The sequence below is a fragment of the Ramlibacter sp. genome (assembly GCF_050250995.1).
Classification (GTDB): Bacteria; Pseudomonadota; Gammaproteobacteria; order Burkholderiales; family Burkholderiaceae_C; genus Ramlibacter.
In genome coordinates, this window is the sequence record NZ_JBFWNP010000026.1 from 1 (window position 1) to 57,363 (window position 57,363).

General features: G+C 67.9%; 49 protein-coding genes (1 of these 49 only partly in view). 30 read left to right on the forward strand and 19 right to left on the reverse strand.

The annotated features are described in order from the left end of the window. On the reverse strand, positions 1-1,928 hold a 1,928-nt coding region (locus tag AB7E83_RS16675), incomplete at its 3' end, for an indolepyruvate ferredoxin oxidoreductase family protein (RefSeq protein ID WP_428571415.1). 142 nt (positions 1,929-2,070) lie between these two features. On the opposite strand from AB7E83_RS16675, the gene AB7E83_RS16680 reads away from it, so the two are divergent. The 4 genes from AB7E83_RS16680 to AB7E83_RS16695 all read left to right on the forward strand — a co-directional run bounded on the left by AB7E83_RS16680 (position 2,071) and on the right by AB7E83_RS16695 (position 5,480). Further along, positions 2,071-2,568: an Lrp/AsnC family transcriptional regulator gene (locus AB7E83_RS16680; RefSeq protein ID WP_428571417.1), complete on the forward strand. Its 498-nt coding sequence runs from the start codon at positions 2,071-2,073 to the stop codon at positions 2,566-2,568. A 133-nt stretch (positions 2,569-2,701) separates the two neighbouring features. Then, complete coding sequence (locus AB7E83_RS16685; protein ID WP_428571419.1) at positions 2,702-3,691, forward strand: TRAP transporter substrate-binding protein; 990 nt, start codon at positions 2,702-2,704, stop codon at positions 3,689-3,691. A gap of 11 nt (positions 3,692-3,702) precedes the next feature. After that, positions 3,703-4,200, forward strand: coding sequence for a TRAP transporter small permease (locus AB7E83_RS16690; RefSeq protein ID WP_428571420.1), 498 nt, complete (start codon positions 3,703-3,705; stop codon positions 4,198-4,200). Next, positions 4,200-5,480, forward strand: a complete 1,281-nt coding sequence (locus AB7E83_RS16695) for a TRAP transporter large permease (RefSeq protein WP_428571523.1) — start codon at positions 4,200-4,202, stop codon at positions 5,478-5,480. Before AB7E83_RS16690 ends, AB7E83_RS16695 begins: the two co-directional genes overlap by 1 nt. 11 nt (positions 5,481-5,491) lie before the next feature. Here the strand turns inward: AB7E83_RS16695 and AB7E83_RS16700 are convergent, their stop codons facing one another. From AB7E83_RS16700 to AB7E83_RS16745, 10 genes are all read right to left on the reverse strand, one after another. After that, positions 5,492-6,385, reverse strand: coding sequence for a LysR family transcriptional regulator (locus tag AB7E83_RS16700; protein WP_428571422.1), 894 nt, complete (start codon positions 6,383-6,385; stop codon positions 5,492-5,494). A gap of 54 nt (positions 6,386-6,439) precedes the next feature. Then, positions 6,440-7,477 (reverse strand): hydroxymethylglutaryl-CoA lyase, encoded by a 1,038-nt coding sequence (locus AB7E83_RS16705; protein ID WP_428571423.1) that lies wholly within the window; start codon positions 7,475-7,477, stop codon positions 6,440-6,442. Further along, positions 7,389-8,231: a Rossmann-like and DUF2520 domain-containing protein gene (locus AB7E83_RS16710; RefSeq protein WP_428571425.1), complete on the reverse strand. Its 843-nt coding sequence runs from the start codon at positions 8,229-8,231 to the stop codon at positions 7,389-7,391. Before AB7E83_RS16710 ends, AB7E83_RS16705 begins: the two co-directional genes overlap by 89 nt. Before the next feature lie 2 nt (positions 8,232-8,233). After that, on the reverse strand, positions 8,234-9,679 hold the full coding sequence (locus AB7E83_RS16715; RefSeq protein WP_428571427.1) for an aldehyde dehydrogenase family protein: 1,446 nt from the start codon (positions 9,677-9,679) through the stop codon (positions 8,234-8,236). A gap of 28 nt (positions 9,680-9,707) precedes the next feature. Further along, complete coding sequence (locus AB7E83_RS16720) at positions 9,708-10,727, reverse strand: tartrate dehydrogenase (RefSeq protein ID WP_428571525.1); 1,020 nt, start codon at positions 10,725-10,727, stop codon at positions 9,708-9,710. 67 nt (positions 10,728-10,794) lie between these two features. Further along, positions 10,795-11,694, reverse strand: coding sequence for an NAD(P)-dependent oxidoreductase (locus AB7E83_RS16725; RefSeq protein ID WP_428571429.1), 900 nt, complete (start codon positions 11,692-11,694; stop codon positions 10,795-10,797). Further along, positions 11,691-12,935 (reverse strand): CaiB/BaiF CoA transferase family protein, encoded by a 1,245-nt coding sequence (locus tag AB7E83_RS16730; RefSeq protein ID WP_428571431.1) that lies wholly within the window; start codon positions 12,933-12,935, stop codon positions 11,691-11,693. The genes AB7E83_RS16725 and AB7E83_RS16730 overlap by 4 nt, the downstream gene beginning before the upstream one ends. Before the next feature lie 6 nt (positions 12,936-12,941). After that, complete coding sequence (locus tag AB7E83_RS16735; protein WP_428571433.1) at positions 12,942-13,922, reverse strand: SMP-30/gluconolactonase/LRE family protein; 981 nt, start codon at positions 13,920-13,922, stop codon at positions 12,942-12,944. A gap of 4 nt (positions 13,923-13,926) precedes the next feature. After that, the gene (locus AB7E83_RS16740; RefSeq protein ID WP_428571435.1) at positions 13,927-14,913 is read right to left on the reverse strand and encodes a Bug family tripartite tricarboxylate transporter substrate binding protein; all 987 of its coding nucleotides are present in this window, start codon (positions 14,911-14,913) and stop codon (positions 13,927-13,929) included. Positions 14,914-15,053: 140 nt separating this feature from the next. Further along, positions 15,054-16,037, reverse strand: a complete 984-nt coding sequence (locus tag AB7E83_RS16745; RefSeq protein ID WP_428571437.1) for a Bug family tripartite tricarboxylate transporter substrate binding protein — start codon at positions 16,035-16,037, stop codon at positions 15,054-15,056. A gap of 332 nt (positions 16,038-16,369) precedes the next feature. Between AB7E83_RS16745 and AB7E83_RS16750 the strand changes: the two genes are divergently transcribed. The 5 genes from AB7E83_RS16750 (at position 16,370) to AB7E83_RS16770 (ending at position 21,347) form a co-directional block, all read left to right on the forward strand. Beyond that, positions 16,370-17,170, forward strand: coding sequence for a sulfite exporter TauE/SafE family protein (locus AB7E83_RS16750; protein ID WP_428571439.1), 801 nt, complete (start codon positions 16,370-16,372; stop codon positions 17,168-17,170). Between the two features lie 6 nt (positions 17,171-17,176). Next, the gene (locus tag AB7E83_RS16755; protein WP_428571440.1) at positions 17,177-18,091 is read left to right on the forward strand and encodes a methionyl-tRNA formyltransferase; all 915 of its coding nucleotides are present in this window, start codon (positions 17,177-17,179) and stop codon (positions 18,089-18,091) included. Between the two features lie 141 nt (positions 18,092-18,232). Beyond that, positions 18,233-19,249, forward strand: a complete 1,017-nt coding sequence (locus AB7E83_RS16760; RefSeq protein WP_428571441.1) for a Bug family tripartite tricarboxylate transporter substrate binding protein — start codon at positions 18,233-18,235, stop codon at positions 19,247-19,249. 31 nt (positions 19,250-19,280) lie between these two features. Next, positions 19,281-19,796 carry a tripartite tricarboxylate transporter TctB family protein gene (locus AB7E83_RS16765; protein WP_428571443.1) on the forward strand — a complete coding sequence of 172 codons (516 nt, stop codon included), beginning with the start codon at positions 19,281-19,283 and terminating at the stop codon, positions 19,794-19,796. Between the two features lie 21 nt (positions 19,797-19,817). Continuing rightward, positions 19,818-21,347 (forward strand): tripartite tricarboxylate transporter permease, encoded by a 1,530-nt coding sequence (locus tag AB7E83_RS16770; RefSeq protein WP_428571444.1) that lies wholly within the window; start codon positions 19,818-19,820, stop codon positions 21,345-21,347. A 9-nt stretch (positions 21,348-21,356) separates the two neighbouring features. Here the strand turns inward: AB7E83_RS16770 and AB7E83_RS16775 are convergent, their stop codons facing one another. Then, positions 21,357-21,692, reverse strand: coding sequence for a DNA-binding protein (locus tag AB7E83_RS16775; protein WP_428571446.1), 336 nt, complete (start codon positions 21,690-21,692; stop codon positions 21,357-21,359). A 199-nt stretch (positions 21,693-21,891) separates the two neighbouring features. Here AB7E83_RS16775 and AB7E83_RS16780 point away from each other — a divergent pair, with 199 nt between their 5' ends. Then, a complete protein-coding gene (locus tag AB7E83_RS16780) occupies positions 21,892-27,150 on the forward strand; it encodes a trifunctional serine/threonine-protein kinase/ATP-binding protein/sensor histidine kinase (protein ID WP_428571448.1) in 5,259 nt (1,752 codons plus the stop codon). Next, positions 27,147-27,644: a response regulator gene (locus AB7E83_RS16785; protein ID WP_428571449.1), complete on the forward strand. Its 498-nt coding sequence runs from the start codon at positions 27,147-27,149 to the stop codon at positions 27,642-27,644. Before AB7E83_RS16780 ends, AB7E83_RS16785 begins: the two co-directional genes overlap by 4 nt. On the opposite strand, the gene AB7E83_RS16790 is transcribed toward AB7E83_RS16785, so the two are convergent. After that, positions 27,641-28,249, reverse strand: coding sequence for a Crp/Fnr family transcriptional regulator (locus AB7E83_RS16790; protein WP_428571527.1), 609 nt, complete (start codon positions 28,247-28,249; stop codon positions 27,641-27,643). The two genes, AB7E83_RS16785 and AB7E83_RS16790, sit on opposite strands and share 4 nt — an antisense overlap. A 96-nt stretch (positions 28,250-28,345) precedes the next feature. On the opposite strand from AB7E83_RS16790, the gene oxc reads away from it, so the two are divergent. The 5 genes from oxc to fdhF all read left to right on the forward strand — a co-directional run bounded on the left by oxc (position 28,346) and on the right by fdhF (position 38,407). After that, positions 28,346-30,070, forward strand: a complete 1,725-nt coding sequence (gene oxc / locus AB7E83_RS16795; RefSeq protein WP_428571451.1) for an oxalyl-CoA decarboxylase — start codon at positions 28,346-28,348, stop codon at positions 30,068-30,070. A 33-nt stretch (positions 30,071-30,103) separates the two neighbouring features. After that, the gene (gene frc / locus AB7E83_RS16800) at positions 30,104-31,351 is read left to right on the forward strand and encodes a formyl-CoA transferase (protein ID WP_428571453.1); all 1,248 of its coding nucleotides are present in this window, start codon (positions 30,104-30,106) and stop codon (positions 31,349-31,351) included. A gap of 25 nt (positions 31,352-31,376) precedes the next feature. Further along, positions 31,377-33,509 (forward strand): acetate--CoA ligase family protein, encoded by a 2,133-nt coding sequence (locus tag AB7E83_RS16805; protein WP_428571455.1) that lies wholly within the window; start codon positions 31,377-31,379, stop codon positions 33,507-33,509. 71 nt (positions 33,510-33,580) lie between these two features. Beyond that, complete coding sequence (locus tag AB7E83_RS16810) at positions 33,581-35,290, forward strand: NADH-ubiquinone oxidoreductase-F iron-sulfur binding region domain-containing protein (RefSeq protein ID WP_428571457.1); 1,710 nt, start codon at positions 33,581-33,583, stop codon at positions 35,288-35,290. A 282-nt stretch (positions 35,291-35,572) separates the two neighbouring features. Further along, positions 35,573-38,407: a formate dehydrogenase subunit alpha gene (fdhF, locus tag AB7E83_RS16815; RefSeq protein WP_428571459.1), complete on the forward strand. Its 2,835-nt coding sequence runs from the start codon at positions 35,573-35,575 to the stop codon at positions 38,405-38,407. A gap of 36 nt (positions 38,408-38,443) precedes the next feature. Here the strand turns inward: fdhF and AB7E83_RS16820 are convergent, their stop codons facing one another. Continuing rightward, positions 38,444-38,941: a fasciclin domain-containing protein gene (locus AB7E83_RS16820; protein WP_428571528.1), complete on the reverse strand. Its 498-nt coding sequence runs from the start codon at positions 38,939-38,941 to the stop codon at positions 38,444-38,446. Between the two features lie 323 nt (positions 38,942-39,264). Here AB7E83_RS16820 and AB7E83_RS16825 point away from each other — a divergent pair, with 323 nt between their 5' ends. Both AB7E83_RS16825 and AB7E83_RS16830 read left to right on the forward strand, forming a co-directional pair. Then, positions 39,265-39,711: an SRPBCC family protein gene (locus AB7E83_RS16825; RefSeq protein ID WP_428571460.1), complete on the forward strand. Its 447-nt coding sequence runs from the start codon at positions 39,265-39,267 to the stop codon at positions 39,709-39,711. 230 nt (positions 39,712-39,941) lie between these two features. Continuing rightward, positions 39,942-40,919, forward strand: coding sequence for a lysozyme inhibitor LprI family protein (locus AB7E83_RS16830; protein ID WP_428571462.1), 978 nt, complete (start codon positions 39,942-39,944; stop codon positions 40,917-40,919). Positions 40,920-41,024: 105 nt separating this feature from the next. Here the strand turns inward: AB7E83_RS16830 and AB7E83_RS16835 are convergent, their stop codons facing one another. After that, entirely contained in the window at positions 41,025-41,531 is a 507-nt protein-coding gene (locus AB7E83_RS16835) for an Lrp/AsnC family transcriptional regulator (protein WP_428571464.1), read from the reverse strand. A 63-nt stretch (positions 41,532-41,594) separates the two neighbouring features. Here AB7E83_RS16835 and ilvB point away from each other — a divergent pair, with 63 nt between their 5' ends. Continuing rightward, a complete protein-coding gene (ilvB, locus tag AB7E83_RS16840; RefSeq protein WP_428571466.1) occupies positions 41,595-43,367 on the forward strand; it encodes a biosynthetic-type acetolactate synthase large subunit in 1,773 nt (590 codons plus the stop codon). 6 nt (positions 43,368-43,373) lie between these two features. On the opposite strand, the gene AB7E83_RS16845 is transcribed toward ilvB, so the two are convergent. The 4 genes from AB7E83_RS16845 to AB7E83_RS16860 are packed head-to-tail and all read right to left on the reverse strand — an operon-like array spanning position 43,374 to position 46,695. Continuing rightward, the gene (locus AB7E83_RS16845; RefSeq protein WP_428571468.1) at positions 43,374-44,072 is read right to left on the reverse strand and encodes an L-2-amino-thiazoline-4-carboxylic acid hydrolase; all 699 of its coding nucleotides are present in this window, start codon (positions 44,070-44,072) and stop codon (positions 43,374-43,376) included. Next, positions 44,069-45,142 carry a threonine aldolase family protein gene (locus AB7E83_RS16850; protein ID WP_428571470.1) on the reverse strand — a complete coding sequence of 358 codons (1,074 nt, stop codon included), beginning with the start codon at positions 45,140-45,142 and terminating at the stop codon, positions 44,069-44,071. Before AB7E83_RS16850 ends, AB7E83_RS16845 begins: the two co-directional genes overlap by 4 nt. A 5-nt stretch (positions 45,143-45,147) precedes the next feature. Next, positions 45,148-45,969 carry an amino acid ABC transporter ATP-binding protein gene (locus tag AB7E83_RS16855; protein ID WP_428571530.1) on the reverse strand — a complete coding sequence of 274 codons (822 nt, stop codon included), beginning with the start codon at positions 45,967-45,969 and terminating at the stop codon, positions 45,148-45,150. A 15-nt stretch (positions 45,970-45,984) separates the two neighbouring features. Then, a complete protein-coding gene (locus AB7E83_RS16860) occupies positions 45,985-46,695 on the reverse strand; it encodes a GntR family transcriptional regulator (RefSeq protein WP_428571471.1) in 711 nt (236 codons plus the stop codon). A 127-nt stretch (positions 46,696-46,822) separates the two neighbouring features. On the opposite strand from AB7E83_RS16860, the gene AB7E83_RS16865 reads away from it, so the two are divergent. The 11 genes from AB7E83_RS16865 to galE all read left to right on the forward strand — a co-directional run. Further along, positions 46,823-47,701 (forward strand): amino acid ABC transporter substrate-binding protein, encoded by an 879-nt coding sequence (locus AB7E83_RS16865; RefSeq protein WP_428571473.1) that lies wholly within the window; start codon positions 46,823-46,825, stop codon positions 47,699-47,701. A 21-nt stretch (positions 47,702-47,722) separates the two neighbouring features. Continuing rightward, positions 47,723-48,460: an amino acid ABC transporter permease gene (locus tag AB7E83_RS16870; protein ID WP_428571475.1), complete on the forward strand. Its 738-nt coding sequence runs from the start codon at positions 47,723-47,725 to the stop codon at positions 48,458-48,460. 1 nt (position 48,461) lies between these two features. Then, positions 48,462-49,154 (forward strand): amino acid ABC transporter permease, encoded by a 693-nt coding sequence (locus AB7E83_RS16875; protein WP_428571477.1) that lies wholly within the window; start codon positions 48,462-48,464, stop codon positions 49,152-49,154. Positions 49,155-49,192: 38 nt separating this feature from the next. Continuing rightward, positions 49,193-50,185: a TRAP transporter substrate-binding protein gene (locus AB7E83_RS16880; protein WP_428571479.1), complete on the forward strand. Its 993-nt coding sequence runs from the start codon at positions 49,193-49,195 to the stop codon at positions 50,183-50,185. Positions 50,186-50,191: 6 nt separating this feature from the next. Further along, positions 50,192-50,728, forward strand: a complete 537-nt coding sequence (locus AB7E83_RS16885; protein ID WP_428571481.1) for a TRAP transporter small permease — start codon at positions 50,192-50,194, stop codon at positions 50,726-50,728. Next, complete coding sequence (locus AB7E83_RS16890) at positions 50,725-51,999, forward strand: TRAP transporter large permease (RefSeq protein WP_428571483.1); 1,275 nt, start codon at positions 50,725-50,727, stop codon at positions 51,997-51,999. The genes AB7E83_RS16885 and AB7E83_RS16890 overlap by 4 nt, the downstream gene beginning before the upstream one ends. Before the next feature lie 5 nt (positions 52,000-52,004). Further along, entirely contained in the window at positions 52,005-53,153 is a 1,149-nt protein-coding gene (locus AB7E83_RS16895) for an NAD(P)/FAD-dependent oxidoreductase (RefSeq protein WP_428571485.1), read from the forward strand. A 17-nt stretch (positions 53,154-53,170) separates the two neighbouring features. Then, entirely contained in the window at positions 53,171-53,731 is a 561-nt protein-coding gene (locus tag AB7E83_RS16900; protein ID WP_428571487.1) for a cysteine dioxygenase, read from the forward strand. Between the two features lie 7 nt (positions 53,732-53,738). Further along, entirely contained in the window at positions 53,739-55,298 is a 1,560-nt protein-coding gene (locus AB7E83_RS16905; RefSeq protein ID WP_428571489.1) for a M81 family metallopeptidase, read from the forward strand. A gap of 14 nt (positions 55,299-55,312) precedes the next feature. After that, positions 55,313-56,791 (forward strand): hypothetical protein, encoded by a 1,479-nt coding sequence (locus AB7E83_RS16910; RefSeq protein ID WP_428571490.1) that lies wholly within the window; start codon positions 55,313-55,315, stop codon positions 56,789-56,791. A 73-nt stretch (positions 56,792-56,864) separates the two neighbouring features. Then, positions 56,865-57,363: the 5' portion of a UDP-glucose 4-epimerase GalE gene (gene galE / locus AB7E83_RS16915; protein ID WP_428571492.1), read on the forward strand. The gene runs 491 nt beyond the window's last position; 499 of the gene's 990 nt are visible here — the first part of the coding sequence; its start codon is at positions 56,865-56,867; the stop codon falls past the right edge of the window.

The following is a 57,363-nucleotide window of genomic DNA, read 5'->3' on the forward strand; positions in this document are numbered from 1 at the left end:
GACTGAATCGAGCAGTCGCCGCAGCCATCGCACACCTTCTCCTGAATGAAAACGCGCCGGTCGGGGTCCGCCAACTGGCCCCGCTTGCGCCGCCGCCGATTCTCGGCCGCGCAGGTTTGCTCATACACGATCGCCGACACGCCCGCGATGCCGCGGAACTCCGTCTGCACGGCTTCGAGCGCGTCGCGGTGATGCACCGTCACGCCATGGGCAAGCTCTCCGTCGCCCTTCCACCGGGAGGGCGCGTCCGAGACCAGCGCAATGCGGCCGACGCCCTCCGCGGCCAGCTGCCGCGTGATGCGCGCGGGGTCGATGAGGCCTTCCGCAGCTTGGCCGCCCGTCATGGCGACGGCATCGTTGTAAAGAATCTTGTAGGTGATGTTCGTGCCCGCAGCGACGGCCGCTCGCACTGCGAGCAGGCCCGAATGCTGGTAGGTGCCGTCGCCGAGGTTCTGGAACATGTGCGGCGTCTTCGAAAACGGCGCTGCACCGATCCACTGCGCGCCCTCCCCGCCCATCTGGCAGAAGGTGGAGGTCTTGAGTTCCGGCTGCGACAACGCCATCACGTGGCAGCCGATGCCGCCGCCGCTGCGCGAGCCTTCCGGCACTTTGGTGGACGTGTTGTGGGGGCAGCCCGAGCAGAAGTACGGCCTGCGTGCGGGCACGCCGGCATCTGAAGCGACGACCGCTGCGGCCTCGAGCCGGGCTACTCGGGCGGGGAGATCGGGCAGCAGTGCCGCCGCCCTGCGCGCGAAGGCGCGCGCCACCGTCAGCGGGTCGAACTCCGAAGTCTCCGGCAGCAGCTTCTCGCCGCGCTCATCCAGCTTGCCGACCACGAGCGGCCTTTGCGCTGCCGGAAGGTGGTACAGCGCGTCCTTCAGCTGAGTCTCGACGCTGCCGCGTTTTTCCTCCAGCACCAGGACCTGCTCGTGGCGACGCGAGAATTCCACGGCCCCCTCCGTTTCCAGTGGCCAGCTCATGCCGACCTTGTAGACGGACACGCCGAGCGCCTCGAGGTCACGCGGCGCGAGCTGCAGGTTGTCGATCGCCTGCATGAAGTCCTGGTGCGCCTTGCCCACGGTGATCACACCGACGCGACGCTCGCGCGCGCTGATCACCTCCCTGTCGATCCCGTTCGCCCGCGCCCAGGCGCGCACCGCCGGAATGCGCAGTTCGACGAGGCGCCTTTCGAGCTCGAGGCGCCGAGCCGGCCATGCAATCGTGGGGTCCCAGTTCAGCTGCGAATCGTCCACGCCCTGCGGCGCGACGAATCGCGGACTCGTCACGACATCGATCGATCCCGATGCCTCGATCACTTCCGCGATCGTCTTCAGGCACACCCAGACCCCGCAGAAGCGCGACATCGCGATTCCTGCCAGGCCGAACTGGATCACCTCGCCTACGCTGGCCGGCTGCAACACCGGGATCGAAGCCGACTGGAAGATTCCGTCCGTCTGGTGGGGATACATCGACGACTGGGCCGCATGGTCGTCGCCCGATACCGCCAGCACGCCGCCATGGCGCGACGTGCCGAGCACATTGGCAGAACGGAACACGTCTCCGGTGCGGTCGACGCCCGGTCCCTTGCCATACCAGATTCCGAACACGCCATCGACTTCCGAGTCGCCGAATGCTCGATGCATTTGCGAGCCCCACAGCGCAGTGGCGGCGAGGTCTTCGTTCAGCCCCGGCTGGAAGGTGACGTCGTGCGCGGCGAGCTCCTTCTTCGCCTTCCACAACTGCTGGTCGTAGCCGCCGAGCGGGGAGCCTCGATAGCCGGAGACCAGGCCGGCCGTCTTCAGGCCGAGCGCTCGATCGAGTTGGCGCTGCAGCATGGGCAGCCGAACCAGCGCCTGGATCCCGGAGACGTACATGCGCTCCGATTGCTGCGCCGCAGGAGTTGTTCCGAATTGGTCGATGGCACCCATGTTGCACTCGCTTTCTGTAGCAGAATTGTGCTCAGAAGCCGGGAGTCGTTGGTGCCAAACTGCGCGTCCTGTTCGCCTGTCGGTGATAGCTTTGAACCAATGAACCGGCGCTTTTTACTCGTTTGCGCCAGAAAGATCCGTTGTGGCAGTCAGCGACGAACTCGATCGAATCGACCTGAAGATCCTGTCCGAGTTGAGCAGGAACGGTCGCGTGTCGTGGCGCGACCTGGCGGAGATCATCGGGCTGTCACTGACCCCGACGCTCAGGCGTGTACGGCGACTGGAGGAGTCCGGCTACATCACGGGTTACTCCGCGCACCTCGATGAATCCCGCCTGGCCGGGGGCATGAGTGCCTTCGTATCGATCACGCTCGAGAAGCAATCGCAGGATGTGCTTGACCGCTTCGAACGCGAGATCGCCGCAATGCCTCAGGTCATGAGCTGCTTTCTCATGACGGGCGATGCGGACTACGTCCTGCGTGTGGTTGTCGACGACCTGGCCGGCTATCAGGCGCTTCTGACTTCCACGCTGACGAAGATTCCCGGAGTGGCCCATATCAAGTCGAGCTTTGCGCTGAAAGCAGTGCTGAATCGGCGAGCGCCATTGCTGCCAACGACGGCGCAGCGCAAGAAGAAATAAGCGCCATCGCGGCGCGCGAGGCTCCACCGAAAAAATGGAACGGCGGGGTCCCCGGCGTCCGTGATCCTTCGCTGCCGACCTCATCGGTCGCCGCCCGCTGGCACGCCCGCCAGACAAAACGGAGACAAAACTCATGAAGCCATTCTTCCGCCATCTGTTCGCCTGTGCAGCCCTGGCCGGCAGCGCCGCGGCTTTCGCCGCACCGATCGAACTGCGCCTCGCGACACAGTCGCCGGGCAACAGCCCCTTCCAGCGCACGATGCAGAAATTCGCGGACATCGTCGCGGCCGAAACCAAGGGCGAGGTCAAGGTGAAGATCTACACCGACGGGCAGTTGGGCGACATCCCGCAACTTCTCAGCGGCATGCAGCTCGGTACCCAGGACATGGCTTACTTCGGCCTCGGCTCGGCGCTGTTCCTGAAGGACGCCGCCCCGCTGCAGGTCATCTACGTCCCTTATCTGTTCGACAGCAAGCAGGGCGCCGCCCGCGCACTGAACAGCGCGCCGATGAAGGGCATCTACGAGGACATTGCGCGCAAAACGGGCGTCCGCATCTTCGCCGTGAGCGGCGCCCGGTCGCCGCGCGCACTGCAGACCACCAAGGGGCCCATCACGAAGCCCGAGCAGCTCAAGGGCCTGAAGATGCGGATCCCGGCGATTCCGATCTTCGACACGACGTTTCGCACGTTGGGCGTGCGCAACGTGCCGATGAACATGACCGAGATGTTCACCGCCTTTTCCGCCGGCACGATCGAAGGCCAGGACAACGGCGCCGACCTCTCGATCCCGTTCAAATTCCACGAGGCCGCGAAGCACTGGTCGGCGACCGACCACGTTTTCGAGCAGACGGGCTGGTTCGTGTCGGACAAGACCTGGGCCAGGCTTACGCCGGCGCAACAAGCCATCCTGCTGAAGGCGTCGATCGAGGCGGGCAAGGTCGCCGACACCGAGATCCAGCAGCTCGACGACCAGGTGCCCTCCATCATGAAGGCGGCAGGCGCCACCTACACGGAACCGGATCGTGACGCGTTCCGCAAGGCGCTCGCCGGCGTCGCGGGGCAGTTCGAAGGCAAGGTGTGGCCCGCCGGCCTCGTCGACCAGTTGCGCAAGGCGCAGCGGTAAGCGCACTCCGCATGAAACCCGCGGTTCGGGCCGTGGCCCTCGCGGCTTCGGCCCTCGAATGGGCACTGGCCACGTGGGCCGGCTTGATGATGTTCGCGCTCCTCGGCGCCAGTGCCATGGGCGTCTACGACCGATACGTACAGCAGCTGAGCTGGGGCGCTTTCGACCAGTGGGCGCGCATGGCGCTGCTCGGCCTGGTGTTCAGTGCCTTGCCGGTCGCGATCCGCCGGGGCGAAGCCATCCGGCTCCACTTGCTCGAATCACGCCTGGGTCCCGTGGGCCGACGACGCCTGCATGCCGTATTCGATGCCTGCGTGATCGGCGTCTGCCTCGTGTACCTCTCGACGGCACGCCCGATGATCCAGGTGGGCTCGGCGCAAGGCGTGATGGGCACGCCGCTGGACTACGGGGCGGTCTATGCCGCCGCGATGGTGTGCTTTGCCGCGATCGCCTTGTTTCGCGCGGAGGCATTGGTGCAGCGCTGGAACTCGCCGTTGGAGGAACAGTGATGCTTGCACTCGTCATTCTCCTGTTCCTCGGGGCGATGCTGGCCGGCCTCGATCTCGGTTTCGCCATGATCCTTGCGGCGGTCGTCGGCGTGTTCCTTCACGACGGGCAGGCAATCGGCACGACCATGCTCGCGACCACGACCGTGGCCGGCGTGGACAGTTTCGTGCTCGTGACCATTCCGCTGTTCGTCCTCGCCGGCGAGCTCATGAACCGGGGAGGCTTGTCGCAGCGCCTGGTGGACTGGTCCCTCGCGATGATCGGCTTCATGCGCGGAGCGCTTTCGCAGGCTTCGATGCTGGTGAACACCGTCATGGCCGGCATCTCTGGATCCGCCGCTGCCGACGCGTCCGCGGTGGGCGCCGTCATGATCCCGGCGATGCGTCGCAAGGGCTATGGCGACGGATACGCGGGTGCGGTGATCGCGGCCGGCGCCATGCTGGGGCCGATCATTCCACCGTCGATTCCCATGATCGTGTACGGCGCCATGGCAAACGTGTCCATCGTGCGCATGTTCCTGTCGGGCGTCGTTCCGGGCCTCCTTCTGGTGATCGGGTACATGGCGATCTGCGCCTGGATCGCGCGCCGACGCAACTACCCCGTCGAGAAGCGCACCACCGGGCGCGAGAAGCTCATTGCAACCCGGCACGCGGCCGGCGTGCTGCTGCTCCCGGTCATCATCATCGGCGGCATCCGCTTCGGGCTGGTCACCGAAACGGAAGCCGCGGCCGTGGCTGCGCTCTATGCCCTGGTGGTCAGCGTCGTGTTCTATCGCAGCATCGGCCTGCGCGATCTCGGGGACTGCGTTTCACGCGCAGCGGTGTCGTCGTCCGTGGTGCTGTTCCTCCTCGCGGCGGCAGGTCCCTTTGCCTGGCTTCTGGCCGAATCGCACTTCAACCAGGCCGTCGCTGCCACGATCGGCTCGGCCACCACCCATCCGTTGATGGCACTGCTGCTGATCAACATCGTGCTCCTGCTGGTGGGGTGCGTGCTGGAGCCGCTGCCCGCGATGATCATCTTCCTGCCGGCACTGATCCCGGTCGGTCACGGCCTGGGGCTGGACCCGATCCACTTCGGCGCGGTGATGGTCTTCAACCTGATGATCGGCATGATCCACCCCCCCATCGGACTGCTGATCTACATCGTCTCGGCAGTGGGAAAGCTGCCGGCCGGCAAGGTGGCGCGCGAGACGCTTCCCTTCCTGGGGTGGGCTTTGACGGTGCTCGTGCTGATCACCGTCTTCCCGCCGCTCACCACCTGGCTGCCGTCGATGGTGAGGTGACTCACGGGTGTTCAGCGAACCCGGCTCGACGACAGCAGGTGGTCCAGCAGCATCCTTCCCGCCGCCGACAGGGTCTCGGCGCGCCGCACACCGATCTTGATGCGTCGGCGCGCCCACGAATCGCTCAGGCGCACCGTGGCCAACTCGCTCTGCTCGTACAGAGGGACCGCGCCGAGAGGCAACAACCCTATGCCGAGCCGCTGGCGAACCATCGAAATCAGCGCGTCATACGAATGCACGAAGAAGCGCATGCGATGCTCGACCCCCGCGGCGATGGCGACGCGCTGCATGACGGTTGCCATGGCACTGTCCCGTTGCATTCCGATGTGCTCGTATTCGAGGGTATCGATGAAGCTCACCTGCCCACGGTGCGCCAGCGGATGACTTTTGTGCATGACCATGACCACCTCGTCTTCCCGGTAGGGATGGACGTCGAGCTGCGGTTCGTCCTCCGAGAAGGTGAACACACCGATATCGGCCACGTTGTCCAGGACCATGCGCGTCACGATCGAGCTGATGCGCTCTTCGAGGTCGATCTGGATGCGCGGATGGGCCTGCGTGAAGGCGCGCAGGTCGGTTGCCAGGAACTGGGTGATCGACGAGAGGTTGGCCGCAATTCGCACATGGCCGGATTCTCCGGTGGCGAAGTCGCGCACCTTCACTTCCAGATCGACGGCCTGGTGCAGCAGCGTCCTGGCGCCTTTGACCAATACGCGCCCGGCGGCCGACGGCTCGACGCCGCGCGCCTGCCGCAACAGCAAGGGAGTGCCGAGCACCCGTTCGAGTTCGGCGATGCGTTTGCTCAGGGCGGAGGCAGCGATGAACTCACGCTCGGCGGCGGCGGCGATGCTGCCGGCCTCCACCACGGCGACGAACAGCTGCAGCGAATAAAGGTTCAGGCGCACGAGGGGTCAGCGTTGGCCATGCTGACCGCATTGTGCAACGGCGATGCCTCGTCTTCAGCTGCCCGCTGCGCAGAGCGCTTCGTCGGCCGCGTAACGACGCAGCCGAGGGCCGGCGTGCATGACCTGGCCGGGCAAGGCGCGGCCAAGCAATTGCTCCAGGTCCCGCGCCACGTCACACAGGGCGGCAAGGTCGATGCCCGTTTCCACACCCGACTCCGCGAGCAGGTGCACCATGTCTTCCGTGCAGATGTTGCCGGTGGCGCCCGGTGCGAACGGGCAACCGCCGATTCCACCGAGCGACGATTCGAACGAAGTCACGCCGCATTCCAGCCCCGCCATTACATTCACGAGTCCAATGCCGCGCGTATTGTGGAAATGCAGCGTCACGGGCAACTGCGGCAGCTTGCGCTGGAGCATCTCGACCCTTTGCCGCACCAGGCGCGGCGTGGCCATGCCCGTGGTGTCGCCGAGCGTGATGCCGTCGAAGCCGAGTTCGGCGAACGCAGAGGCGAGCCGCTCGATCTCTTCCAGCGCAACCTCGCCTTCGAACGGACAGCCGTAGGCAACGGCAATGGCGGCATGAAGGTGGACACCCGTGCCGCGCACCATGTCTGCCGCCTCGCGCATGTCGTCGAGCGATCGCGCGCGGGAACGATTGAGGTTCTTCAGGTTGTGCGTCTCCGAGGCCGAGATGAACACGATCACTTCGTCCGCCCTGGCCTCGAGCGCCCTTGCGATTCCCTTGGCATTGGGCGCGAGCACCGCAAGCGTGACATCGCTGCTTCGCCCCACTTGCCGCATGAGATCCGCCGCATCCGCGAGCTGAGGGACCGCCCGCGGCGAAACGAACGATGTTGCTTCGAAACGCCGCACGCCCGCTTCGATCAGGGCGTGCAACAGCTTCAGCTTCTGCTCCGTGGGGACGAACTGCGACTCCATCTGGAGGCCGTCGCGCAGACCCACCTCGGTGATGGTCGCGCGGGAAGGATAGGCTTTGCTCATGTCAGTCACCGATGTCGGTTCGCAGGGTGGATTGGTGGAGCGAGAGGCGCCGAGCGAGCCGACTGAGCTCGTGGTACACCACGCCCGCATCGGGATTCCAGCGGAAGACGTCGGCGCCCTGCGAACGCACCACTTGCGCATCGCCGCGCGCCGCAGGTCCGGTAATCGCCCGAGGTCCAAGTTCGACGACGTTCTCCACGGTTGCCTTCAGCAGCGAAGCCTGGATCGTCGGCGCCAGGTCGTCGGGCACGCCCGCCGCGGCCCAGGCTTCGCGTGCGATCGTCTGCAGCACCACCGTGAAATTGTTCGAGAAGACGGCGGCAGCGTGATACAGGGGCTTGCGATCCGTCTGCACGGCGAAGCAGCGCGCACCGATCGCCGCGAACAACGGCCGCAGGACATGCAGTGCGGCCTCGTCTCCCTCGACGCCGCATGGCGTGCCGGGGAACTGTGTCACCGCGGCTGCGGGATCGGCGAACGTCAGTACCGGATGCACGCTGGCGAGGCTCCAACCGAGATCGCGCAGCGGTGCCAGCGTGGACGCGGGCAGGAAGCCGCTGCAGTGGAAAGCGACGGCCGGTGAAGATGCGCCGATCGCCGCCGCGATTTCCGCCGCGACCGACGCAATCTTCGTATCGGGTACCGTGACCAGCCACAGGTCCGCGGGCCGCATGTCTCGCAGCGACTCGGCGGGCCGACCCGCCTGGATGAATTCGGCAGCCCGATTCGCTTCCGACAGGTCGATGCCTTTCAAGTCCTGCACCACGCAGGCGTGACCGGCGTGCAGCACGCGAGCGAGCGTCTGCCCCACCTTGCCGCAGCCGACGACGTTCAGCGTCTTCATGATCAGCCGTGCTTGACCGCGATGGTCTTCAGGACGGTGAAGCCCAGCAGCGCTTCGAAGCCCTTCTCGCGCCCGTAGCCGCTCGCCTTGACGCCGCCGAAGGGCAACTCCACGCCACCCCCGGCGCCGTAGTTGTTGACGAACACCTGGCCGCAGCGCAGCTTGCGCGCCATGCGCAACTGCCGCGCACCGTCGCGAGTCCAGACGCCGGCCACCAGGCCGTAGTCGGTGCCGTTGGCCAGCCGGATGGCCTCCGCCTCGTCCTCGAAAGGCATCGCGGCGAGCACCGGGCCGAAGATTTCCTGCTGCGCGATGCTGTGCTCGTGCGGCACGTCGCGCAACAACACCGCCTCCTGGTAGAAGCCCGCAGACGCGGCTTCCGGATGCAGTTCACCTCGCGCCATCACCCGGATGCCGTCGGCCTCGGCCCGTGCCAGGATGCCTTTGACCAAGTCGAATTGCTTTCGATTCACGAGCGGCCCCATGTCCAGCTCCAGCGCGGGCGGACCGGAACGCAGGGCTCGGAAGCTCCGGGCGAGCGCTTCCATCAGCTTCTCGTAGACGCCGCGCTGCACCAGCAGGCGGCTGCCCGCGGAACAGGTCTGGCCCGCGTTCTGCACGATCGCGTTCACGATCACCGGCAGTGCTGCGTCGAGATCGGCGTCATCGAACACGATCTGCGGCGACTTGCCGCCGAGTTCCAGCGTGACGGGGCAATGCCGCTTGGCGGCAGCCTCGCCGACCAGTCTTCCGGTGACCGTGGAACCGGTGAAGGAAATGTGATCGACGCCGCGATGCGCGGTCAGCCATGCGCCGGCTTCGTGGCCGAAGCCCGTGACGACGTTGAGCGCGCCCGCGGGGAAGCCGACTTCGGCCGCCAGTTCCGCGAGGCGCAGCAGCGAGAGGCTCGCATCCTCTGCGGGCTTGACCACGCACGCATTGCCGGCCGCCAGCGACGCGCCGACAGTGCGCCCGAAGATCTGCATCGGGTAGTTCCACGGAATGATGTGCGCCGTGACCCCGTGCGGCTCCCGGACCGTCATCACCATGTACCCGGGTTCATACGGCAAGGTGTCGCCGTGCAGCTTGTCGCAGGCACCTGCGTAGTACTCGAAGTAGCGAGCGAGCGCGACCGCATCCGCACGCGCGGTTTTCATCGACTTGCCCGTGTCGACCGCTTCGAGCGCGGCGAGCTCCTCGAGGCGCTCCGTCACCGCGGCGGCAAAGCGGTACATCAACCGGCTGCGCTGATGGGCGCTCAGCCTTCCCCATGGACCATCGAACGTGTCGCCGATGGCTGCCCGTGCCGCGGCGACGGCCTCATCCACGTCGCGCTGGCTGCCCCGGGCAATCTCGCCCAGGCTGCTGCCGTTGCTCGGATCGATGACGGCGATGGACTCGCCGCCATGAGCGGCCCACGCGTTGGCAATGAAATGCTGCTTCTTCATTCTGGGTTCCTTGGCATGCTCGGAGCGGCTAGATGCATTCGGCAATGGCTCGGCCGACGTCGGCGGTGCTTGCCGTGCCGCCCATGTCCGGCGTGCGCGGCCCGTCGCGCAGCACGGCTTCGATGGCGTGGACGATCGCGTCCGCGGCGGCCTGGTGGGTCGCGTCCCCGCGTCCCAGGTGCTCCAGCATCAGCGCCGCCGACCAGATCTGGCCGATCGGGTTGGCGAGGCCCTTGCCGGCGATGTCCGGCGCCGAGCCGTGTACAGGCTCGAACAGCGAGGGGTACTTGCGCTCGGGGTTGAGATTGCCCGAGGGCGCGATGCCGATCGTCCCGGTACACGCCGGGCCGAGGTCCGAGAGAATGTCGCCGAAAAGGTTGGACGCCACGACGACGTCGAACCAGTCCGGGTGCTGCACGAAGTGCGCCGTCAGGATGTCGATGTGGTACTTGCGCACGCTGACGTCCGGATAGTGCTTGGCCATCTCCGCGAGCCGCTCGTCCCAGAACGGCATCGTGATGGAGATGCCGTTGCTCTTCGTCGCCGCGACCAGCGACTTGCGCGGACGGCGCCGGGCGGTCTCGAAGGCGTACTTCAGGATGCGATCGACGCCGTGGCGCGTGAAGACCGACTCCTGGATGGCGAACTCGCGCTCCGTTCCCTCGAACATGCGGCCGCCCACCGACGAATATTCGCCTTCGGTGTTTTCCCGCACGATGAGAAAATCGATGTCGCCGGGCCGGCGATTCGCCAGCGGCGAAGCCACCCCGGGCATCAGGCGGGCCGGCCGCAAGTTCACGTACTGGTCGAACTCGCGACGGATCTTGATGAGCGATTCCCACACCGCGGTGTGGTCGGCCACGATGTCCGGCGCGCCGACCGCGCCGAAGTAGATGGCGTCATGCCCGCCGATCTGCTCGCTCCAGTCAAGCGGCATCATGGTGCCGTGGCGCACGTAGTGGCGGCTGCACCAGTCGAAGTGGTCGAAGGCGAAGCCGATACCGAACTTGCGGCCGACGGCGTCCAGGACACGCAGACCCTCGGGCATGATCTCGGGTCCGATTCCGTCGCCGGCGATGACGGCGATGCGATGGCTGCTCACGGGGTGTCTCCTCTCAGATCCTGGGGCTTACATTCGCGCCGGCCTCGGCCAGCAACGAGACGAGTTCCGGCACCATGGCCCGCGGGCCGCCCTGCTGCACGGCCGCATCGAGCGTCGCCGAGACCGCGTCGCCGATGCGATGCACCGCACTGCTGTCGGCCGCCATCTGGACGTAGTAGCGCAAGTCCTTCAGCGCATTGGCCATGAAGAATTGCAGCGTCGAGCTGTCGCGGGAAAGGATGTACGGCGTCAGGCGATCCAGGGCAATGCCCGCGCCGCCTCCCGAGGCGAGCACTTCGACGAACAGCTCCGGGCGGATTCCACCTTGCGCCGCGCATGCGGCGGCCTCCGCGAGCAGCGACACACTGCCCAGCGACACGAAGTTGTGCAGCAGTTTCAGCCGATGGCCCGCACCGATGGCGCCCGCGTGGGACACGTTCTCGGCGAAGCAGCGCAGCACCGGCATCACCTTCTCCAGCACGGCGGCGTCACCGCCGACCAGCAGATTGAGGCGCCCTTCGCGCGCATGCTGCACGGTGCGCGTCATGGGCGCGTCGATGAACAGTCCGCCGGCCGCTTGTACGATCGCAGCCATGCGCTCGGTAGAAGACGGAATCGCTGTGGAGCAATCCACCACGACCGCGCCGGGGCGCAGCCCTTCGAGCACGCCGTCGGCGCCCGAGAGCACGGCTTCCACCTCGGGGCTGCCGGTGACGCAGAGGATGACCACGTCGCAGCGCGCCGCGAGTGCGCGCGCCGTCTTTTCCGTCTGGAGGCCGGCGGCCAGCAGGTCGTCGACGGGCTGGTTGCCCGGGTGTTCCAGCGCCACCAGCGGGTGGCCGTGCTTGAGGATGTTCGTTGCGATGCCGTGGCCCATGAGGCCCACGCCGACGATGCCAACGCGCCGGCTCATACGGACTCCCCGCCGGGGGCGCCTTGGGCCGCGTGCTCGGCGTCCGCAGCGAGCGCGGCGATCTGCGCCTGCGCGTAGCCGAGTTCGCACAGGACCGACGTGTTGTCTGCCCCGAGGTCTGGCGCAGGCAGACGCACCTGGCACGGCGCCTCGGTGAACTTCAGCGGGAACCCGGTCATCTTCACCTTGCCATGGCCGGGATGTTCGACCTCGAGCAGCATGTCTTGCGACAGCACCTGCGGATCGGCATACGCGCCGGCGAGGTCCTGCACGATTCCCGTCGGAACGCCCGCCGCGTTGAGCACTTCCAACCAGTGGCTGACGGGCCGCGTGCGCAGTACCTCGTCGAGCACGGCATTGACGTGCGCCCGGTTCTTCACGCGCGCCGCATTCGTCGCGAAGTGCGGATCGCCCTTGAGGTGCTGCAGGTCCAGCACCTTCATCAGCTTGTTGTAGACGCCCTCGTTCGACGGTGCGATCGCGATTTCGCCGTCGGCGGCCGTGAACAGGCCATACGGCGCCACCAGCGCGTGGTCGTTGCCCACCGGCTCCGGCACGGCGCCCGTGGCGAAGTAGTGTGCCGAGGAGAACGCGCCGTAGCTCAGGAGGCCATCGACCAGCGCCGCGCTCACGCGCTCGCCACGGCCGGTGCGCTGGCGGCGCATCAGCGCCGCGACCGTGCCGAGCGCCGCATACGTTCCGGCGACCAGGTCGCTGATCGGGATGCCGGTGCGCATCGGGCCGGATTCATGTGTGCCATTCAATGCCATGAACCCGCTCATGCCCTGCGCGATGAAGTCGAAGGCGGGCCGGTGGACGTAGGGGCCGCTCTGGCCGAAACCGGAAATGCTCGTGTGGATGATTCCCGGCCTGAGCGCTTGCAGCGCGTCCCAGCCGAGCCCCATCTTGTCCATCACGCCCGGGCGAAAGTTGTCGACAACCACGTCCGCGGTGGCGATGAGGGCGCGCAATGCTTCCATGCCTTCGAGGGAGCGCAGGTTCAGGCGTACCGAGCGCTTGTTGCGGTTGAAAGCGGCGAAGTACCAGCTGAGGCCGTCGACGACGTTGCCCTGTTGCCGGATCGGATCGCCTTCGGGCGGCTCCACCTTGATCACCTCGGCGCCGAGGTCGGCCAGGTGCATGGTGCAGAACGGGCCCGAGAGGATGCGGCTGAGATCGACGACGCGCACGTCCTCGAGCTGGGCCGGCGGTTTCGCGGGGATGGCTGATGCGTGCTGCATGGTCGTTCAATCCAGGACGGTCGGTCCGTAGTTCCAGTGTTCGGGCGCATGGCCAGCGACGGGTGCGCGCCACGTGGAGAGCCCCTGATGAAACAGGCTGCCAAGGTAGACGGTGCGCAGGTCCGGACCCGCGAATGCGAGGCTGGAGACGTTGCGCAGGCTGTAGTTCCTGCCGATGCCGAGCTCTTCCCAGGTGAAGCGGTCGGCGGTGAACGCCTCTTCGGCATGCGCGATGGCGTCGTCGTCGCAGTCCTCGAGGAAGACTTCGCTGCGCCCGCTCTCCGGGTCGACGCGCAGCAGGCGGTTGCTGATGATGCTGGTGACCCACACGCCGCCTTCGGCGTCGAATTCCAGGCCGTCGGGCCAGGTGCCGCGACCGAATTCCACGACCGTTTCGCGCGGCCCGAGGCGATCGTCGGGCAGGATCTCAAGACGGGAGAGGCGCCGTGCATAGGTCTCGTTGACATAAAGCCAGCGGCCGGCGGGATCCACCCGCACTTCGTTGCTGAAGCCGAGCCCGGTCGCAACGACTTGCATGCGGCCGCCGGGACGAACGACACCAATCACGCCGTCGTACGCCGTCGCGCTGCGGAACGCGAGCGTGCGCGGCTTGTTGGATGTGCACAGGGACAGCCAGATCCGACCTTGCGCGTCGGGGTACAGATAGTTGAGTGGCGTCGCCGGCATGCCTTCGCCCTCACCGAGGAAGGGCTCGACTTTCCCCGGTGCCGTCAGTCGCCAGGCGCCGCCTTCCGGGCCTACGTTCGCGATGAGGAAGGTCCCGTCCTTCAGGAGGGCGATGCCGTTCGGCACGAACTCCTCGAACGGCCAGTCGACGCGCGCCGCAGGATCGCGCCGGTCTCCGACGCGAATGACGCCGAACTCCTTGTCGCCCGCGTAGAGGCGGCCATCGGCGAGCGCGATGACGGACTCCGGCCGGTTCAAGTTGGAACCCGTCACGGGAAGCGGTGATGCCAGGGTGCTCATGCACTTACTCCAAAGTGATGCGAGCCTGCTGGATCACCTTGCCCCAGCGGTCGTACTCGCTGTCGACGAACGACTGGTAGTCCGCCTGGTTCATCGGCTGCGGGACAACTTGCAGTTGCCGCAGCCGTTCCGCGATCTGCGGGCTCGCCTGGACTTCCTGAATGGCCTTGTGAAGACGTGCCAGCACATCCGGGGGCACCTGTGCTGGAGCAAGGAAGCCGACCCACGTATTGATGTCCACGTTGACGCCCTGCTCCTTGAGCGTGCGGAGCGCCGGAAGGCCGGGCAGGCGATCGGGTGCCACGACGCCCAGCAGCCGGATGTTGCCCGCCTTGGCGTACTGCTCCACCAGCGGCATGGGCAGCATGGCGGCCTTGATCTGTCCGCCGACAAGTGCATTCAGCAGCGGCGCGGTGCCCTGGAAAGGAACGTGGAGCAAGTCGATGCCGGCCGCGGCCTTCACCGACTCGCCGAGCACCTGCCCCGAGCTGCCGACGCCCCAGGACCCGAAGGAAAGTCTTTCGCGCGAGTTCCGGGCAAGCTGCACGAATTCCTGCAGGTTGGCGGCCGGCACCGAGGGGTGCACCGCCAGTGCGTACGGAAAGAAGCCGATGGGCGCGATGGCCACGAAGGCCTTGCGGTCGTAGCCTGCGTTCTTCAGCAGGTGGGGCATGATCGAGTTGGAATCCGCTGTTCCGTAGACCAGCGTGTAGCCGTCCGCCGGACTCTTGGCTGCGGCGGCGCTGCCGATGGTGCCCGTGGCGCCAGGACGGTTTTCCACAAGCACGGGGGTGTTCAGCCGCTCGGCGATTGCGGGCGCCATCAGGCGAACCACCACGTCCCCTCCGCCGCCTGCGGGCCAGGGAACGATGATTCGAACGGGCTTGTTGGGGAAATCGGCCGCAGCGGCCGGCAGGACGGCGGTCGTCAGGGCCAGCAGTGCCACGGCACCGGCGAATGTGCGACGCGTGACGCGATGCGGCAAGGTCATGGGTTTGTCTCCTTTGAAGTTCCGCCGTCGTGTCGGCGGACGAATCGATGTTCGTTCGCGGCCCGGTCCCGGCCATCCAGCTTTTTCGGCGGGGCATCGCGCGGCGCGATGCCACCGCAGTTCGGGTGCAGTCGCGGGTGCTATTGAGGCTCCACGCCGGCTTTCTTGACCAGCGCGGCGTACTTCGCCAGTTCGGAGCGGAAGTAGGCGTGTGCCTGCTCCGGCGTCGTGAGAGCCACCATGTTGCCCTGCTTGTCCATCGCCTCCTTCACTTCCGGTGCGGCGAAGGTGCTGACCAGGGCGGAGTGAATGCGCATGACGTCAGCTTGCGACATGCCCTTCGGACCGATGACCGCGAACCATGCATCGACGACGTAGTTCGCCAGGCCTTGTTCCCGGAACGTGGGGATCTCCGGTGCAGCGGCGCTTCGCTGCGCGCTGGCCGTGCCAATGGCGCGCAGCGCGCCGCTTTTCAGGTGGGGGTGGATTGCTCCGAGTGCGAGAACGCCGAAATCCACTTGCCCGCCGATGAGATCGGTGAGCATCGGGCCCGCCCCCTTGTACGGGATGTGGCGCGCCTTCACGCCCGCCTCGTCGACGAACATGGCCGCAGCCAGGTGCGGGAGCGTGCCGCTGCCCGAAGAAGCGTAGTTGAACGCGTCCGGCTTCGCCTTCATGAGGGCTATCAGCTCTCGTGCATTGGTTGCCGGAATCTTGGGATTGGCGACCAGAATCATCGGGGCACTGCCGATCACCGCAATCGGCGTGACGTCGCCTACGGCGTCGAAGGGAACGGCCTTGAGAACCGAGGGGTAGACCACGTGATTGCTGGACACGATGCTCAGCGTGTACCCGTCCGGCGCGGACTTGACGAGGGCCTGTGTGCCGATGATTCCGCCAGCCCCCGGTTGGTTCTCGATCACGACTGGGTGTCCGAGAGACCTGGAAAGCGCCTGACTGGCTGCGCGCGTGAGCGTGTCGACACCAGAGCCTGCAGCGACAGGCAGGATGATGCGCACGGGCCGCGAAGGCTGTGCTGTCACTTCAGCCGCGGTTGCAACGAACAGACCTGCAGCTCCAAAGGCACGTACAAAGCGACGACGGGTGAGCAAAGACGCTGTCATGGATGTCTCCAGTTGGGCGGGTGAGAACAACGGCGACCCGCGATGCGCTGACCAGCCGGACCCGCTGTTTGCGAAAAGTTGGATGATCTGGCGCATGACTTTCGCAGCCGACGGCAATTCGCTGGGCTGCATCGCGCCTGGCGATGGATGGTGCTCCAGTACTGGAAAATCACCTGTCCGCGGGATGGGTTCAGGATCACACTTCCGATTCACCTAAACTTGCGGAAGCAGTTGCGACAGAGAGCCTCGCATGCCGCGGCCACCGCGGTGGCCGTGGGCCTTTCCGATTTTGCGCTTCGGATATGCTCGCCCGCGCAGTCCCCCTCCCCCGCATGCCCCTCGACCCCCTCCTGATAGCCGAATTCGCCGCCCTCGGCATCGGCTCCGGCTTCCTGGCCGGGCTCCTCGGCATCGGCGGCGGCATGGTCATGGTGCCCTTCATCACCATGATCCTCGCGAACAAGGGCTTCGCGCCCGACTACACCGTGAAGATGGCCGTGGCCACCTCGCTCGCCACGATCTGCTTCACCTCGATGTCGTCGGTGCGCGCGCACCACAAGCGCGGCGCGGTGCGCTGGGAGGTTGTCCGCAGCTTCGCGCCGGGCATCCTCGTCGGCGGCTTCCTCGGCGCGCAGGTGGCGGTGTTCATGCCGGGCAAGCTGCTCGGCGTGCTGTTCGCCCTCTTCGTCGCCTTCTCCGCCACGCAGATGCTGCTCGATCGCAAGCCGAAACCCACGCGCACGCTGCCGGGGCCGCTCGCGATGTTCGGCGTGGGCGGCGTCGCGGGCTTCCTGTCGTCCATCGTCGGCGCGGGCGGCGCGTTCGTTTCGGTGCCGTTCATGACCTGGTGCAACGTGAAGATCCACGAGGCCGTGGCGACGTCCGCCGCGCTCGGGTTTCCCATCGCCATCGCCGGCACACTGAGCTACATCTGGGCCGGTCAGGACCTGCCGCAGATGCCGCCCGGCGCGATCGGCTATCTTTATCTGCCCGGACTCGTCATCATTTCGCTGGCCAGCGTGACGCTCGCACCGCTGGGCGCGCGCACGGCGCACCGGATGGACATCCGTCCGCTCAAGCGCGCCTTCGCGTTCGTGCTGTACGCGCTGGCCGCCTACTTTCTATTTCGCTGAGGTCGAATGAAAATCGCATTCATCGGACAACAGGACTTCGGCCGCGCCGTCCTCGAGGCCTTCATCGCGCGCGGCGACACGGTCGCGGGCGTGTTCTGCAAGCCCGAGCCGCCCGGCGCGAAGCCGGACGCGCTGCGCGCCGCCGCCGAGAAGCTGGGCCTGCCCGTGTTCCAGTTCAAGAGCCTGCGCAGCCCCGAGGCCGAAGCGGCCATGCGGGCGCTCGATGCCGACCTCGGCATCATGGCCTACGTGCTGCAGTTCGCGCCGCACACCTTCGTGACGATCCCGAAGCTCGGCACGATCCAGTTCCATCCGTCGCTGCTTCCGCTGCACCGCGGCCCCTCCTCCATCAGCTGGCCGATCATCCTCGGGCGCAAGGAAACGGGCATCACGATCTTCCGGCCGACGGACGGCCTCGACGAAGGCCCGATCGTGCTGCAGAAGCGCTGCGACATCGGCCCCGACGAGACGCTGGGCGAGCTGTACTTCAACAAGCTGTTCCCGCTCGGCGTTCAGGCGCTGCTCGAGGGCGCGGACAAGGTCGCGGGCGGCTGGCGCGACGAAGTTCCGCAGGACGAGACGTTAGCAAGCTACGAGGGCTGGGTGAACGAGGCCGAGTCGCGCATCAACTGGCACGCGCCGGTGGACCACGTCTACAACCTCATCCGCGGCTGCAATCCCGCGCCCGGCGCCTGGACCACCCTCGGCGGGCGCAAGGTGTGGATCTACGACTGCCGCAAGCACGTCGTGCGCACCTTCGGCGCGGTGCGTGGCCAGCCGGGCGAGGTCGCGGCGGTCACGGCGGATTCCGTGTTCCTCAACGCGCAGGGCGGGCAGATCGAAGCGCTGCGCGTGCGCCCCGAAGGCGGCGCCAAGATGAACGCGGGCGAGTTCGCGCGCGGCGCGGGCCTGGGCGCATAGGCCGGGCCTGTAGAAGAAACGGTGGCTCGCGTCCTTCGGTGCAAACCCTAGGGGAGCGCGAAATTACCGATTTCTTGACGGCGGTCAAGAATCAAAATGCCCCCACGGGAACACGATCCCGGCATAAAAGGAGACAAGGCGATGAAGAGAATTTCGCGCATGGCAGCCGCGGCTGCCGCCGTGACAGCCGCTGCAGCCGCAGTCCTTTCCCTGCCCGCTCACGCGCAAGCGAAGTGGCAGCCCACCAAGCCCGTCGAGTTCGTGGTGCCAGCCGGCACCGGCGGCGGCGCCGACCAGATGGCGCGTCTCATCCAGGGCATCGTCGTCAAGCACAAGCTGATGAACCAGCCCATGGTGGTCGTCAACAAGTCCGGCGGCGCGGGAGCCGAGGGCTTCCTCGACGTCAAGGGCGCCAAGGGCGAGCCGCACAAGCTGGTCGTCACGCTGTCCAATCTTTTCACGACGCCGCTGGCCACCGGCGTGCCGTTCAACTGGCGCGACATGACGCCGGTGTCCATGATGGCGCTCGACAACTTCGTGCTGTGGGTCAATGCCGACACCCCGCACAAGACCGCCAAGGACTACTTCGCCGCCGTCAAGGCCGCGGGTCCGAGCAAGATCAAGATGGGCGGCACGGGCTCCAAGCAGGAGGATCAGATCCTCACCGTCGGCATCGAGAAGGCCACCGGCACGAAATTCATCTACGTGCCCTTCCGCGGCGGCGGCGAGGTCGCCGTGCAGCTCGTGGGCAAGCACGTCGACTCCACCGTCAACAACCCGATCGAGGCGGTGGCCCAATGGCGCGCGGGCCAGCTGCGCCCGCTGTGCGTCTTCGACGAGAAGCGCATGCCCTACCCGGCCAAGATCACGCAGACGCAGTCCTGGCAGGACATCCCGACCTGCAAGGAAGCGGGCGTGCCCACGGCCTACACCATGCTGCGTGGCATCTTCATGCCGCCGGGCGTGACGAAGGAGCAGACCGAGTATTACGTCGACCTGCTCAAGAAGATCCGCGAGACGCCCGAGTGGAAGGACTACATGGAAAAAGGCGCCTTCAACCAGACCTTCATGGAGGGCGAGAAATACTTCGCGTGGCTCGGCCAGGCGGAGCAGCAGCACCGCGTGCTCATGAAGGAAGCCGGCTTCATCGCCCAGTAAGAAAACAAAAGCAGACCCGGAGCGCCTTCGCATGGACAACATGGAAACCGCGGAGGCGCGCAACGGCGTGCCGACGTACATCGTCGAGGCCGTCGTCGCCCTGCTGGTGATCGGGCTCGGCCTCCTGGTGATCGCCGGCACGCGCAAGCTCGGCACCGGCTGGACGAGCGACGGCCCCGGCGCCGGCTACTTTCCCTTCTACATCGGCATCATCCTGTGCGTCTCCGGCGCGGGCACGCTCTACCAGGCCGTGCTCGGGAAGAAGCGCAACACCGAGGTGTTCGTGGACAACGCGTCGCTTCGGCGCGTGCTCGTCGTGCTGCTGCCGGCGGTGGTCTACGTCGGGCTGATCCAGTTCATCGGCATCTACGTCGCCTCGGCCATCTACATGGCGGTGTTCATGACCTGGCTCGGCAAGATCAACCCGGCCAAGAGCATCGCCGGGGGCGTCGCCATCGCAGCCGTGTTCTTCCTGATGTTCGAAGTGTGGTTCAAGGTGCCGCTCGCCAAGGGCGTCTTTCACCCGCTCTCCTTCCTCGGCTACTAGAAAAAAAGGCGGAAAGCGACGATGAACGAGATCAGCGCCCTGTTCCACGGGTTCGGCGTGGTGCTCACGCCCATGAACCTGCTCCTGATGTTCGTCGGCATCACGCTGGGCGTGCTGATCGGCGTGCTCCCGGGGCTCGGGGGCGCCAACGGCGTCGCGATCCTGCTGCCGCTCACGTTCACGATGTCGCCCACCTCGGCGATCATCATGCTGTCGTGCATCTACTGGGGCGCCCTCTTCGGCGGCGCCATCACCTCGATCCTGTTCAACATTCCCGGCGAGCCCTGGTCGGTGGCGACGACGTTCGACGGCTATCCGATGGCGCAGGACGGGCGAGCCGCGCAGGCGCTCACCGCGGCGTTCACCTCGTCCTTCATCGGCGCGCTGGTGGCGGTGATCATGATCACCTTCCTCGCGCCGCTGGTCGCGAAGTTCGCGCTCAAGTTCGGACCGCCGGAGTTCTTCGCCGTCTACCTGCTCACCTTCTGCAGCTTCGTCGGCATGGGCAAGGGCTCGCCCTTCAAGATCCTCGCGGCCATGGCGATCGGCTTCGCGCTCGCCGCCGTCGGCATGGACACGGTCACCGGCCAGCTGCGCCTGACCTTCGGCATGACGGAGCTGATGCGCGGCTTCGACTTCCTCATCGCCGTCATCGGCCTCTTCGGCATCGGCGAGATCCTGCTGTCGATGGAGGAAGGCCTCGCCTTCAGCGGCAAGTCGGCCAAGATCAGCCCGAAGGTCGTCTTCGAGACGTGGAAGCAGCTGCCGAAGTACTGGATGACGTCGGTGCGCAGCTCGCTCGTGGGCATCTGGATGGGCATCACGCCCGGCGGCGCGACGCCCGCGTCGTTCATGAGCTACGGCCTCGCGAAGAAGATGTCGCCCGACGGCGAGCGCTTCGGCAAGGGCCAGATCGAGGGCGTGATCGCGCCCGAGACCGCGGCGCACGCCGCCGGCACCAGCGCGCTGCTGCCGATGCTGGCCCTGGGCATCCCCGGTTCGCCGACGGCGGCCGTGCTGCTGGGCGGCCTGCTGATCTGGGGCCTGCAGCCCGGTCCGCTGCTCTTCGTCGAGCAGAAGGACTTCGTCTGGGGCCTGATCGCCTCGATGTACCTCGGCAACCTCGCGGGGCTGATCGTGGTGCTGACGACGGTGCCGCTCTTCGCCTCGATCCTGCGCATCCCGTTCTCGATCATCGCGCCGGTCATCGTGGTGATCTGCGCCATCGGCGCGTACACGGTCCACAGCGCGATGCTGGACGTGTGGTTCATGCTGCTCTTCGGCGTGATGGGCTACGTGTTCAAGAAGCTCGACTACCCGCTCGCGCCCCTGGTGCTGGCGCTCGTCCTCGGCGACAAGGCCGAAGACTCCTTCCGCCAGGCGATGCTGGTGTCGCAGGGCGACCTGTCGATCCTGATGTCGAACGCGCTGGTCGGCTCGATCACGACGCTGGCGCTGCTCCTGCTGTTCTGGCCGCTGATCTCGAAAGCGATCGCGAAGGTGAGGAAGCCGAAGCCGCAGGCGTTCGCGGCGGAGCAGCCGGTGGATTGAGTCGACTCTTCAACAGGTGCTCGCGCGCGCCTTCACCGCATGCACCTTCAGGCCGACACCCAGGCAGTGCTGAACCGCACTGAAGATCGCGGCTAGATTGTCCATGCTCGGATTCCCTTTCGGCGACAGCATGCGATGCAGGCTCTTGCTCGGTTTTTCGGTGGCCTCCGCGAGCCGCTCGAAACCGAGCGTAGCGTTGACAAGGTCGCGCAGAATCACGCGCGCGGTTTCGGCTTCGCCGCTCAGGAATAGCGTCGCCGCCTCGTCGAGCAGCGCCTTCGCGAAGGCCGGATCGCGCTCGACACGCTCGACCACGGTGTGTTTGAAGTTTCGGGTCAGTGCCATCGTTTACCTCTTGTGGGGGCTATGTTTCCCTTGCGGCGCCGAAGCGACGGCGAGCCGAAAACTAGCTGATCGATGGTAACTTGAACGTTACCATAGCCCCTGCGGCGCGGCCGCGTCCACGCGCTCTGCAGCCACTCGGGGTTCGACAGCTTGCAGTTTTCCCGCGGTCATGTTCGGATCAGGGCATCGAGGCTTCGAGATGCGCCCACCCGCCCCCGCCGCGCAGGACACCCAGGTTCTCTACCGGAGCGCAAGCGCGCGGGTGTACCGGCGCCCCGACGTGCCCGGCGTCGTCTTCAAGGAGCACCTGGGTCCCGACGCCGCCGGGCGGCTGCGCCACGAGGCGCAGGTGCTCGAACGGCTGCGCGGCGTCGCCGGTGTCGTGCAGCAGGCCTCCGCGGCGACGACCTCGAGCGCGCTGCCGCTGGCCGACTACCGCGGCCTCACGCTGCTGCAGTTGCTGCGGGCCGGCCCCGTGGCGCTGTCGGAACTGCTCGAACTCGGGCTCGCGCTCGCGCGGGCCGTCGCCGGCATCCATCGCGCCGGGGTCATCCATCGCGACATCTGCCCCGCCAACGTCGTCCTGCACTCGCGCCGCACGCCGGTGCTCCTCGACTTCGACCGCGCCATCTTCGCGGACTCGCACGCGAGCGGGACGCCCGCCGCGCCGATGGCCGGATCGATCGCGTACCTCGCCCCCGAGCAGACCGGCCGTACCGGACGACGCGTCGATCACCGGGCCGACCTCTATTCGCTCGGCGCGACGCTGTACGAGATGGCGACCGGCCACCCCCCCTTCACGTCGACCGATCCGCTCGAGCTCGTTCACGACCACCTCGTGCGCGAGCCGCGCGCCCCCGTCGAGGTCGAACCTTCGCTGCCCCCGGCGCTGTCGGCGATCATCCTGAGGCTGCTCGCCAAGGATCCCGACCGCCGCTACCAGAGCGCAGAAGGGCTGGCGCACGACCTCGCGCGCCTGCGCGACGCCCTCGCCGGGGGGTCCGAAGAACACTTCGCGCTGGGCGAGTTCGACTTCCCGGCGCGCCTCGTTCCCCCTGAATCGCTGGTGGGGCGGGATGCCGAGGTCCGGCAGATCGAGGCCGCTTTCCGCGAGGTGAAGCGCGGCGCGGCGCGCTCCTTGCTGATGGAGGGTGCGGCCGGTGTGGGCAAGAGCGCGCTGATCCACCGGCTGCAACCGCTCGCCGCGGCAGCCGGCGGCCGATTCACCTACGGCAAGTTCGACCAGTACCAGCGGGACCTCAGTGCCTCGGGCGGCGTCACCCAGACCCTGCGATCGCTCGGGCGCCTGCTGCTCGCGGAGCCCGCGGACGCGGTGGCCGCGCACCGCGAGCGGATTCTCGCCCGGCTCGGTCGCAACGCGGCGCTCATCGGCGAGTGGCTCCCCGAATTCGCCCTGCTGCTCGGCGAGCAACCGAAGCTGCGCGCTTCCGACCCGGCGCAGGACGAACTGCGGCTCGTCGTCTCGGTCTGCGAGCTGATCGCCACCCTGGTTTCACCGCGCGAGCCGCTCGTGATGGTCGTCGACGATCTCCAGTGGTCGAGTGTCCTCGGCCTGCGGGTGTTCGAGCACCTGTTGCAGCGCCGTGACCTGCACGGTCTCCTGCTCGTCGGGGCCTGGCGCAGCGGCGAGCGCGAGGACGCGGGCGAACTGCCCCGGATGCTGGACGAATGGCGCCGGCTCCCCGCGCCCCCGCTCGAACTGCGGCTCGCGAACCTCTCGCAAGCCGGCACCGCCGACCTCCTCGCGGGGATGCTGCGCCTGCCGGCGCCGCGGGCCGACGCGCTGGCGGCGGCGCTGATGAAGCTCACGGCCGGCAACCCGTTCGACACGGTCGAGATGGTCAACGCCCTGCGTGGCGAAGGCGCCCTGTGGCTGGACGAGAGCGGCTGGCGCTGGGACGCCCTCGCCGTGCCGCGGTTCGTGGGTCCCGGCAGCGTGGCGAACCTGCTTGCCTCGCGCGTGGGCAACCTGCCGCCCGCGTCGCGCGAAGTGCTCGAGTGCATGAGCCTGCTGGGCGGCGCGGTCGAGCGAACGCTCCTGGGCGCGGCGATGGGCCTCGGCGCGGAGACGCTCGCGGAGAGCCTCCAGGCGCCCATCGAGGACGGCCTCCTGCTGGCGGAGGCCAGGGGTGACTTCGTCCGGTTCCGGCACGACCGCGTGCAGCAGGCGGTGCTGGACACCTTGACCGACGACCAGCGCGGCCGGCTCCAGCTCGCGATCGCATCGCGGCTGGCGGCCATGCCGGCCTTCGAAGTGCAGGCGGCACAGCAGTACCTGTCCTGCGCGCATCTGCTGGACGACCCGGAAAAGCGGCACGAAGTCGCCTCGCACTTGCTGAAGGTGGCGGGCCGGGTGGGAGAACGCGCGACGCACGCGCTCGCTGAGCGATTCCTGGCGACCGCGCATGCCATCGTCCAGCAACCGGTCGCGCCCGCGGGGCCGGAGCTTGCCGTGGCGATCGATCTGGCCCGCCATGGCGCGCTCTACAGCCTCGGACAGCTGGACGAGGCCGACGCGGTGTATGCGCAGCTGGCAGTCGACGAGGTCGATGCCGCGGACCTCGCCATGGCGACCGCGTTGCAGGTGCGCAGCCTCGAGATGCGCGGCCGCGCCGGCGACGGGCTGGCCCTGGGCGTCTCGGTGCTGGGCCAGCTCGGGCTCGCGGCGCCGCAGGCGTGGTCCGAGACGGAGACCGACCGCCAGCTCGACGCGATCTGCGCGACATTCGCGGACGACGCGCGCCGGGCGACGTCGAACGCGACCGACACCGCCGCCGCGTCGGCGCCCGGCGTGGCGCTGCTGATGAACCGTAGCCTGCGGTCCGCGTTCTTCGCGAACGACGAGAAGACCGCGGCGTGGCTGCTGCACGAGAGCCATCGGCGCTGGCTGTCCGTCGGGCCGAGCCCGACGCTGGTGAGCTGCCTCATGCGCGCCTGCATCCTCCTGATCTATCGCCGGGCGGACTACGCCGGCGCGGCGCGGCTCGGCCGGCAGCTGCTCGATGCCGCGCGCCGGCGCGGCTGGGCGTCGCTGACCGGCGAGGCGCTCCACGTCTACTCGGCCTTCCTGGGGCACTGGAGCCAGCCACTGGAGGAGAACGTCGAAGACCAGCTCGAAGCGCGGCGCCTTCTGCAGGAAGAAGGCGACCTGGCCTACGCCTGCTACACCTTCCCCTCGCAGTCGATGATCGACATCGCCGACTCGCTTCGCGCGAGCGACGCCGAGTTCGCCGGCGGCTTCGCGCTGAGCGTGAACATCGGCAACCGGACGTCGACGATGCTGATGCTCGGCCTGCGACAGTTCGTCCGGGCGATGCGGGGCGAGACCGACTCGCCCGGCAGCTTCGCGGACGCGGAGTTCGACCCCGCGGCCCATCTGGCGGAACTCGGCTCCTACCGCACGCCGCTGGCCATGTGCCATGTCCGCATGGGCCTGGCCGCCGTCCTCTTCGGCGACTATGCCCGCGCGGCGGCGCACGTCGAAGCCGTGGAGCCGCTGCGCGAGTACATCCGGCCCTACTACTCCACGGTGCATGCCACCTTGCTGCGCGCCCTGGTCGCTGCCTGGAAGGTGCGCGAGTCCCCGGGAGACGCCGAAGCCCAGCTCGCCATCGTCGATGCCGCTTCGGCATGGATGGCACAGCGCGCCGACCTGCAACCGGCCAACTACGCCCACCTCTCCCGCCTCCTCACCGCGGAGCGCGCATGGGCGATCGGCGACACGGCGCAGGCGACGCGAGCGTACGACGACGCGCTGGCCCTGGCATTCGCCCGGCAGCGGCCCTGGCACCGGGCCTTCGTGGCGGAACGTGCGGGCAGCTTCCTCGACGCCACGGGTCAGGCCTTCACCGGCCGGCGCCTGCTGCTGCTCGCGCGGGACGAGTACCGGTCCTGGGGCGCGGCGGGCAAGGTCGCCGACCTGCACCGCCGACACCCCTGGATGCCCGCGAGCGCCGCCGGCGAGCGCCGGGGACCCGAGGAAGGCGCAGAGCCCGCCGATGCCCCCGCCGCGCACCCGAGCGGGGCGATCTCGACCGAGGCGCTGGACCTGCTGGGCGTGCTGCGCGCCTCGCAGGCCCTCAGCTCGCAGACCCGCATCGACGCGGTGGCCGCGCGCGTCGGCGAGACGCTGGCGGCCATGACGGGCGCCGGCTGCGTGCGCGTCCTGTTCCGCGAGTCGGACGAATGGCACCTCCTGCCCCCCGGCACCGGAGAGGCGTCCGTCCCCCTCGCTCGCGCGGCGGCCGACGGCCTGCTGCCCCTGTCCGTGTTCCGGTACGCCGAGCGCACCCGGGAGCCGCTTCGCATCGACGACGCCCTGCTGGACGACCGCTTCGCCCGCGACCCCTATTTCCGAGGCGTCGCGCACTGCTCGCTGCTGGTGGTGCCCATCGAGAGTCACGGCATCGCCGCCTTCCTCTACCTCGAGAACCGCGCCGGCCGCGCGGCCTTCGGCGCCCACCGGCTGGACGCCGTCACGCTCATCGCGGGCCAGCTCGCCGTGTCGCTGTCGAACGCCCTGCTCTACGAGCGCCTGGAGGAGCGCGTCCGCGAGCGGACCCGGCAGCTGGAGGAAACCCAGGCCGAGCTGGTCGCCTTCGCCCGCCGGGCAGGCAAGGCCGAGGTCGCGAACAACGTGCTGCACAACGTGGGCAACGTGCTCACGAGCGTCGTCGTCTCCGCGCAGGTCGTCCGCGAGCGCGTGCGGCTCACCCGCATGCAGGGGCTCGCGCAGGCGGTGGCGCTGGTGAACGAGCATGCGGCGGACCTCGGCGCCTTCCTGCGCGACGACCGACGCGGCCGCGTGCTCCCGCGCTACCTGAACAACCTGGTGGAGGTCCATGCGGGCGAGCGCAGCGAGGTGCTGTCGGAGATCGACCGCCTGACGCGCAGCATCCACCACATCCGCGACATCGTGGCCACGCAGCAGTCGCATGCCGGCTCGTCGAGCGTGCTCACGAGCGAGAGCGTCCACGAGCTGCTGGAGGAAGCGTTGCACATGTGCGCCAGCGCCCTGGCGGACCACGGCGTCTCGATCCTGCGCGAGTTCGAGGCCCTGCCGCGCCTGCCGCTCGACCGGCCCCGGCTGCTGCAGATCCTGGTCAACCTGATCGGCAATGGCATCGAGGCCATGCATGTAACCCCCGCCGACGCGCGCCGTCTCACCATCGGCGTGCGACGGGTGGCCGTCCCCGGCGATCGCCTGCGCATCACGGTGCGCGACGCGGGCGAAGGCATAGAGGCTGGGAACCTTTCGCGCATCTTCGGCCATGGCTTCACGACGAAGAAAAGCGGCCACGGCTTCGGCCTGCACGGCAGCGCATTGGCGGCGCTGGAAATGGGTGGCACACTGGAGGCGGAGAGCGAGGGCCGGGGCCGGGGTGCGACGTTCATCCTGGAGGTGCCGGTGAAGATGGACGAACAAGAAGCGCCATGACCGCCAAGAACAGACGCATCCTTGTCGTGGACGACATGCCGGAGATCCACGACGATTTCAAGCGCATCCTCGCGCGGCCGCCTTCTCACGCGGCGGCGACCCACCTCGACGACGACGAGGCGATCCTCTTCGGCCGCGCGGAGGCGTCGGCGCCTGCGCGCTTCGAGATCGACTCCGCGTACACCGGGCGCGAAGCTCTGCAGAAAGTGGAGCGCTCGGTCGAGCGCGAGGAGCCTTACGCGCTCGCCATCGTCGACATGCGCATGCCGCCCGGCTGGGGCGGGGTCGAGACAATCCGCCACCTCTGGGAAGCCGATCCCCGGGTGCAGGTCGCGATCTGCACCGCCTACTCGGACCTGGCATGGGACGAGGTGCTCCACCAGCTGGAAGGCGGGCCGGGCGTCACGCTGCTGCGCAAGCCCTTCGAGCCCGAGGACGTGCTGGAACTCGCGGAGTCGCTGACCGGCCAGTGGTCCGGCCCGGCCGCGGCCTAGATCTTTCCGCGCTGCTTCAGGCGGCTCAAGGTTTCCGCCGACAGATTGAGGTACGACGCCAGTTCCTTCTTCGGGATCCGGTCGAACAGCTCCGGGTGCTTGCGCATGAAGCGGTGGAAGCGTCCCGGCGCATCGAGCAGGTGCAGCGTGATCGTGTGCGCCATGATCTCGCTCATGTGCTGCATCACCGAATACTCGAAGGTCTGCTTCAGCCCCGTGTGCCGCTCGATGAACGCGACCCAGTCGCGCAGCGGCATCTTCGCCACGCGCGCCTTCGTCACGCTCACGACGCTGTACGGCGCGGGCGTGCCGAGCCGCCAGGCGGCGTAGCTCGTCTCGATCTCGCCTTCCTCCGCGAAGCGCAGGATCATCTCCTTGCCCTCGGTGTTGGCGACCACGCGCTTGAGGATGCCCTCGAGGATGAAGTACTGCTCCATCTCGTGGACGCCCTGGCTGAGCAGGGCATCGCCCTTGGGGCAGTCGATGACCTCGAGATGCGGCTCCAGCTCCACCATCTGCGACGCCGTCATGCCCTTGAGCACGGCGTTGTGCGCGAGCTGGACGCGGATGACGTTCTTTTCCGGATGGCTGTCGATGGAGCTCACGTATTCCCGAAACTTGACCGTGGTCAAGAGCGATTGGCAAAGGCGATTTCTATGATACCCCGCAGGTAGACACCCCCCTTTCCACGCCTCCACGCCATGACGCAAGAGACCTCCACCCCTGAGCAGACCGACGGTTTTCACCTCGTCATCGACGCGCTGAAACTCAACGGCCTCGACACGATCTACTGCCTGCCGGGCATCCCCATCACGGATTTCCTGCGCATGTCGCAGGCCGAAGGCCTGCGCGTCATCTCGTTCCGCCACGAACAGCACGCCGGCAACGCGGCGGCGGCGGCGGGCTTCCTCACGGGCAAGCCCGGCGTGTGCTTCACGGTCTCGGCGCCCGGCTTCCTCAACGGCCTCACGGCGCTCGCGAACGCGACGACGAACTGCTTCCCCATGATCCTCGTGTCCGGTTCCAGCGAGCGCGAGATCGTGGACCTGCAGCAGGGCGACTACGAGGAGATGGACCAGCTCGCCATCGCCAAGCCGCTGTGCAAGGCGGCATTCCGCGTGCTGCATGCCGAGGACATCGGCGTGGGCATCGCGCGTGCGATCCGCGCGGCGGTGTCGGGGCGGCCCGGCGGCGTGTACCTGGACCTGCCGGCGAAACTCTTCGCGCAGACGATCGACAAGGCCGCGGGCCAGCGTTCGCTGATCAAGGTGGTCGATGCGGCGCCGAAGCAGTTGCCGGCGCCGGATGCGGTGGCGCGCGCGCTCGACGTGCTGAAGTCCGCGAAGAAGCCCATCGTGATCCTCGGCAAGGGCGCGGCCTACGCGCGCTGCGACGAGGAAATCAAGTCGTTCATCGAGAAGACCGGCATTCCCTACCTGCCGATGTCGATGGCCAAGGGCCTGCTGCCGGACAACCATGCGCAGTCCGCGTCCGCCGCGCGCTCCTACGTGCTGGCCGAAGCCGACGTGGTGATGCTCGTCGGTGCGCGCCTGAACTGGCTGCTGTCGCACGGCAAGGGCAAGACCTGGGGCGCGTCGTCGGCCAAGGACACGGCGAACAAGAAATTCATCCAGGTGGACATCTCGCCGACGGAAGCCGACAGCAACGTCCCCATCGACGCGCCGCTGGTGGGCGACATCGGCTCGTGCATCGCCGCGCTGAACGCGGGCCTGGGCGGCAACTGGCAGAAGCCGCCGGCCGACTGGACCGGCGCCATCGCCGAGCGCAAGGACAAGAACCTGACCAAGATGACGGAGACGCTCGCGAAGAATGCGTCGCCGATGAACTTCCACTCCGCGCTGAACGTGGTGCGCAACAAGATCAAGGAGCGGCCCGACGCGATCCTGGTGAACGAAGGCGCGAACACGCTCGACTTCGCCCGCAGCATCGTCGACATGTACGAGCCGCGCAAGCGCCTCGACGTGGGCACCTGGGGCATCATGGGCATCGGCATGGGCTTCGCGGTCGCGGCCGCCGTCGAGACGAAAAAACCGGTCATCGCCGTGTGCGGCGACAGCGCGTTCGGCTTTTCGGGGATGGAGGTCGAGACCATCTGCCGCTACGACCTGCCGGTGTGCGTGATCGTCTTCAACAACAATGGCGTCTACAAGGGCACCGACCAGAACCCGCGCGGCGGCGACGTCGCCCCGACCGTGTTCGTGAAGGACGCGAAGTACGAGATGCTGATGCAGGCCTTCGGCGGCGCGGGCGTGCGCGCGGCGACGCCGGAGGAACTGAAGAAGGCGCTGGACGAAGCCGTGTCAAGCGGCAAGCCGACGCTCATCAACGCGATCATCGACGAAACCGCGGGCACGGAGAGCGGGCGCATCACCAGCCTGAATCCGGCCATGGCGAAAAAGAAGTGACGATTTTCAAACTCTGAGAGAAGCGAGAAGCAAATGGGAAAAGCACTCGAAGGCGTCAAGATCCTCGATTTCACGCATGTGCAATCGGGCCCCACCTGCACGCAGCTGCTGGCCTGGTTCGGCGCGGACGTGATCAAGGTCGAGAAGGCCGGTGAAGGCGACGTGACGCGCCAGCAGCTGCGCGACAAGGAGGGCGTGGACAGCCTCTACTTCACGATGCTGAACCACAACAAGCGGTCCATCACGCTCGACACCAAGAACCCCAAGGGCAAGGAAGTGCTGATCGAGCTGATCAAGCACTGCGACGTGCTCGTGGAGAACTTCGCGCCGGGCGCGCTCGATCGCATGGGCTTCTCGTGGGAAAAGATCCAGGCGATCAATCCGCGCATGATCGTCGCCTCGGTCAAGGGCTTCGGCCCCGGTCCGTACGAGGACTGCAAGGTCTACGAGAACGTCGCGCAGTGCGCGGGCGGCGCGGCCTCCACCACCGGCTTCGACGACGGCCCGCCCACGGTGACGGGCGCGCAGATCGGCGACAGCGGCACGGGCCTGCACCTCGCGCTCGGCATCGTGACCGCGCTGTACCAGCGCAACACCACGGGCAAGGGCCAGCGCGTGCTGGCCGCCATGCAGGACGCCGTGCTGAACCTGTGCCGCGTGAAGCTGCGCGACCAGCAGCGCCTGGACGAGAAGCACGTGCTCGAGGAATATCCGCAGTACCCCGACAAGGAATTCGGCGAGGCCGTGCCGCGCGCGGGCAACGCCTCGGGCGGCGGGCAGCCGGGCTGGATTCTCAAGTGCAAGGGCTGGCAGCACGACCCCAACGCCTACATCTACTTCATCACGCAGGCGCCGGTGTGGGAAAAGATCTGCAAGGTGATCGGCGAGGAGTCGTGGATCACCGACCCGAGCTACGCGACGCCCAAGGCGCGCCTGCCGCACCTGAAGACCATCTTCTCGCGCATCGAGGAATGGACCAAGACCAAGACGAAGTTCGAGGCGATGGACATCCTCAACCAGTACGACATTCCCTGCGGCCCGATTCTTTCGATGAAGGAACTCGCCGAGGAGCCGTCGCTGCGCGCGACCGGCACCGTGGTCGAGGTGGACCATCCGAAGCGCGGCAAATACCTCACCGTGGGCAACCCGATCAAGCTGTCGGACAGCCCGACCGAAGTCACGGCTTCGCCCGGGCTCGGCGAGCACACCGACGAAGTGCTGACGCAGCTCGGCTACAAGGCCGAACAGATCGCCGAATTGAAGCAAGCCAAGGTCATCTAAGCCCACGCGGCAACAGGAGGCAGACATGAGCTACGACAAATCCAAAGTGCGCAAGGTGCTCGATGCGGTGAAGGCCGCCGGGCGCGACTCCCTCACCGCGCCGGAAGGCCGCGAGGTCTGCGAGGCCTACGGCATCTCCGTGCCGAAGGAAGGCGTCGCGGGGAGCGCCGCGGAGGCGTCGAAGCTCGCGTCGTCCATGGGCTTCCCGGTCGTGATGAAGATCGTGTCGCCCGACATCCTGCACAAGACCGAAGCGGGCGGCGTGCTGGTGGGCCTGAAAAATGCCGACGAAGCGGCGACGGCCTACGACACCATCCTCGCGAACGCGAAGAAGTACAAGGCCGACGCCAACATCCTGGGCGTGCAGGTCCAGCAGATGATCAAGGGCGGGCAGGAAGTGATCGTCGGCGCGATCAGCGACGACAGCTTCGGCAAGCTCGTGGCCTTCGGGCTGGGCGGCGTGCTGGTGGAAGTGCTGAAGGACGTGACGTTCCGCCTCGCCCCGGCGACGACGCAGGACGCGCTGTCGATGCTCGACGGCATCCAGGCCGCCGAGATCCTCAAGGGCGTGCGAGGCGCCGAAGGCGTGAGCCGCGAGGCGCTCGCCGACACCATCGTTCGCGTGAGCCAGCTCGTCACGGACTTCCCCGAGATCAGCGAGCTCGACTTGAACCCGATCTTCGCGAGCAAGACCGGCGCGATCGCGGCGGACGTGCGCATCATCGTCAACTTCACGCCGAAGCCGGCGCGCCATCGCCCCGACGAGAAGGACGTCGTCGCGTCGATGAACCGCATCATGAAGCCGAAGGCCGTGGCCGTCGTCGGCGCCTCGTCCGAGGCCGGGAAGATCGGCAATTCCGTGATGAAGAACCTCATCAACGGCGGCTACCAGGGCAAGATCATCCCGATCCACCCGAAGGAAGCGGAGATCCTCGGCTACAAGGCGTACAAGAGCGTCAAGGACGTGCCGGAGGACATCGACGTCGCCGTGTTCGCGATTCCCGCGAAGCTCGTGGCCGGCGCGCTGAAGGAGTGCGGCGAGAAGAAGATCGCGGGCGCGATCCTCATCCCGTCCGGCTTCGGCGAGACCGGCAACATCGAGGGCCAGGAAGAGCTGCAGAAGATCGGGCGCGAGTACAACATCCGCCTGATGGGGCCGAACATCTACGGCTTCTACTACACGCCGTCGAACCTGTGCGCGACCTTCTGCACGGCCTACGACTACAAGGGCTCCACCGCGTTGTCGTCGCAGTCCGGCGGCATCGGCATGGCGATCATCGGCTACTCGCGCTCCGCGAAGATGGGCGTGTCGGCCATCGTCGGCCTGGGCAACAAGTCGGACATCGACGAGGACGACCTGCTGCTCTTCTTCGAGCAGGACGACAACACCAAGGTGATCGCGCAGCACGCCGAGGACCTGAAGGACGGCCGCGCGTTCGCGGAAGTGGCCAAGCGCGTGTCGAAGAAGAAGCCGGTGATCATGCTCAAGGCCGGCCGCACCGCGATGGGCGCGGCCGCTGCGGCGTCGCACACCGGCGCTGTCGCGGGCACCGACAAGATCTACGACGACGTGCTGCGCCAGAGCGGCGTGATCCGCGCGAAGAGCCTGCGGCAGATGCTCGACTTCGCGCGCGGCGTGCCGATCCTGCCGACGCCCAAGGGCGAGAACGTCGTCATCATCACCGGCGCGGGCGGCTCGGGCGTGCTGCTGTCAGACGCGTGCGTGGACAACGGCCTGAAGCTGCTCAAGCCGATGCCCGAAGACCTCGACGCCGCGTTCCGCAAGTTCATTCCACCCTTCGGCGCGGCCGGCAACCCGGTGGACATCACCGGCGGCGAGCCGCCCATCACGTACATCAACACCGTGCGCCTCGGGCTCGAAGACGACCGCGTGCATGCGCTCATCCTCGGCTACTGGCACACGATCGTGACGCCGCCCATGGTGTTCGCGAAGAACATGGTCCAGGTGGTCAACGAGATGAAGGAGAAGGGCAAGATCAAGCCCGTCGTCGCCTCGCTCGCGGGCGACGTCGAGGTGGAGGAGGCGGCGCAGTACCTGTACGAGAACGGCATTCCCGCGTACGCCTACTCGACGGAAATTCCGGTCGAGATCCTCGGCGCGAAGTACCAGTGGGCGCGTGCGGCGGGGCTGCTCTGAAGCGCTGCGCATGCGAATGGGCGGCTCGCGCCGCGGCCGGGTTGCTCACGGCATGATGTAAGCTGAACTGCGTGTTGAACCGAGTCATACCCATTGCCGCCGCCGGCCCCACCGGCGAAGAACTGCGCGAGCGCAAGCGCCGGGGGCCGAAGGGCCGCCGCGCGGACCCAGCTTCGCTCGCCGAGGTTCGCGAGCTGCTCGGCGACATGCCGAAGCGCCGCGACCTGCTCATCGAATACCTGCACCGGCTGCAGGACCGCTTCGGGCATCTGTCGGCCGCGCATCTCGCCGCGCTCGGCGAAGAGACGCGCATTCCGCAGGCCGAGGTGTTCGAGGTCGCTTCGTTCTATCACCACTTCGACATCGTGAAGGAAGGCGGCGTCGCGCCCCCTGCCCTGACGGTGCGCGTGTGCGACGGCCTGTCCTGTGAAATGGCAGGAGCTGCGTCCTTGCTGGAGCGCTTGCCCGCCCTGCTCGGCCCCGGTGTCCGCGTGATTCCCGCGCCCTGCATCGGACGCTGCGAACAGGCGCCCGCCGCGGTGGTCGGTCAGAACCCGGTGCCGAACGCGACCGTGGAGCGCGTGGTCGAAGTCGCGCGCGCGGGTGCGTCGGTGCATGAGCCGGAGCCCTACGTCGATCTCGCGCAGTACCGCGCCGACGGGGGTTACCGTTTGCTCGAACAGTGCCTGGGCGGCGCGAAGTCGGTGGACGAGGTCATCGCAGCGCTGGAGTCTTCGGGTCTGCGCGGCCTCGGCGGCGCGGGCTTCCCGGCCGGGCGCAAGTGGAAGATCGTGCGGGCCGAGCCCGCGCCCCGCCTGATGGCGGTGAACATCGACGAAGGCGAGCCGGGGACGTTCAAGGACCGCGTGTACCTGGAACGCGATCCGCACCGCTTCCTCGAAGGCATGCTGGTCGCGTCGTGGGCCGTCGGCATCGATGCGATCTACATCTACCTGCGCGACGAGTATCACGGGTGCCGTGCGGTGCTGGAGCACGAGTTGTCCCGGCTCGCCTCGGAGCCCTTCGCCGCGGGCATGCCGCGCATCGAACTGCGTCGCGGCGCCGGGGCGTACATCTGCGGCGAAGAGTCCGCGATGATCGAATCGATCGAGGGCAAGCGCGGGATGCCGCGCTTGCGTCCTCCGTACGTCGCGCAGGTGGGCCTGTTCGGACGGCCGACCCTCGAACACAACTTCGAGACCTTGTACTGGGTGCGCGACCTCATCGAGAAAGGCCCGGAGTCCTTCAGTTCGCAGGGGCGCAACGGACGCAAGGGACTGCGTTCGTTCTCCGTGTCGGGCCGCGTGAAGCATCCGGGCGTGAAGCTCGCGCCGGCCGGCATCACGATCCAGGAACTCATCGACGAGTTCTGCGGCGGGATGGCCGAGGGGCACCGGTTCTACGGCTACCTGCCAGGGGGCGCTTCGGGCGGCATCCTGCCGGCTTCGATGAACGACATTCCGCTTGACTTCGATACTTTGCAGCCCTATGGCTGTTTCATCGGATCCGCGGCGATCGTGGTGTTGTCGGACCAGGACACGGCGGTCGGCGCGGCGAGGAACCTGATGCGATTTTTTGCGGAGGAGTCGTGCGGCCAGTGCACGCCCTGCCGCGCGGGCACCGCAAAGGCGCTGGCGATCATGGCGTCGCCGCGCTGGGATGTCCCCCTGCTCGCGGATCTTTCGCAGGTGATGCGAGACGCCTCGATCTGCGGGCTGGGACAGGCGGCGCCGAATCCCGTGGATTGCGTGATCATGTATTTCCCGCACGAGCTGGGGTGAACCAGTTCAGGAGCGGCACAAGCAAATGGGGTCGTGCGTCTTCGGCCATTGCCACGACCGCAATCGGGGTCAGAGCAAAATTTCGGGGGACACCTCGACCTTCGACATGACCTCACGCGAAATTTTGATCCGACCCCAATTGCTCTCAGCCAGCCACACGATGAACGCCGACAAGCAAATGGGGTCGGATCACGATTTCGCGCGAGGTTTATCCGGAGAGCGCGACGGTTCTCGAAATCGTGCTCTGACCCCATTTGCGCCGCAGACCGGAGCCACAACGATATGAACGCCGTCACCCGAGCCGAACTCGCGCAACTCGACGCGCCGACCGTCACTTTCAAGCTCAATGGCCAGGAGGTCACGGCAAGAGCGACCGAAACGATCATCCAGGTCGCCGACCGCGAAGGCATCGACATTCCCCGACTCTGCTACAAGCCGGGTCTCGATGCGGACGGCAACTGCCGCGCCTGCATGGTCGAGATCAAGGGCGAGCGCGTCCTGGCGCCGAGCTGCTGCCGCAACCCCGCGAACGGCATGGAGGTCACCACCGACAGCGACCGCGCGGTCAAGTCGCAGAAGCTGGTGCTCGAACTGCTGCAGGCCGACATGCCCGAGGCCGACTACACGCGCAGGAACGAAGTCGATCTCTGGTCCGAAAAACTGAACGTCGGCAAGCCCCGTTTCCCTGCAAGGCAACAAGTCCAGGCCGACCTCTCCCACCCCGCCATCGCCGTCAACCTCGACGCCTGCATCCAGTGCACGCGCTGCCTGCGCGCCTGCCGCGACGAACAGGTCAACGACGTCATCGGCCTCGCCTTCCGCGGCGAGCACGCCAAGATCGTCTTCGACATGGACGACCCGATGGGCGTCTCCACCTGCGTGGCCTGCGGCGAATGCGTGCAGGCCTGCCCCACCGGCGCGCTCATGCCCGCGCGCGAGGTCGGCCTGCAGGTCCCCGACAAGAAAATCGCCTCCGTCTGCCCCTACTGCGGCGTCGGCTGCCAGCTCACCTACAACGTGAAGGACAACCGCATCCTCTACGTCGAAGGTCGCGACGGCCCCGCGAACCACGGACGCCTGTGCGTCAAGGGTCGCTACGGCTTCGACTACGCGAGCCATCCGCAGCGACTCACGAAGCCGCTGATCCGCCGGGAAGGCGCACCGAAACTCCCGCACGCCGCGCTCGAGCCGCACAACGTCCTCGAAGTCTTTCGCGAAGCGACGTGGGAAGAAGCATTGAACCTCGCGGCCGGCAAGCTGAAGTCGATCCGCGATACCCACGGCCCGAAGTCCCTCGCGGGATTCGGCTCCGCCAAGGGCAGCAACGAAGAGGCCTACCTCTTCCAGAAGCTCGTGCGCACCGGCTTCGGCAGCAACAACGTCGACCATTGCACGCGGCTGTGCCATGCCTCGTCGGTCGCCGCCCTGCTCGAAGGCATCGGCTCCGGCGCAGTGTCGAATCCGGTCATGGACGTCACGCAGGCCGAGGTCATCGTGGTCATCGGCGCCAACCCGACGGTCAACCATCCGGTCGCCGCGACGTGGATGAAGAATGCGGTGAAGAACGGCAAGAAGCTGGTCGTGATGGACCCGCGCCGCTCCGACCTCTCGCGGCTCGCGCACCGCTACCTGCAGTTCAAGCCCGACACCGACGTCGCGATGCTCAACGCGATGATGCACGTCATCGTCCATGAGGGCCTCGTCGACAGGAGCTTCATCGAGTCGCGCACCATCGGCTACGAGGAACTCCGCCGCAACGTCGAGGGCTACAGCCCCGAGGCGATGGCGCCGATCTGCGGCATTCCCGCCGAGACGCTGCGCGAGGTGGCGCGCCTCTACGCCACGTCGAAGGGCTCGATGATCCTGTGGGGCATGGGCGTGTCGCAACACGTCCACGGCACCGACAACGCCCGCTGCCTGATCGCGCTGGCGCTCATGACCGGCCAGATCGGCCGGCCCGGCACCGGCCTGCATCCGCTGCGCGGCCAGAACAACGTGCAGGGCGCGTCCGACGCGGGCCTGATCCCGATGATGTTCCCCGATTACCAGAAGGTGATCGAGCCCGACGTGCGCGCGCGTTTCGAGAAGGCGTGGAAGCTGCAGCCCGGCACGCTCGACGCGCAACCCGGACTCACGGTCGTCGAAGTGATGCACGCGGTCCACGACGGCAAGGTGCGCGGCATGTACATCATGGGCGAGAACCCCGCGATGTCCGACCCCGACGCGAACCATGCGCGCGAGGCGCTGGCGAAGCTCGATCATCTCGTGGTGCAGGACATCTTCCTCACCGAGACCGCCGCGCTCGCGGACGTCGTGCTGCCCGCCAGCGCCTTCCCCGAAAAGGACGGCACCTTCACCAACACCGATCGTCTCGTGCAGATGGCGCGCAAGGCGCTCGACATGCCCGGCGAGGCGCGGCAGGACCTCTGGATCATCCAGGAGCTCGCGCAGCGCATCGGCCTGCCCTGGAACTACACGCACGTGAGAGAAGTGTTCGACGAGATGCGCCACACCATGCCCAGCATCGGCGGCATCACGTGGGACCGCCTGGAGCGCGACCATGCGGTCACGTATCCCTGCACGAAGGAAGGCGATCCTGGGCAGTCGGTGGTGTTCACGACGGACTTCCCGCGCGCGGAGGGCAAGGCGCGCTTCGTTCCGGCCGACATCATTCCCGCGGCCGAGCGGCCCGATGCGGCCTACCCCGTCGTGCTCATCACCGGCCGCCAGCTCGAACACTGGCACACCGGCAGCATGACGCGCCGCGCGGGCGTGCTCGATGCGATCGAGCCCGATCCGGTCGCGCTGATCCATCCGCTCGACCTCGCCGCGCTGGGCGCGCAGCCCGGTGACCTGGTCACCATCGAGTCGCGCCGCGGCAAGGTGACGCTCTATGGCCGCGCCGACGACAGCTCGCCGCGCGGCGCGGTCTTCGTGCCCTTCTGCTACTACGAAGCGGCGGTCAATCGCGTGACCAACGACGCGCTCGACCCCGTGGCGAAGATCCCCGAGCTGAAGTACTGCGCGGTGCGGCTCACGCTGGGCGGCGAGCCGCCGAAGCAACTGAGTTTCGGCGGCGGGCAGGCGCTGGCGGCGCTGGCGGCACACCCGGGCTGAGGCCGCCTTCCGCCCCGCGCCTGGGGGCGTGCCGCATCACGAGGGCATGAGCACCTTGTCGACGACGTGGATCACGCCGTTCGACTGGTACACGTCGGCGGTGGTGACCACGGCCGCATTGCCCTTGCTGTCGGTGATCAGCACATCCTTGCCGCGCATGCTGGCGGTCAGCGTGCCGCCGCTCGCGGTTTTCAGCATCGCCTTGCCGCCGCCGGCGCGGATCTGCTGCGAGAGCGAGGCCGCGTCGACCTTGCCGGGGACGACGTGGTAGGTCAGCACCTGGGTCAGCGTCGACTTGTTCTCGGGCTTCAGCAGCGTGTCGACCGTGCCGGCCGGCAGCGCGGAGAACGCCGTGTTGGTCGGCGCGAAGACCGTGAACGGCCCGTTGCCCTTGAGCGTGTCGACCAGGCCGGCCGCCTTCACGGCCGCGACGAGCGTCGTGTGGTCGCGCGAGTTCACGGCGTTGTCGATGATGTCCTTGGCCGGGTACATCGGCGCGCCGCCGACCGTCTTGGGCGCGGCGTTCGCGCCCATCGCGGTTGCCGTTGCGGTCGCGGGATAGGTGGAGCCCTGCACCGACGCGTTCCGGTCGACGAGCACCCCGTTTCCATAGCCTTCCGCGAACGCGGAGCTGCCGATGGCGGCGACGAACGAAGCGGCGCAAAGGGCGACGAATGTGTGTTTCATGGATCTCTCTCCTGAGCTGGCGGGCCTGGCGGGATGGCCGGGCCTCGGGATGGATACGCAGCCGCCGCGCCCTCCGGATTCGGATCAAATGTGAGCGAATGTCGATTTGTGCATCGCGTCTTCGTCGTGTACACAGAGGGTCATCCTCGACCATCAGGGAGCACTTCGCCATGGGAACCCAGACCATCCGCCTGCATCGCGTGCTGCGCACCACGCCCGACAAGCTCTACCGTGCGTTCACCGAACCGGATGCCTTCGCACGCTGGCTGCCGCCCTTCGGCTTCGTGGGCAAGGTGCATGCGATGGAGCCCGTGGTGGGCGGCCAGTGGCGCATGTCGTTCACGAACTTCGGCACAGGTCAATCGCATTCGTTCGGCGGCCGCTATCACGAGCTCGTGCCGGGCGAGCGAATCGTGTACGACGCGGCCTTCGACGATCCCAACCTGCCGGGCACGATGAAGACGAGCGTGACGATCAGGCCGGTGTCGTGCGGCGTCGACGTCAGCTTCGTGCAGGAAGGCGTGCCCGACATCATTCCGGCCGAGATGTGCTACCTCGGCTGGCAGGAGTCGCTGGTCGCGCTGGCGCAGCTCGTGGAGCCCGACATTCCCGGCTGAAGCCTCGCGCACATTCGGTGACAACGAGCCCGCGCGGCGTCCGCGCGGCGCTATCGTGGCGCATGGCAGAACGCGCAAGGTCGGGCATTCCCCTTTTCGTGGCCGGCGCCCTCGCGGGCGCCGCCCTGGCGGTGGGTGGTGTGTACGCGCTGCGTTCGGCGGATGACCCGCCCGCACGGACCGCGGGGGCGTCGGCGGGCACGCCTGCCCGTGCATCGGCATCGGCCCCAATGGCCACCGCGAACGCCGCCGACGCGCAGGCACCGTGCAACGACAAGCCCGTCGTGGCAGTGGCGGGCAAGGGCGACGGCAGCGCAAGCCCCGGCGGCACCGAAAGCAGCGCCGCGCTCGTCGTCAAGGGCAAGGAGTCCGCCGCCGCGGGGCTGGATCGCGATGCCGAGGTCGCCTACCTCGCGGCCTGCAATCTTCCGGTGAAGGACGGCGCCGCGAACGCCGGCGTGCTGCGGGCCGATGCGAAGTACAACCTCGCGCGGCACTATGCGAGCCTGGCCGAGGAAGGCGCGGCGAACCGGGCCGAGCTGCTTGCGCGGGCATCGCGCCTGTTCCGCGAAAGCCTGACGGTTTACCAGGCGCAGCTCGGACCCTCGCACGAGAAGGTCCGCTTCGCTACGCAGGCGATGAGTGCGATCGGCGCGCAGCCGGCCAAGGGACGCGGGGACACCGTCGCGGTGTCCCGGCCTCCGGCGACCGCGAAGGAGCGCGGTCCGGGTCCAGGGACGGCCAAGGCCCCCGAGAGCGTCGCGCCCGTGGAGGCGAAGCCTACGCCTGCACAGGGCAACCCGCGCGTGATCCCGCGCAGCGATGAACGTGGACTCGGGCGCGAGCGCGACGCGGACCGCGACCGCGACCGCGACCGCGACCGCGACCGCGACCGTGACCGTGAAGTCGAAAGCGGCCCACCGGACGCGGACCGCGCGCCCCGGACCCGCCCGAATCCCAGCTTCGACTGCGACAAGGCGCGCTCGACGCCGGAGCGCCTGATCTGCGCCGACCCCGAGCTCGCTCGCCTCGACCGCGACCTCGGCCGGATCTACGCCCGCGCGAAAGCGTCCGCCGATGATCCCGCCGCCTTCCAGCGCGTGAGCGACCGGGAATGGCGGCGACGCGAAGCGGAGTGCCGCGACCGAGAATGCCTGCTCGAATGGTTCGCGCAGCGCCGTGCCCAACTGCTCGCGCAGGACCGCTAGCTGTGAAGCTTCGATCGGTTGAATTCGGTGTTCATCCCCGAGCGCCAGCATCAGCGCGCGGGGAAGCAGGAGCCAACGCGCTTCGATCGCGCGCTCGACCGTGCTTCAGGCCAAGGGCACGCGGGCGTCCTTCAGCACGCGCAGCACGAAGTTCGACTTGCTGTGCCGAATGCCGGGAATCTTGTAGAGCTTCTCGCGCAACAGGCGCTCGTAGTCGCGCGTGTCCTTCACCGCGATGCGGATGAAGTAGTCGTACTCCCCCGACACCAGATAGGCATCGAGCACCTCGGGAATCTCGGCGAGCGCGCGGCCGAACTGGTAGAGCGCCTGGTCGGTGTGGCTGTCGAGGGTGAGCTGCACGATGACCGTGTCGTGGTAGCCGATGCGCGCGCGATCGAGTTCCACGGTGTACTTCGTGATCACGCCCTCGGCCTCGAGTCGCTTGATGCGGCTCCAGCACGTCGTGGGCGACAGCTTCACCGCCTCCCCGATCTGCTGCAGCGTGCGGCGCGAGTCGGCCAGCAGTTCCCGGACGATGGCGAGATCGACCTTATCGAGCCCATCCGGCAATTCTTCGGCGATCGGCGCCTTCTTTCGAACGATTTTTGCCATTCTCTGTCCCGCATCCCGCAAATTCGAAGGACATTTTGTCAGATTCACGGAAAAATCAAGGACATGGAAGCGCTGTATCCCCTCCCCCCCGAAACGTCCGCCGACGTTCCCGCCGACGTCCGCACCCGCAACGGCGCGGAAATCCTGCTCGATGCGCTGGTCGCCTGCGGCATCGACACGATTTTCGGCTACCCCGGCGGCGCGGCGCTTCCGCTGTACGACGCCTTGTATTCGCAGCCGGCGCTTCGCCACGTTCTCGTGCGCCACGAGCAGGCCGCCATGCACGCGGCCGAAGGCTACGCACGCAGCACCGGCAAGCTGGGCGTGGTGCTGGTCACCTCGGGCCCCGGCGTCGGCAACACGATCACCGGCCTGCTCGATGCGATCAGCGATTCGGTTCCCGTGCTGTGCATCAGCGGCCAGGTCTCGACGTCCGTGATCGGCACGCAGGCGTTCCAGGAATGCGATGCGCTGGGCCTGTCGCGGCCCGTGACGAAGTGGAACCACCAGCCGCGCGACGCCGCGCAGATGGCCGAGGCCGTCCACGAAGCCGTGCGCATCGCGCTCTCGGGCCGGCCCGGGCCGGTCCTGCTCGACATCCCGAAGGACGTGCAGCTGCAGCGCGTCGCGGTGCCCGAAGAACGCCCGGTCGAATCGGCCGCCGTTGCCCGGGCGCCCTCGGCATTCGCGCCCGCGGACCTGGACAAGGCCTGCGAACTCATCACGGCCAGCCGCCGGCCCGTGCTCTATGGCGGCGGCGGGCTCATCAACTCCGGTCCGGCCGCATGCGCAGCCTTCACCGAACTCGCGCGGGGCTGGAACCTGCCGACCACGCTCACGCTCATGGGCCTGGGCGCGCTGCCCGCGTCCGACGAGCGCTTCCTGGGCATGCTCGGCATGCACGGCACGCTGGAAGCGAACCTTGCGATGCATGAAGCCGACCTCGTGATCTGCGTCGGCGCGCGCTTCGACGATCGCATCACGGGCCGCCTCGCGGACTTCTGCCCGCATGCGCGCAAGATCCACATCGACATCCATGCCGCGCAGATCGGCAAGGTGGTGAAGGTCGACGTCGGCCTTGCGGGCGATTGCCACGACGTGCTGTCGGCGCTGCTGCGCAAGCTGCCTGCGTGCGAGCCGCAGCGGCTGGATGCCTGGTGGTCCCGCATCGCGACGTGGCAAGGCGCGGACTGCCTCGCCTTCTCGCCGCGCGAAGGCGAGATCCTGCCGCAGCAGCTCATGGCCGCCGTGCAGTCGCAACTGCAGGGCCGCGATGCGATCGTCTCCACCGACGTCGGGCAGCACCAGATGTGGGCCGCGCAGTACCTGCGCTTCGAGCAGCCGCGACGCTGGCTCACCTCCGGCGGCGCGGGCACGATGGGCTACGGCCTGCCCGCGGCCATCGGCGCGCAGGTCGCGCACCCGGACAAGACCGTCGTGTGCGTGAGCGGCGACGCGTCGGTGCTGATGAACATCCAGGAGCTGTCGACGGCGATGCAGCACAGCACGCCGGTCAAGCTCGTGCTGTCGAACAACGGCTACATGGGCATGGTGCGGCAGTGGCAGGAGCTGATCCACGGCAACCGGCTGAGCCACAGCTGGAACGCCGCGCTGCCGGACTTCGTCGCGCTCGCTCGCGCATTCGGCTGGGGCGCGCGCCGCGTTTCCGATCCCCAGGAGCTGGACGCGGCGCTCGCGGAGTGCCTGGCCCACGACGGCCCGTTCTTCCTCGACGTGCAGGTGGCGGCGCAGGAGAACTGCTATCCGATGATCCCGGCCGGGCGCGGCCACCACGAAGTCATGCTGGGCGACGGCCGCTGGTACGGCGCCGACTGACGCCGCTCAGGACTTCGCTTCGGCCTTCGCGCTGAAGCGGAAGTTGCAGTGCGTGTCGCCGCCCGCCAACGTGCGGGTGCGGTAGAGCTTGATGCCGCGCAGGCCGTAGGACTCGTTGTCCATCGCGCACATCACGGGCAGCAGGTCTTCGTCGCCGTTCGCCTTGCTCAGCTTACAGAAGCCGCACTCGCTGTAGTCGATGCCGAAGTCGAACGCCGCGCCCGACTCCGTCTTGCCGGCCTCGACGAAGCGGTAGACGAAATCGCCAGGGTTCTCGCGAGTCTGGCTGGCCGCGGCGAGTTCGCGCAGCGCGGCCTGGTTCTCCGGCGTGAGCCAGCGGTGGCCGAGCGCGTGCCGCTCGGACTCGGGCAGGTTCACGAGCCGCGCCATGAAGGTCTCGCGCATGAGCGGACCATTGACCTCGATGGGCACGCCGTGCGAGCGCAGCACGCGGCCCACCGCGAAGAAGCCCGTGGCCTGCTCGAAGAACGGCGTCATGCGGCCCTGCGCGCCGCCCGCATACGGCAGCGTCGCGAGCACGCGGTCGAACTCGGCGATGAGTTCGGGCTTCAGGCTCGCCAGCGGATGCTGCGGCAGCAGCTGGGCGAACTTCGGCGCGGCGCGGGCGAGGCATTCCTCGAAATCGGCCACGAGCGCGTCGCGGCGCTGCGCGTAATACGGATGCGGCGTGGGCGAGGGATTCATGGGCGCGAGTCTCCTGCTGGCGGTGTGCCGCGGCGGTCCGCGGCGATGCGGCGCACGGCGCGCGCGCACGCGATCACGTCGTCCACGCGGATATCCAGGTGCGTCACTGCCCGCAGTCGGGTTGCGCCCTGCGGGCTCATGCGAATGCCGTCCGGCGCCAGCGCGTCGTTGAACGCCTGCGCGGAAAGGCCCGTGGCCGCGACGTCGATGAACACCATATTGGTCTCCACGGGCTCGACCGCGATGCCTTCGACGTCGGCGAGCAGGCGCGCGAGTTCGCGCGCGTTGGCGTGATCCTCGGCAAGGCGTTCGACATGATGGTCGAGCGCATGCAGGCAGGCCGCGGCGAGCACGCCCGCCTGCCGCATCGAGCCGCCCAGGCGCTGCTTCCAGCGCCACGCGGCCTCGATCAGCGGCCGGGTGCCGGCGAGCACGGCGCCGAACGGCGCACCGAGGCCCTTGGTGAAGTCGACGTAGACGGTGTCGAAGCAGCGTGCGTATTCGCGCGGGGCCACGCCGCTCGCCGTGCTGGCGTTGAAAAGCCGCGCGCCGTCGAGATGGGTTGCGAATCCCGCTTCGCGCGCGAAGTGAGTCACGGCCGCGAGTTGCGCAAGCGGCCACACCGCGCCGCCCCCGAGATTCGCGGTCTGTTCCAGCGCGACGAGGCGCGTGGTCGGGAGGTCGGGACGCACCGCATGCCGCATGGCCGCGCGCACGGCCGCGACATCGAACAACCCGCGCGCGCCGCCCACCGGCCGCGGCATCGCGCCCGCGAGCGCGGCGAGGCCGCCCGCCTCGTAGTGGAAGAGATGCGCCGATTCGTGCGCGATGACTTCATCGCCCGGCCGGCAATGCACCAGCACCGCGACGGCGTTGGCCATCGTGCCGGAGGGAACGAAGATCGCGGACTCCGCGCCCAGCAGGTCGGCGACGCGCTCGAGCAGTCGCGCGACCGTGGGGTCCTCGCGATGCTGCTCGTCGCCGACCTCCGCATCGGCCATGACACGCCGCATCGCCGGCGTGGGCTGCGTCTTCGTGTCGCTGTAGAAATCGAGGGGGAAGCGTTGCATGGCGCTCAGGGGTGCAGCACGCGCGAGAGGAAGGCCTGCGCGCGCTCGTGCCGCGGCGCGCGGAAGAATTCCTCGGGCGACGCATCCTCGCGGATCGCGCCCTGGTCGATGAAGAGGATGCGGTCGGCCACCTGCTTCGCGAAGCCCATCTCGTGCGTCACGCACAGCATGGTCATGCCATCGCGCGCCAGGGCGCGCAGCGTGTCCAGCACTTCGCCCACCATCTCGGGATCGAGTGCGGAGGTCGGCTCGTCGAACAGCATCACGCGCGGCTGCAGGCACAGCGCGCGCGCGATCGCCACGCGCTGCTGCTGGCCGCCCGAGAGTTGCGCCGGATATTTGTGCGCCTGCTCGGGAATGCGCACGCGCTCGAGCAGGGCCATCGCGCGCGCCTCGGCCTCGCGCTGCGAGAGGCCTTGCGTGCGCATCGGCGCGAGCGTGCAGTTCTGCAGGGCCGTGAGATGGGGGAACAGGTTGAACTGCTGGAACACCATCCCGACCTGGCGGCGCACTTCGTCGAGTCCCTTCGCGTCGACCCCGACGCCTTCGACCACGATGCGTCCCGCGTCCGGCGTCTCCAGGCCGTTCACGCAGCGTATCAGCGTGGACTTGCCCGAACCCGAGGGTCCGCAGATCACCACGCATTGCCCTCTCGCAATCGTGAGGCTCACGTCGTCGAGCGCGCGAAAGCTGCCGAAGTGCTTGGTGACGCGATCGAATGCGACGGCAACGCCATACGCCCGGTCGCTGGTGGAAATCTGGTCTCGGCTAATGTCGGAAGTTGAAAAGATACTTCCACCAGAGGCGCTCGTGGACGACGTGACCATGTCCATGGGACCTCCTCAGGCCGTGGTTTTAGCCGCGCGCTCCTGCTGCACGCGGGTGAGGTACGCGGTAAGTTGCTCCGCGAAACCGAGGATGTGGCGCCGCAGGCGATCGAGCACGCGCGCATCCTTGCGGGCGTACAGCTCCAGCAGTTCCTCGTGCCCCTGGATGACCTCTTCCTTGTTGAGGTCGGGGCTCAGCTGCATGCGAACGTAGCGCTCCGCCTGCGAATGGAGCTTTCGCAGATGGTCGATCACGAAGGGCTTCTTCGCCGGGCGGTACAGCGCCTCGTGGAACTGCCAGTTGAGTTCCGGAAATTCGGCGGGGTCCGTCGACACGGCGATCCGGTCCGCGTAGCGACGCGCGGCGATGACGTCGTCGAGCGTGGCCGCCGCCATGCCGAGCTCCATCAGCCACACCTCGATCTGCGTGCGCAGCTCGAAGACTTCCATGATCTCGTCGGGCGACAGGCCCGCGACCGTCGCGCCGCGATGGAACTGCTGAATGACGAAACCCTCGGCCTCGAGCTGATGCAGCGCCTCGCGAACCGGCACCTTGCTGATGCCGAACTCGGCGGCCAGCTGCTCCTGCAACAGCTGCGTGCCCTCCGGAAACTCGCCCGAAAGAATGCGCCGGCGCAAGTCGTCCGCGACCTGGCCGGACATCGTCTGGCGTTGGAGGCGCGCGATTTTCGGCGCGGGCTTGGGGTCGGCGGCAGTGGTGGGCATCAGTCGAGTCGCAGTGTAGCCCGGATCATAGCAGAGGAAAAGAATAAAAGATACAAGCTACAGTATCTTGACAACTTCGTTTCCGACGCTAGGATTCGACGACCAACTACCCATTCGGAGACAAGCCATGGTCTTTTCGACGCTGCGGACGATCGCAACAGCCGCAACGCTCCTTCTTCCCGTGCTCGCGGCCGCGCAGGCGAACCCGACGCTCGACAAGATCCTGGCCCGCGGGCAGATCGTCATCGGCCATCGCACCGCCTCGCCGCCGCTCGGCTACGTGGCGGACAACGGACAGGTGACCGGCTATTCCGTGGAGGTGTGCAAGTACGCGGCGGAGCACATCAAGGCGGCGCTCAAGCGCCCCGACCTCAAGGTCGCTTTCGTTCCCGTCGATGCGTCGAACCGCATTCCGCTCGTGCAGAACGGCACCATCGACATGGAATGCGCCGGTACGAGCAACACGATCGAGCGGCAGAAGGTCGTGGGCTTCACCTACAACATCCTCTACATCGAAACGCGCATCGCCGTGCGCAAGAGCGGGCCGGTGCGCTCCGCCGCCGACCTGAAGGGGCGCAGCGTCGCGGTGATGCAGGGCACGGTGCAGCAGAAGCTGCTCGCCGAACTCGACCGCGCGCGCGGTCTCGGCGTGAAGCCCGTGCTCGCGCGCGACACGGCCGAAGGCTTCCTGCTGCTCGAGACCGGCCGCGCCGATGCGGCGATCAACGATTCGCTCATGCTCGCGAGCTCGATCCACAAGTCGCGCGAAGCGGCGGACTTCGTGTTCCTGCCCGACTGGTCGTCGCCGCCGGACGTGGTGTCGATCATGATCGCCAAGGGCGACGACCGGTTCCGCACGCTCGCCAACGAAGGCATCCGGAAGATGATGAGCACGGGCGAATTCGAGAAGAACTACAACCGCTTCTTCATGGCCGCGCCCTACATGCTGCCGATGCCCGAGCCGCTGCGCCAGCAGATGCGCCAGCCCAACGACACCGGCATCTGATTCCACCGGCACGCGGCCGCCATGCTCGACTTCGCGTTTCTCTCGCTGCCCGCGACGCTCGGCACGGGCGAGAGCAACCTCGCGCTGGTGTTCGACGGCTGGCGGCGCACGCTCGCGGCGTTCGCCGGCGCGATGACGCTCGCGCTCGTCGTCGGCCTGCCGCTGGGCGTGGTGCGGACGCTGCCACGCGCCCGCATCGCGCAGCGCGCGATCGCGGCCTACGTGGAAGTCGTGCGCAACGTGCCGCTGCTGGTGCAGCTCTTCCTGTGGTTCTTCGTCCTGCCCGAAATCCTGCCGCGCGCCGCCGGCGACTGGCTCAAGCGCGACCTGCCCGATGCGCCCTACTGGACGCTCGTGGTGGGGCTGGGCGTCTTCATGTCGGTGCGCGTGATCGAACTCACGCGGGCGGGCGTGGGCAGCCTCGGCCGCGGCCAGCGCGAGGCGTGCTTCGCGCTCGGCCTGCATGCACGCGACGAATACCGTTTCGTGCTGCTGCCGCAGGCCTTGCGCATCGTGCTGCCGCCCTTCACCACCGAGTTCACCAATTGCATCAAGGGCACGTCGGTCGGACTGACCATCGGCTACATCGAGGTCACGCAGCGCGCGCGCGAAATCTCCGAACAGACCTTCCGCACCTTCGAGATCTTCTTCATCGCCACGCTGGTGTACCTCGTCACCATTCTCACCGTCGTGGTCGTGCTGCAGGCGCTGGAACACGCACTGCGCCTGCCCGGCACCTTGCAGCCGCCCGCCGCCTGACATGGACGCCTTCGCCGACTCCTTCGACCTGCTCGTGCGCAACCTGCCGCGGCTCGCGGAGGGGCTCGCCTTTTCGCTGACGCTCACGGTCGCGTCCGCGCTGGCGGGGCTCGTCCTGGGCATCCCGCTCGCGCTGATGCGCCTGTCCGCCAACCGCGCGCTGTCGTCGTTCGCCCTCGCCTACGTCACCTTCTTCCGCTGCGTGCCGCTGCTGCTGGTCATCTTCTGGTTCTTCTTCCTCATGCCGCTCGTGCTGCAGCATGCGACCGGCGCGCGCTTTCCCGTACCCATCGGCCCCGTGTACTCCGCCTTTATCACGTTCGCGATCTTCGAGGCGGCCTACTACTGCGAGATCGTGCGCGCGGGCATCCAGAGCGTGCCGCGCGGACAACTGGAGGCCGCGCGCGCCCTGCGCCTTTCCCCGTTCGACGTGTATCGCCACGTGATCCTGCCGCAGGCGCTGCCGCGCATGCTGCCCGTGCTGCTGCTGCAGACCGTGGTGCTGTTCCAGGACACCTCGCTCGTCTACGTGCTCACGCTGCCCGACTTCGTGGGCATGGCCGCGCGGCTCGGCCAGCGCGAGGGGCAACTGGGTTTCTTCTACGGCGTCGTCGCCGTCGTGTTCTTCGTGTGCTGTTTCGCGCTCTCGCGCGCCGTTCGCCATCTGGAGCGGCGCTACGGCGTCGCGACCTGAGGCAGCCTGCCCCATCCACCCGCCCCAAGGAGCTTCCCATGAGATTCATCGCCCAACTGGCCCTGTGCAGCGCGCTCGGCCTCTCCCTCGTCGCGGCAGGCCCGGCCGCGGCGCAGAACAAGACGGTCCTCAAGCTCGGGTGGGCCACGGCCGATTCGGCGCAGGATTCGTATGCCATCGCCGCGCACGCATTCAAGAAGGCGCTGGAGAACGAGAGCAAGGGCACGATGGAAGTGCAGCTGTTTCCCAACCGGCAGATCGGCGACGAAAAGCAGCTGATCGAAGGGCTGCGCCTCGGCACGGTCGACGCGGCCGTGGTGACGAACGGCGCCTGGTCGCCCGTGGAGCCGGCATTCCAGCTCAACGACCTGCCCTTCCTCTATGCGACGGAAGCGCAGGTATTCAAGGTGCTCGACGGCGACGTCGGCCGCAAGCTCGCGGCGAAGATGGAAGCGAAGGGCGTGGTCGTCCTCGGCTACCTCGCCTCGGGCTATCGCCACATGCTGAACAACAAGAAGCCGGTGAGCACGCCGCAGGACGTGGTCGGCGTGAAGTACCGCGTCCACAACAGCGTGGCCATGGACATGTACTCGGCGCTCGACGCGAGCCCGGTTCCCATGGCCTGGGGCGAGACGATGACCGCGCTGCAGCAGGGCGCCGTGGACGGCATGGACCTGCCCACGGTCCTTGTCGACGCGCTCAAGCTGTACGAGGCGGTCAAGTTCATGTCGCTCACCGGGCACACCTATTCCGTCGCCGAGCTCGGCGTGAGCAAGCGCCGCTTCGACCAGCTGAGCGCCGCGCAGAAGGACATGGTGCGCAAGGCCGCGGCCAGCGCCGTCGCGGAGCAGCGGCGGGTGAACGCGGCCAACGAGGACAAGGCGCTCGAGATCCTCAAGGGCAAGGGCCTGAAGGTCAATGCGGTCGGCGACCGCACGGCGTTCCGCCGCAAGGTGCAGCCGCTCTACGACAAGCTGCGCCCTTCCATCGGCGCGGACCTCATGGACGCGGCGCTCGCGGCGACCAAGTAATTCGCGATGGAACTCGCGGCCCCTCCGATGCGCATGCGGCCGGTCGAACGCCTGTTGCACGCGGCCGCCGCGGGCAACGCGCTGCTGGCGAGCGCCGCGCGCGCCCTCGTCGTGGCGCTCGTGGGCATCATGGTCGCCTCCATCGTCTGGCAGGTGGTCACGCGCGCCGTGTTCAACCGCTCGCCGCCGTGGACGGAGGAAGTCGCCCTGCTCGCCTTCGGCTGGATCGTGCTGCTCATGCTCGCGCTGTGTACCCGCGAGCATCTGCACGTGCGCGTGGACCTGCTGCTGACGGCCCTGCCGGAGCGCGCCTCGCGATGGGTCGAGCGCGCCATCGCGCTGCTCGTCGCGGGCATCGCCGCCTACCTGCTCTGGGCGGGCTCCAGCTATCTCATGGAAATGCGCGGCGCGACCTCGCAAGCCGTCAAGTACCCCTCGTGGCTGCTCTACGGCGCGTTGCCGGTGACCGCCGCGATGCTGTTCCTCTTCGCCGCGGAGAACGCGCTGCGCGGCCCGCCGGCGCGCGGGGAGCACGCCGAGTGACCGCGAACGCCTGGATTCTCTCCGGCGGCTTCGCGGCGCTCGCGATGTGCGGCGTGCCATTCGCCTTCGCCATCGCCGCGGCGGTCATCGCGGTGCTGACCTTCTCGAACATCGCGCCGGAACTGCTGCCGCAGACGATGATGGCCGGCACGCAGTCGTTCAGCCTGCTCGGCATTCCCTTCTTCATGCTCGCGGGCGAGCTGATGTCGGCGGGCGGCCTGTCGAAGCGGTTGATCGCGCTGGCCGACGTGTTCGTGCGCCATCTGCCCGGCGGGCTCGGTCTCGTCGTCATCCTCGCGGCCATCGTTTTTTCCGCCATCTCCGGCTCGGCGCCGGCAACGACCGCCGCCATCGGCGCGATCATGGTTCCCGCCATGGTGGAGCGCGGCTACTCGAAGGCGTATGCGGCCTCGCTCTGCGTGAGCGCCGGCGTCCTCGCGCCGCTCATCCCGCCTTCCATCGCCTTCATCATCTGGGGCGTCATCGCCGAACAGTCCATCGCGAAGCTGTTCCTCTCCGGCGTGCTTCCGGGGCTGGCGATGGCGGGCAGCATCGCGGCCTACGTGCTCTGGCGCGCCCGGCGCGACACGAACGTCGAGCGCCTGCCGCGCGCGACCTGGCCGGAGATCCGCCTGGCCCTGCGGGGCGGCATCTGGGCGCTGCTCGCGCCGGTCATCATCCTCGGCGGCATCTATTCGGGCATCTTCACGCCGACCGAAGCGTCCGCCGTGGCCTGCGTCTACGCGCTCTTCGTCGGCTTCGCGATCGAGCGCAAGCTCACGCTGCGCGCACTGCCGGGCCTCGCGATCGATGCGATGAAGATCACCGCGATCGTCATGGCCGTGGTGATCGTCTCCAACGGCTTCGGCGTGGTCGTGGCGCAGGAACAGCTTGCGCAGAAGCTCGCCGCCGGCCTGCTCGGCGCGGTGGAATCGAAGTGGATGGTGCTGCTGCTCCTGAACGTCGCCTTCTTCCTGCTCGCCGCGGTGATGGACGAAGTCGCGATCATGGTGATCCTCGGTCCGGTGCTGATCGCCATCGCGCGGCAGCTCGGGGTCGACCCCACCCACTTCGGCGCCATCATCGTCACGAACGTCGCGATCGGCATGGCCGCGCCGCCCATCGGCTACTGCCTCTTCATCGGCATGGCCATCGCCAGGCTGAGCCTCTGGGACATCAGCCGCGCGATCTGGCCGCAGGTGCTGCTGATGCTCGGGGTGCTGATGCTCGTGACTTACGTGCCGGCGTTCTCGCTCGCGCTGGTACGCTGAATCTCATGAACGAAGACACTTTCGACACCCTTCACGACTTCGCCGTCGTCGGCGCCGGCATCGCGGGCGCCTCCGTGGCGTGGCGGCTCGCCGCGTCCGACGCGAAGGTGGTCCTGCTCGAACGCGAATCGCAGCCGGGCTACCACTCGACCGGCCGCTCCGCCGCGATGTTCATGGAGAGCTACGGCACCGCCGCGATCCGTGCGCTCACGCGCGCCAGCCGCGCGTTCTACGAGTCGCCGCCGGCCGGCTTCACGGGCGAGCCGCTGCTGGCGCCGCGCGGCGCGCTGTACATCGCGTCGCACGGCCAGGAGCAACTTCTGAAGGACATGTACACGGAACTGGCCGGCAACGCGGGCAACGTGCGCCTCGTCGAGCCGGCGGAGGCGCTTGCGATGGTTCCCGTGCTGCGCGGCGAGCTGCTGCACGGCGCGATTCTCGAGGACGATGCGCAGGACATCGACGTGAATGCGCTGCATCAGGGCTTCCTGCGCGGCGTCCGCGCACGCGGCGTGAGCCTGGTCACGAACGCGGACCTCGTGGCCGCGCGTCGCGAAGACGGCCAGTGGCGACTGACGCTGGGCGACGGCCGCGAACTGCGCGCCCGCCATGTCGTGAACGCCGCGGGCGCATGGGCCGACACGGTCGCCGCGACTTGCGGCGTGCGGCCCGTCGGCCTGGAGCCGCGCCGCCGCACCGCCTTCACCTTCGACGCGCCCGAGGGCATGGACATCCACGCCTGGCCCACGGTGTGCAGCGTCGACGAAAGCTTCTACTTCAAGCCTGACGCGGGCCGACTGCTCGGCTCGCCGGCCAACGCCGACCCCGTGCATCCGCACGACGTGGTGGCCGAGGAATTCGACGTCGCGCTCGGCATCCATCGCATCGAAGAGACCACCTCGCTGCGCATCCGCCGTCCGGCGAGTACCTGGGCGGGCCTGCGCTCGTTCGTACCCGACGGTGACCTCGTCGTCGGCTGGGACGGCGCGGCCGAGGGTTTCTTCTGGCTCGCCGGGCAAGGCGGCTACGGCATCCAGTCCGCCGCTGCGGTGTCGGAACTCGCCGCGGCGCAGTTGCTGCACCTTGCCACCCCCGAACACATCCTCGCGCAAGGGCTGGACCCTGCGGCCATCTCGCCGCAACGCCTGCGCTGAACTCTGGAGCTTCACCGATGCTGAGCGGCAATCCCACCTTCGACTCCTTCCTGCGCGACATGGAGGCGCTGCTCGACGAAGCGGGCGACGACGAGCCCCGACTGCTCGCGCAAGGGCAGCAGCGCCTCGCGCAGCTCGTCGCGGAGGACGCATGGCTTCCCGCGAAGTACCTCGAGGCCGAGCCGGAAAAGTTCACCCAGTACCTTTTGCATCGCGACACGCGCAAGGGCTTCACCGTGCTGTGCGTCTCGTGGGGACCGGGCGGCTGGTCGAGTCCGCACGACCACAAGACCTGGGGCCTGATCGGCCAGCTGCGCGGCGCGGAATCGACGCGGGTCTACCGCGACGCCGTCGCGGGCCAGCCGCTCGTGCTGCAATCCGAATGCGTGCTGAGGCCCGGCGAAACCACGGCCGTGTCCCCCACCCTCGGCGACATCCACGAGGTCCGCAACGTGTTCGACGGCGACTCCGTCAGCATCCACGTCTACGGCGCCGACCTCGCCTCGCTCGCGCCGCTTCGCCGCCGCTACGACGAAGCCACGGGCGCGACCACGCCCTTCGTCGCAAGCTACCGGTGACGTGCGCATGACTTCCGCCGCCTCCTCCCCCCCCCCCCGCGTCGCCCTCGTCGGCCTGCATCTCGAAGCGAACGGCTTCGCGCCGCCCACCACCCGCGCGGACTTCGAGGCCGAATGCTGGGCCGAGGGCGAAGCGATCACCCGGCAGGCCTACGAGACGAGCCACCTGCCGCTCGAAGTGCCCGGTTTCTATCGCCGCATGGACGAGACCGGACCCTGGACCGCCGTGCCCCTGATCCTGCTCGCGGCGCAGCCCGGCGGGCCGGTGCTGCAATCGGTGTTCAACGAGTTCATGGCGATCGCCCGCGCGCGTCTGCAGGCGGCCCTGCCCGTGGATGCCGTGTACGTATGCAGCCATGGCGGCTCGAAGGCGACCGGCGACGATGACAACGACGGCACGCTGGTTGCCATGGTGCGGGAACTCGTCGGCCCGGGCGTGCCCGTCGTCGTCACGCACGACCTCCACTGCAGCGTGTCCGACCGTCTGGTGCGCGACGCCGATGCGCTGCTCGCGTACCTCACCAATCCACACGTCGACCATCGCGAACGCGCGGCGGATGCGGCCGATCTCCTGCGCGCGATGCTGCGCGGCGTGAAGACCCGCAAGGCCTTCATCCGCCTGCCGCTCGCGCCCGCGGGCGTGTCGATGCTGGCCGCGCCCGGCTGGCCGATGGGCGAGCTCATCGCGCTGGGCCAGTCGCTGAAGAAGCCGCCGATCCTCGACGTCTCGGTCACCGGCGGCTTCATCCTGACCGACGTGCCGAAGTCGGGCATGACGATCAACGTGACTTCGGACGGCGACCAGGAAGCCGCCGACCGCGTCGCGCGGCAGCTCGCACATGCGGCATGGGACATGCGCCACCGATTCATCCGCGACCTCGTTTCCCTGCCCCGCGCCCTCGCCCTCGCCCGCGAAGCCGCGGACGGAAAGCGCCCGCCGGTAATCCTGGCCGACCTCGCCGACAATCCCGGCGGCGGCGCACCCGGCAACACCACATGGCTGATGCAGGCCCTGCACGACGCGCGCGTGCCCCGCGTGGTGGTCGGACTCTTCAACGACCCCGCACTCGCGAGCGAGGCGCATCGCATCGGCGTGGGAGAGCGCTTCAAGGCCGTGTTCAACCGCGTCGAAGGCGAATTCAACAAGCGATTCGAATGCGAGGCGACGGTCGAGCACCTCTGCGACGGCAACGACGTCGGCCGGCGCGGCCGCGACGCCGGGCGCCAGATCGTGCTGGGCACCTCCGCGCTGTTGAGACTCGAAGGTTCCGGCCTGCGCGTCGTCGTCACGAGCTTGCGCGAGCAACCGGCGGACCCGCGCACGCTGGAGATGTTCGGCATCGACATCGGCCAGGCGGCCTGCGTCGTGCTCAAGAGCCGGGGCCATTTCCGCGCGGGCTTCGACGAGTTCTTCTCCGATGCGCAGATCTTCGAGGTCGACGTGCCCGGCATGACGAGCAACGTGCTTTCCAACTTCAACTATCGCGGCCTGCGCCGCCCCGTGTTTCCGCTCGACCTCGACACGCAGTGGACACCGCCCCCAGCCACCGCCTCCCTCGCGCCCTGAAAGACCTCGACGCCATGCCCATGCCGACCCTCACGAGAATGGACCTCTACGACAGCCTCGTCGTGCGCAAGGACGAGTTTCTCGCGCGCGCCGAAGAGGCGGGGCGCGCGCTCGACATCCCGCCCGAGTTGCGCGGCCGACTCGGCACCTCGGGCGCCAGTTCCGCGTTGCCGGGAACGCTGCGCGCCGACGTCATGCAGGCGATGCAGGACGTCGCGGGAAAGTTCGTCTCCATGCGCGCGCTGGGCGACGAGATCCGTCGCCTCGTGAAATCCGTGTACGGCGATGGCTGGGACGCGGCGCCCACCAACAGCTGCGAAGCCGCGCTGGAGGTTGTCCACGACGCCCTGCTCACGCCGCCGCAGCTCGGCCGCGGCGACACCTACCGCGCGCGCTGCGTCGGCCTGTTGGAGCGCCATGCGGAACATCACCTGAGTTACGGCCGGCCCTTTCCGCCGAAGTACAAGGAAGTGTTCTCCGACCGGGGCTCCACCGCTGGCGAACTCGGTCTCAACGGGCGCCGCGCGCTGAACACCGACATCGTCTTCGTGCCCATGGCCGGCGCGCGCTACGACGTGCATGGCCCGAAGATGATCCAGAGCCCGATGCTGCTCGGCACGGACGCGGCGCGCACGCTGAACGCAGTCGAGCGCGCCGCACAGACGCATGCGAGCCAGCTCGCGGGCTTCGTCACGCTCGGCTACGACACGCCCGGCTACGGCTATGGCGAGAGGGACGCGTACGGCGTGCCGCGCATCCAGTCCAGCATCGGCGCGCTCGCGGCTTCGTACGACGTGCCCTATGTCGTCGACAATGCCTGGGGCGCGCCCTTCATCGGCTCCGACCCGCGCAAGCTCGGCGCCGACGTGATGCTCTTCAGCATGGACAAGGTCGCGGGCGCGCCGACGAGCGGCCTCATGATCGGCCGCGAAGGCGCGATGGTGAACGTGCGCCGCGCGCTCGGCTTCCACAGCGAGCGGTTCGGCACCGTGTCCTCGCACGGCAAGGGCACGCACGCGTCGGCGGACCCCGGCAAGCTGAGTCTCGCGGCACTCGTGCATGTGCTGCGCGTGCTGCGCGACGAGCCGCAGCGCCTGACCGACCCCATCGACCGGCTGCACGACATCGTGCAGGAGGAATGCACGCGCTGGCGGGACCGCCTCGGCAGCGACTTCGTCGTCACCCGCTCGCACAACCTCGGCGGCGTCGAGCTGAACTACGAGCGCACCTGGTCGGGCGACCGGATGGGCATTCCGATCTTCACCAACGAGGACCGCATCGCGGGCGCGAACCTCATGGGCCACGCGCTCGCGCGCATGGGCATCGTGCTCAGCCAGGCCGAAGACGGCAATGTGATCTTCACGCCGGGGCTCGGCACGGTGGATGCGAACGGCGCGCTGATCGAGCCGAACATGCGCCTGGCCGTGCGAGCGGTGTTCACGACGCTCGCCCTGCTGCGCGACTGGGCCGCGGAGCAGAAGCCGCCGGCCTGAGGCCGCAAGGGCTTCCGCTCCGGGGAGCGGTGACAATCCGGGTTCGATCCGCCCCCGAAGCAGCGCTCCCGACATGAATCCTCCGCCCCCCGTGGTCGTCGCCGGCGGCGCCGGCTATATCGGCTCGCACATGGTCCGCATGCTGCGGGATGCCGGCTACCGGCCCGTCGTCGTCGACAACCTGGCGACGGGGCATGCCGAGGCCGTCGGGGATGCGATCCTGCGCATCGGCGACATCGGCGACCCGGCCTTCATGACCGGGGTCCTGCGAGAATTCCGGCCGCAATGCGTGATGCATTTCGCGGGGGCCAGCCTCGTCGGCGAATCCGTGGCGGACCCGGGCAAGTACTGGCGCAACAACCTCGTGCAGACGATGGGCCTGCTCGACGCGATGCTCTCTTGCGGCGTGAGTCGCTTCATCTTTTCATCGACCGCCGCCGTGTTCGGCGAACCGGTGACCGTGCCGATGGCGGAGTCGCATCCCACGCAGCCGATCAACCCGTACGGGCAGAGCAAGCTCGCCGTGGAGCGCCTCCTGGCGGACTACGACCGTGCCTACGGACTTCGCTCGA

Excerpts from the sequence above, each read along its gene's own strand:
- AB7E83_RS16685 (WP_428571419.1), top strand. The coding sequence starts at position 2,702 with ATGAAGCCATTCTTCCGCCATCTGTTCGCCTGTGCAGCCCTGGCCGGC.
- AB7E83_RS16690 (WP_428571420.1), top strand. The coding sequence starts at position 3,703 with ATGAAACCCGCGGTTCGGGCCGTGGCCCTCGCGGCTTCGGCCCTCGAA.
- AB7E83_RS16695 (WP_428571523.1), top strand. The coding sequence starts at position 4,200 with ATGCTTGCACTCGTCATTCTCCTGTTCCTCGGGGCGATGCTGGCCGGC.
- AB7E83_RS16705 (WP_428571423.1), bottom strand. The coding sequence starts at position 7,477 with ATGCGGGCGTGGTGTACCACGAGCTCAGTCGGCTCGCTCGGCGCCTCT.
- AB7E83_RS16710 (WP_428571425.1), bottom strand. The coding sequence starts at position 8,231 with ATGAAGACGCTGAACGTCGTCGGCTGCGGCAAGGTGGGGCAGACGCTC.
- AB7E83_RS16715 (WP_428571427.1), bottom strand. The coding sequence starts at position 9,679 with ATGAAGAAGCAGCATTTCATTGCCAACGCGTGGGCCGCTCATGGCGGC.
- AB7E83_RS16720 (WP_428571525.1), bottom strand. The coding sequence starts at position 10,727 with ATGCCCGAGGGTCTGCGTGTCCTGGACGCCGTCGGCCGCAAGTTCGGT.
- AB7E83_RS16725 (WP_428571429.1), bottom strand. The coding sequence starts at position 11,694 with ATGAGCCGGCGCGTTGGCATCGTCGGCGTGGGCCTCATGGGCCACGGC.
- AB7E83_RS16730 (WP_428571431.1), bottom strand. The coding sequence starts at position 12,935 with ATGCAGCACGCATCAGCCATCCCCGCGAAACCGCCGGCCCAGCTCGAG.
- AB7E83_RS16735 (WP_428571433.1), bottom strand. The coding sequence starts at position 13,922 with ATGAGCACCCTGGCATCACCGCTTCCCGTGACGGGTTCCAACTTGAAC.
- AB7E83_RS16740 (WP_428571435.1), bottom strand. The coding sequence starts at position 14,913 with ATGACCTTGCCGCATCGCGTCACGCGTCGCACATTCGCCGGTGCCGTG.
- AB7E83_RS16745 (WP_428571437.1), bottom strand. The coding sequence starts at position 16,037 with ATGACAGCGTCTTTGCTCACCCGTCGTCGCTTTGTACGTGCCTTTGGA.
- AB7E83_RS16750 (WP_428571439.1), top strand. The coding sequence starts at position 16,370 with ATGCCCCTCGACCCCCTCCTGATAGCCGAATTCGCCGCCCTCGGCATC.
- AB7E83_RS16755 (WP_428571440.1), top strand. The coding sequence starts at position 17,177 with ATGAAAATCGCATTCATCGGACAACAGGACTTCGGCCGCGCCGTCCTC.
- AB7E83_RS16760 (WP_428571441.1), top strand. The coding sequence starts at position 18,233 with ATGAAGAGAATTTCGCGCATGGCAGCCGCGGCTGCCGCCGTGACAGCC.
- AB7E83_RS16765 (WP_428571443.1), top strand. The coding sequence starts at position 19,281 with ATGGACAACATGGAAACCGCGGAGGCGCGCAACGGCGTGCCGACGTAC.
- AB7E83_RS16770 (WP_428571444.1), top strand. The coding sequence starts at position 19,818 with ATGAACGAGATCAGCGCCCTGTTCCACGGGTTCGGCGTGGTGCTCACG.
- AB7E83_RS16775 (WP_428571446.1), bottom strand. The coding sequence starts at position 21,692 with ATGGCACTGACCCGAAACTTCAAACACACCGTGGTCGAGCGTGTCGAG.
- AB7E83_RS16780 (WP_428571448.1), top strand. The coding sequence starts at position 21,892 with ATGCGCCCACCCGCCCCCGCCGCGCAGGACACCCAGGTTCTCTACCGG.
- AB7E83_RS16785 (WP_428571449.1), top strand. The coding sequence starts at position 27,147 with ATGACCGCCAAGAACAGACGCATCCTTGTCGTGGACGACATGCCGGAG.
- oxc (WP_428571451.1), top strand. The coding sequence starts at position 28,346 with ATGACGCAAGAGACCTCCACCCCTGAGCAGACCGACGGTTTTCACCTC.
- frc (WP_428571453.1), top strand. The coding sequence starts at position 30,104 with ATGGGAAAAGCACTCGAAGGCGTCAAGATCCTCGATTTCACGCATGTG.
- AB7E83_RS16805 (WP_428571455.1), top strand. The coding sequence starts at position 31,377 with ATGAGCTACGACAAATCCAAAGTGCGCAAGGTGCTCGATGCGGTGAAG.
- fdhF (WP_428571459.1), top strand. The coding sequence starts at position 35,573 with ATGAACGCCGTCACCCGAGCCGAACTCGCGCAACTCGACGCGCCGACC.
- AB7E83_RS16820 (WP_428571528.1), bottom strand. The coding sequence starts at position 38,941 with ATGGGCGCGAACGCCGCGCCCAAGACGGTCGGCGGCGCGCCGATGTAC.
- AB7E83_RS16825 (WP_428571460.1), top strand. The coding sequence starts at position 39,265 with ATGGGAACCCAGACCATCCGCCTGCATCGCGTGCTGCGCACCACGCCC.
- AB7E83_RS16830 (WP_428571462.1), top strand. The coding sequence starts at position 39,942 with ATGGCCACCGCGAACGCCGCCGACGCGCAGGCACCGTGCAACGACAAG.
- AB7E83_RS16835 (WP_428571464.1), bottom strand. The coding sequence starts at position 41,531 with ATGGCAAAAATCGTTCGAAAGAAGGCGCCGATCGCCGAAGAATTGCCG.
- ilvB (WP_428571466.1), top strand. The coding sequence starts at position 41,595 with ATGGAAGCGCTGTATCCCCTCCCCCCCGAAACGTCCGCCGACGTTCCC.
- AB7E83_RS16845 (WP_428571468.1), bottom strand. The coding sequence starts at position 44,072 with ATGAATCCCTCGCCCACGCCGCATCCGTATTACGCGCAGCGCCGCGAC.
- AB7E83_RS16850 (WP_428571470.1), bottom strand. The coding sequence starts at position 45,142 with ATGCAACGCTTCCCCCTCGATTTCTACAGCGACACGAAGACGCAGCCC.
- AB7E83_RS16855 (WP_428571530.1), bottom strand. The coding sequence starts at position 45,969 with ATGGTCACGTCGTCCACGAGCGCCTCTGGTGGAAGTATCTTTTCAACT.
- AB7E83_RS16860 (WP_428571471.1), bottom strand. The coding sequence starts at position 46,695 with ATGCCCACCACTGCCGCCGACCCCAAGCCCGCGCCGAAAATCGCGCGC.
- AB7E83_RS16865 (WP_428571473.1), top strand. The coding sequence starts at position 46,823 with ATGGTCTTTTCGACGCTGCGGACGATCGCAACAGCCGCAACGCTCCTT.
- AB7E83_RS16870 (WP_428571475.1), top strand. The coding sequence starts at position 47,723 with ATGCTCGACTTCGCGTTTCTCTCGCTGCCCGCGACGCTCGGCACGGGC.
- AB7E83_RS16875 (WP_428571477.1), top strand. The coding sequence starts at position 48,462 with ATGGACGCCTTCGCCGACTCCTTCGACCTGCTCGTGCGCAACCTGCCG.
- AB7E83_RS16880 (WP_428571479.1), top strand. The coding sequence starts at position 49,193 with ATGAGATTCATCGCCCAACTGGCCCTGTGCAGCGCGCTCGGCCTCTCC.
- AB7E83_RS16885 (WP_428571481.1), top strand. The coding sequence starts at position 50,192 with ATGGAACTCGCGGCCCCTCCGATGCGCATGCGGCCGGTCGAACGCCTG.
- AB7E83_RS16895 (WP_428571485.1), top strand. The coding sequence starts at position 52,005 with ATGAACGAAGACACTTTCGACACCCTTCACGACTTCGCCGTCGTCGGC.
- AB7E83_RS16900 (WP_428571487.1), top strand. The coding sequence starts at position 53,171 with ATGCTGAGCGGCAATCCCACCTTCGACTCCTTCCTGCGCGACATGGAG.
- AB7E83_RS16905 (WP_428571489.1), top strand. The coding sequence starts at position 53,739 with ATGACTTCCGCCGCCTCCTCCCCCCCCCCCCGCGTCGCCCTCGTCGGC.
- AB7E83_RS16910 (WP_428571490.1), top strand. The coding sequence starts at position 55,313 with ATGCCCATGCCGACCCTCACGAGAATGGACCTCTACGACAGCCTCGTC.